The organism is Streptomyces sp. NPDC059668 (assembly GCF_042734135.1).
GTDB lineage: Bacteria > Actinomycetota > Actinomycetes > Streptomycetales > Streptomycetaceae > Streptomyces.
Window position 1 is genome coordinate 159084 of record NZ_JBHWEL010000001.1, and the last position, 51571, is coordinate 210654.

Here is a 51571-nt window from a genome sequence, read left to right on the forward strand (position 1 = left end):
GTGTTCTTCGTGGTGGTGCTGCTCGTGTGTTCTTTCTCCGGCGTCTTGGCGGTGTTGGTGGGGGGGGGCGCGCGCCCCCCCCCCCCCCCGCGGGGGTGGCCTCGTCCGTGGTGCGAGGGCCCGGGAAGACGCTCGGCCTCAGCAGTATCCGGTGCGGAGGAAGCCCCGCCCGGACGGGCGGCCCAGGTCCAGCGGGATGTCGGTACGACTGGGAAGACGCTCGAACGACATGTTCGGGACGATGAACTCGCGCCCCGTGTATCCCTCCCGTACGGACTGGGCGGCGGCGGGCTTGCACACGAAGGGGTTGGCGTAGGTGTTGTAGCCGAGCCCGACGCCGGTGTTGAGGAATCCCGCGTCCTGGCACTGGTACAGCACGCCGCGCAGGGCTCCGGCGGTCCTGGGCCCCTGGTACCGGGAGGCGAACGCGCGGAAGCAGGACTTCGAATCGCCGCCGTCGTAGGGGGAGGGGCCGACGGCGGCGAGAGCGCCGAGGAAGTCGCGGTTGCAGCCGATGGCGGCCGACGGGGCCTCCCCCCTTGAGCAGAGCTGTCCTGCTGCAACCGGTCACCTTCTGGAAGGCGCTGACGGCGTCCTCGCGCGGGCCGAGCCGGGAGTAGGCGTGGACGAGTGCGGTCTGGGCCGCGAGCGGGTACGCCCCGGTGTCGCCGAACTTCTCGTCGAGCAGCCGGAACCATGTCTCGAACGCCGGCACGTTGGCCCGGACGCCGGCCGGCAGGGTGAAGACCTCCAGATCGGTCGGGGTGTCCCAGGTGTCCAGGCCCGGGTAGCCGACGTAGGACAGGACGCCGATGCCGACCTTCGCGGGGCGGTTGCCGTACCGGTGACGCAGTTCCAGGTAGCGCTCCAGGTTGGTGCTGGAGGCGGTCCACGCGTACCAGAAGCCCGGGGGGTACAGCGAGGTGCCGCCGCGCGCGTGCGTGGTGCCGAACAGGGACGGTGAGACGCAGCGGACCTGCCGGGCGTTCCACGCGGCTCTGTACTGCCCGGGTGTGGAGAGGCATTTTGCCTGTGCGCGCGGCGCCGCGCGCCCCGGTTCGGACGACGCGCTCTGTCCGCTTCCCAGGACGAGAGCGCAGACGGCGAGGGTGACGAGCAGCGGCCTGCCGAGGCCGGCTCGCGGACGTGCGAGACGCATGGGCGCTCCCTGGAGCTCGATGGGTCGGTTCGTGCGGGCCGGCCGGGCACGGGCCGGCCAGGCACGTGATCAGTCTGTCCAGGCCCGTGGTGCCGGGCGATCCCATTGCTCCGCATGGCGGGCGGGACGGGCCGCGGGTCCGTGCGGTGCCGGCGGGGTGCACGGGCGGCGGCGGCCCGGGGCCGGCCGGTGCCGGTGCCGGAGACCGTGACGCGGCGTCCGGCAGGACTCGTGCGCCCCGGTCCGCGGGGCTCGCCCCAACTTCCGCGCAGCTCACAGGACTTCCGCGCCAACGTTGTCAGATCCGACTGGTCTACACCCTTGACTGGTACAGACCAAAGCGGTTGAGTGTGGCCCCACACCCCCCACCGTGGCCGCCCCGGATGCCGTGACCGACCCCCTCGGCGCGTGCGCGCAAGGCTTGGACCCTGCCTCCGGTGCGGCCTGGCACCGCAAAGGAACTGATCCTGTGTCGAAGCGCCGCCTCTCCGCCCTCCTGGCCGCGATCGTGGTCGGAACCGCCGCACCGGTACTGCTGCCGGCAGCCGGTGCTTCCGCCGCGTCCTGTTCCAGCTATCCGAACTGGGTGGCCGGCAGGTCGTACGCCGCCGGCAACATCGTCCGCTACACCGACGGCAAGGCCTACATCGCCGAGCACGACAACCCGGGCTACGACCCGGTCATCAGCACCTGGTACTGGGAGCCCTACGCCTGTGACGGTGGCTCCACGAACCCCTCCGGGTTCGTCGTGAGCGAGGCGCAGTTCAACCAGATGTTCCCGAACCGGAACTCCTTCTACAGCTACAACGGCCTCAAGGCCGCGCTGAGTTCCTACCCGGGCTTCGCCAACTCCGGCAGCGACACCGTCAAGAAGCAGGAAGCCGCGGCCTTCCTCGCCAACGTCAACCACGAGACCGGCGGACTCGTCTACGTGGTGGAGCAGAACACCGCCAACTACCCGCACTACTGCGACTGGAGCCAGCCCTACGGCTGCCCGGCCGGACAGTCCGCCTACTACGGCCGGGGACCGATCCAGCTCAGCTGGAACTTCAACTACAAGGCCGCCGGCGACGCGTTGGGCATCGACCTGCTCAACAACCCGAACCTCGTCCAGACCGACTCCTCCGTCGCCTGGAAGACGGGGCTCTGGTACTGGAACACGCAGTCGGGACCCGGCACGATGACGCCGCACAACGCGATGGTCAACAGTGCCGGATTCGGCCAGACCATCCGCAGCATCAACGGCTCCCTGGAGTGCGACGGCAGGAACCCCGCGCAGGTGCAGAGCCGCGTGGACGCCTACCAGCGTTTCGTACAGATCCTGGGCACCTCGGCGGGCGCCAACCTCTACTGCTGACCGACACCCCCCGGGTCCGGCCGGCCGCCCTCGTTGACCGCGTCGTCGCGGGCGCGGCCGGCCCACGGCGTTCCGCGGTGACACCGCAGGTCGGCGACGGGGGCCACCACCGGCGCGGCGCCGCCCGCGCGGTGCCGCGGTCCGTCTCGCCCCCGCGCGGCCGTGGCACCTCCTCACTCGCGGTGCTCCGGACGGCCGGCGCCGCGAACTGCCGGCCCTCGCCGGAGAGAATGACGCGTTATCTCCGGCGAGGGCCGGGCCCCTTCGTCCCGGGGCAACCATGCGCATGCGGTATTCGTCCCCTCTTGTGGCTGTGGTACGTCCGACGGCCGAACCCCCCACAGGCATGGCGAGCGAAAGAGACCGCATGCTCCGTATCCACTTCACGTCGTACGACCTCCAGAACATCCGAGTGGCCCGTCAACCCGATCCTCTGTGGGAACTGATGTGCAGTGTGTGCCGGCTGGAGACCGGCCAGGGATCACTCGAATTCGGGCACTGGCGCCGCTCCGTCTCCCAGCGGTTCGCGGGTGACTCGACCCTCGGCCGAGCGCTGCGCCCCTTACGGGCCCTGATCCCCTCGACCGGCTACATTCCGGACTTCCTCACCCCTCCGGTCACCGGCGGCGGACTGTCGGCCGGCCTCGACCAGCTGCTGCAAACCCCGCGCACGCAACTGGTCCGTGAGATGTCCCGGCTGGCCGAGTCCCGTCCCGTCCCGACCTGGGCCACCTCCCTGGGCCGCCCGGGCGGCGACGCGCTCAAGTCCCTGGCGAACGCCCTGGGCATCTACTTCCGCGGCCTGCTGGAACCCCACTGGCCGCACATCCGCTCGGCGGTGGGCAACGATGTCGGGGTCCGCTCCCGCGCCCTGCTCGACGGCGGCACCCAGGCGCTGCTGGAGAGCCTGCGCCCGATGGCGCGCTGGTACGCGCCGGTGCTCGAAGTGAACTATCCCGTCGAGCGGGATCTCCATCTGGAGGGCCGGGGGCTGCTCCTCGTGCCCTCCTACTTCTGCTGGCGCAGGCCCACCGCGCTGGCGGACCCCGGGCTCGACCCCGTACTCGTCTACCCGGTGGCGAAGACACCCCTGGCCCTCGCGGACGGCACGGACGACGGGGTCGAACGCCTACTGGGCCGCACCCGCGCCGCGGTGCTGACCGAGGTCGCCGGACAGAGCGCCCGCACCACCTCCGAGGTGGCCGCGGCGGTGGGGATCGCGCTGCCCAGCGCCAGCTACCAGATCGGCGTACTGCGCGACGGGGGCCTGGTGGCCAGCCACCGCGACGGCAAGTACGTCCTGCACACGGCCACCCTGCTGGGCCTGCGGCTGCTCGGCACCAGCCCGCGGATCCGGGCGAGGGAGCCGCGCCCCGTGCGGTGAGCGGTCGCCGGGGCGTGGCATGATCGGGGCCATGCTTGAACGTGTGGTGGCCGCCTGTGACGGGGCTTCGAAGGGGAACCCGGGACCGGCCGGATGGGCGTGGGTCGTCGCCGACGGCGACGAGACACCGACCCGCTGGGAGGCCGGCCCGCTGGGCAGGGCGACCAACAACGTCGCCGAACTCACCGCACTGGAGCGCCTGTTGACGGCGATGGCGCCGGAGGTCCCGCTCGAGATCCGGATGGACTCGCAGTACGCGATGAAGGCCGTCACGACATGGCTGCCCGGTTGGAAGCGCAAGGGATGGAAGACGGCCGCCGGCAAGCCGGTCGCCAACCAGGAGCTCGTCGCGCGCATCGACGAGCTCCTCGACGGCCGCACCGTGGAGTTCCGCTACGTCCCCGCCCACCAGGTCGACGGCGACCGGCTCAACGACTTCGCCGACCGCGCCGCGAGCCAGGCCGCCGTCGTCCAGCAGCCCGCGGGAAGCGACCTCGGCTCCCCGGAGCCCCCGGCGTCCCCCGACACCCCCACTACCTCGGGCGCCGTGCGTCGGGGTGCGGCGGCCAAGCCGCCCCGCCAGGGGACGGCGACCGCGCGACAGGGCGCGTCGGCCCGCACGATCAAGGCCAAGTTCCCCGGCCGCTGCGTCTGCGGACGCTCCTACGCGGCGGGTGAGTCCATCGCCAAGAACGGCCAGGGCTGGGGGCATCCCGAGTGCCGCACGTCCGAGACGAGCGACGTCTAGTACCTCTGTAGCCCTTCGGGGCGCGCGGGACCGGTCATCCGTGGGGCGGCCGGTGCGGTGGCCCCGTCGTGAGCGAGGCCACCGCACGGTGCCCGGCGTCGGCAGGGGAGTGCCTCGGCCGGGCGGTCCCTCGGTTCAGGCGACGTCGAACGTGTAGAACGCGGTGTGGTCCAGCAGGTCCGAGGGGCGTACGTCGTTCCACGGCTTCATCGTCTCGCCGAGGTCGACGACGTCGGGCGTACCGGAGAGCGGCAGGTAGCCGGAGCCGGGGTGACGGCGCTGCCACTCGGCCCAGAGCTTGTCTATGTAGGCGTGGTGGAGCCAGAACACCGGGTCGTTGGGGGAGACACCGGTGGCCATCTGGCCACCGACCCAGACGTGCACCCGGTTGTGGAGGTTGACGCCGCGCCAGCCTTCGAGGTGATTGCGGAAGCCGTCCGAGGCGCTGTTCCACGGCGCCGTGTCGTACGTGGCCATCCCGAGCACGGACTCCACCTCCGCGCGGGTCGGCAGCTCCCGGACGCCGGTGCCGAGCGAACGCCTCAGGTACGTACGGCTGTCGACGCGCACGTTGACCGTCCAGTTGCCGGCGGAGGCCGCGAAGGGACCGTCCGTCACCCGGCCGTCCAGGCTGCGGCCGGTGCCGCCGAGGAAGTCCGGTGCCCACAGGGAGGAGCGGGTCGAACGGTCGGTGCTCCAGTCCCAGTACGGCAGGGCGACCGAGGCGTCCACGGACTGCAGGGCCCGTTCGAACTCCAGCAGGAATCTGCGGTGCCAGGGCAGGAACGAAGGCGAACGATGGCCCGTCCGCTCGCCGTTGTCGGTGTCGCCCATGATGAAGGCGTTGTGCGTGGTGACGAAGGCGTCGTACCGGCCACTGCGCTTGAGCTGGAGGAGCGCGTCGACGAGGCGCCGCTTCTCGTCGGCGGAGAGGTTCGCCTGGTTCTTGCGTACGGTCATGTGCGGGACTCCACGGTCTGCTGTGTGGTGCTGAGGTGCGGTTGGCGTCGCTGCGTGCGGACGCGGTCAGGCGAGGGGGACGAGAGGCGCGCCCTGCAACTCCACGACCGCGGCGCGGGCGGCGGCGCGCGGGGTGGCCACCGGGTCGTAGTGGCTGACGACGCTGATCCAGCTGCCGTCCGCGTTCTGCATCACGTGCAGTTCCGCCCCGTCGATGAACACGCCGTAGCCGGCGCCGTGATGGTGACCGCCGCCTCCGGCGCGGCCCTCGATCCGGCGGCCCCGGTAGACCTCGTCGAAGGGCGCGGGCCCGTCGTGGTGTCCGGCGGCCGGTGTCGCGGCCGAGGCCGAGGCCGAGGTGGCGGTGAGGGCCTGGCCGCCGGCCACGGCGGCGAGGGCGGCCGCGGCCCCGAGCGCACGGCGACGAGTGAGTTCCGGCATGCGGATTCCTCCTGGGATCAGCTCCGTTGATGACCTGACATGCCTATCGGTTCGTAGGAGAAAGGGAGAAATCGCTGAATGTCGGTTGGCTGTGATCCGGACAATTGGCGAGATGTCGTCCAAGGTTGAACGAAGATGATCTTGCTGTCGGGGCCGCCCGTGACCGCCCGGAAACCGGAATTCCTCCGGTCGGTCCGCGCGTCGTCGGCGATCTTGCGGAGTCGGCGCCCGCCGAGTGGCGCGGCTCACGCCGTCAGGCTGGCGCGAACCGTGAGACCCGGCGACCTCCGTCGCCCCTGCTACCCTTCGTGTCCAATCGACAGCTCTGTGTGACACTTGGGAGTGCGCGTGAAGATCGCGTGCGTCGGCGGCGGACCGGCCGGCCTCTACTTCTCGATCCTGATGAAGCGCCAGGACCCGTCCCACGACATCACCGTCCACGAACGCAACCCGGCCGGATCGACCTACGGCTGGGGGGTGACGTACTGGGCGGCCCTGCTCGACAAGCTCCACGAGGGCGACCCCGAGTCCGCGCGCGCCGTCCGGGCGAACTCGGTCCGCTGGAGCGACGGGGTCGCCCACATCGGCGGCGAGAGGACGGTGCACCACGGTGACGAGGGGTTCGGCATCGGCCGCCGGCTCCTGCTCGACCTGCTCGCGGAGCGCGCGCGATCGCTGGGGGTGCGCATCGAGTACGAGCACGAGGTCACCCCCGACCGGATGCCCGAGGCCGATCTCGTCGTCGCCTGCGACGGGGTCCACAGCGCGCTGCGCGAGGCCCACGCCGACCACTTCGGCAGCGACGTCACCCTCGGCCGCAACGTCTACATCTGGCTCGGCACCACCAAGGTCTTCGACTCCTTCACCTTCGCCTTCGTGGAGACGGAGCACGGCTGGATCTGGTGCTACGCCTACCGGTTCGGCGAGGACCACAGCACCTGCGTCGTCGAGTGCTCACCGGAGACCTGGACCGGCCTCGGGCTCGACCGGGCCGGCGAGGCCGACGGTCTCGCCCTGCTGGAGAAGATCTTCGCCGACGTCCTCGACGGGCACGGCCTGATCGGGCGGGAGCACGCCGACGGCAGTGCCCGGTGGCTGCACTTCCGCACCCTGACCAACCGCACCTGGCACCGCGGCAACCTGGTCCTGCTCGGCGACGCCGCCCACACCACGCACTACTCGATCGGCGCCGGCACCACGCTCGCACTGGAGGACGCCATCGCCCTGGCCGGAGCCCTGGGCGAGCCGGGCGATCCGTCCACCGCGCTGGCCCGTTACGAACAGGAGCGCAGGACCGCGCTCCTGTCGGTCCAGAGCGCCGCCCGGCACAGCGCCCAGTGGTACGAGAACCTGCCGCGGTACGTCCGCCTTCCGGCGGCGCAGATGTTCGCCCTGCTCGGCCAACGGCACTCTCCGCTGCTCCCGTACGTACCGCCGCAGCTGTACTACCGGATCGACCGCGCCGCCGGGCGACTGGAGGCGCTGCGCCGTTTCAAACGCTGGCTGGGACCGCGCGTGGCGCGCACGGTGCAGGCCCGCTCGCGCCGGTAGCCATCCGCCGGGGCACGGGCGCGCGTTGAGTGAATAGTGATTCACCCATTATGGTGAATTCCTATTCACCTACTTATTCGCGCGTCTACTCCTGGAGTGTTCATGGCGGCACTGCGTGACCGACTGACCGTGCCGGTCCTCGCACTCGGCGGGAGCCTCATGGCCGTCATGCAGGTCGTGGTGGTGCCGCTGCTCCCCGACCTGCCGCGGCTCACGGGAGCGTCGGCGGGCGCGGTGTCCTGGATGGTGACGGCGACGCTGCTGACCGGCGCCGTCCTGAACCCCGTACTGGGGCGCGCCGGCGACATGTACGGCAAGAAACGCGTCCTGCTGCTCGCCCTCGGGATGATGACGGTCGGGTCGCTGATGTGCGCACTCACGTCCGACATCCGGGTGCTCATCGTGGCGCGCGCCCTCCAGGGCGCGGCGGCCGCCGTCGTGCCGTTGTCGATCAGCCTGCTGAGGGACGAACTGCCGCCCGAGCGCACCGGTTCCGCGGTGGCGCTGATGAGTTCCACCGTGGGGATCGGCGCCGCCCTCGGGCTGCCGCTCGCCGCGATGGTGGTCCAGTACGCCAACTGGCACGTCATGTTCTGGGGGACGACCGTGATCGGCGCCCTCGGGACCGTCCTGGCCTGGTGGGCGGTGCGCGAGTCGCCCGTCCGTGAGCCGGGCCGCTTCGACAGTCTCGGCGCGCTGGGCCTGGCCGTCGGGCTCACCTGCCTGCTGATGGGCGTGTCGCAGGGCGGCCAGTGGGGCTGGACCAGCCCCACGATCCTGGGCCTGTTCGCCGGCAGCGTCGCCGTTCTCGGTCTGTGGTGGACACAGCAGCTGCGCGCCGAACGACCGCTGGTCGACCTGAAGCTGGCCACCAGCCCCAAGGTCGCCCTTCCGCACATCGCCGCGCTGCTCACCGGATTCGCCTTCTACGCCAACTCGCTGGTGACCGCCCAGCTGGTGCAGGCGCCGAAGGCGACCGGTTACGGACTCGGCCTGTCCATCGTCGCGACGGGCGTGTGCCTGCTGCCGGGCGGCGTGACCATGCTGCTGCTCTCCCCGGTGTCGGCGCGCGTCTCGGCGGCCCGCGGCGCCCGGGTGACGCTGGCGATAGGGACCGTGATCATCGCCTTCGGCTACGGCATCCGCATCCTCGACAGCCGAGACCTGTGGGTGGTCGTCCTGGGCTCCGCGGTCTGCGCGACGGGCACCACCTTCGCCTACTCCGCGCTGCCCACCCTGATCCTGCGGGCCGTCCCCGCGGGGCAGACGGCGTCCGCCAACGGCGTCAACGTGCTCATGCGCACCATCGGACAGGCCGTGAGCAGCGCCGCGGTGGCCGCGATCCTCGTCCACCACACGAGCCTGATCGGGGGCGCGCCGATCCCGACCCTGCACGGCTATCTGCTGGCCTTCGCCATGGCCGGTACGGTCGCCCTGGTGGCCTGCGCCGCCTCCCTCGCCATTCCCGCGGACCCCCCGTCCCGCGGCGTCCGGCGGGCCTCGGGCACCACGGAGGCGCCCCGGGACGGAGCACTGGAAGGAGCGTGAGTGCCGTGTCCGTCCCATCCCCCGGACCGGCGGCGGCCCCGGGTGCCGTCCAGCGCCGTGACGCCGAGGCCACGAAGGCGGCGATCCTGCGCGCGGCCCGTCACCTCATGGCACGTCACGCGCACACGGACATCACCCTCAGGACGGTCGCCGACCGGGCCGGTGTGAGCGCGCCGCTGATCCTCAAGTACTTCGGGAACAAGGACGCGCTGTTCGCACGGGTGATGTCCTTCGAGACGGACGCCGCCGCCCTGCTGGACGCGCCGCTGGAGGACCTCGGCCCGCACATGGTCCGCCATCTGCTGGTCGGCCAGACCGAGCGTGGCGCCGACCCCGTCCTGCGGATCGTCTTCGCCCCGCTCCAGGGGGAGCAGGGCGACATACTGCGCGCCAACTTCCGTACGCAGGTCAGTGATCAGCTGGCCGCGCGCCTCGACGGTCCCGACGCCGGCCTGCGCGCCGAACTCGCCGTCGGCACCCTGTTGGGACTCGGCGTGATGTACGGCATCGCGCGCGGCTCCCGGCTGCGGGCGACCCCGATCGAGGACATCGTCGAGCGGTACGGCCCTACGGTGCAGGCGCTGCTGACGCCGTAGGACGGCTGCCGGTGTTCCCTGCGCGGGACACCACGGGTTCCGCGGGAGCGGGGGCCGCCGCGTGGTCTCAGTTCACCCCGTGCGGGCGGAACTGGACGCTGATCCGCGGTCCGGCCGCACGTGCCGTCTTGGGCACGGCGTGCTCCCAGGTGCGCTGACAGGAGCCGCCCATCACGATGAGGTCGCCGTGGCCGAGGGGCCGGCGCACGGTGGCTCCGCCCTGGCGCGGGCGCAGCAGGAGGTCACGCGGGGCGCCCACGGAGAGGATCGCGACCATCGTGTCCTCCCGTGCGCCCCGGCCGATGCGGTCCCCGTGCCAGGCCACACTGTCCCGGCCGTCCCGGTAGTAGCACAGGCCCGCGGTGGTGAACGGCTCGCCGAGCTCCTCGGCGTAGTGAGCGGACAGGGCGGCCCGTGCTTCGTCGAGGATCGGGTGGGGCAGCGCGTCGCCCGACCCGTAGTACGAGAGCAGCCGCGGTACGTCCACCACGTGCTCGTACATCTGCCTCCGCTCCGCCCGCCACGGCACCTCGGCGACGAGCCGTTCGAAGAGCGCGCCGGCCCCGCCGAGCCACCCGGGCAGCAGGTCGATCCAGGCCCCGGCGCCCAGCACGGTCCGGCGCGTCGCGGTCAGCGGAGCGAGGTGCAGCTCGTCGGTCTGGTCGAAGAGCGAGCCCTGGAGATGCGTGGACATGGGTCCAGCGTACTCCGTATTCGAATGTACGTTCCATTGCGAGGTTTCCTCGTGACGGTGCCGTCCGCCGCCGACCGGAGATGCTGCGACATCGGTCACATGTGCCGGTCGGGGCCATTCGTGGGGCAACCCTTCTCGTCGCTCAGTCATCTGTTCGGGAGACGTACAGCCGGTCACGCCTCGGTCACCGAGAAGTGAACTTTTGTAAAGAGATCACCTCGAAGCCCGTAAAAGGGATCTTCTTCCTTTACATGGACATGGCAAATCGGTGAGGGTTTCACCTCGGGGCCCGACAGCCCCCACGGCGTTCAACGGCGCCGTGTGCCACAGCGGTTGGCGTCGCCTGCCGCCCCTGTCCGAAGGAACTCAGTGCGTAGACCCCACATACGCCGCACGGCGATCGCCGTCGTGGTGACGACGGCCGTCACGCTCCCGGTGGCCCCCGCTTTCGCCGCGGCCCCCGACTCGCCCGCCCGCCCCGCGACTTCGGCCTCGTCGCCGGTCGACGCGGCCCGGGCCGCGGCCTTCGCCCACGCGTCGGCCACCGGGGTCGGTCCCGGCGACACCCTGCGGGCCACGGACGTCATGACGGACCCGGACGGCAAGCAGCACGTCCGTTTCGTCCGCAGCCACCAGGGGCTCTTGGTGCTCGGCGGCGACCTCGTGATCCATCTCGGCGGGCAGTCGGCCTATCTCGGGGTGACCCGCGCCGCCGACCACCGCGTCGAGCCGTCCACCACCGAGGCGAAGCTCACCGCCGGGCAGGCCGAGCGGAAGGCCGCCGCGGCCGCCGAGGGCGAGGCGGGAGCCGCTCAACTGGTCGTGGACGCCCGGGACGGCGCGGCCGTCCTCGCCTACCGGGTGCGGGTCTCGGACAGCGACAGCACGTCGGCCGGCGGTTCCCGCACGGTCGTCGTGGACGCGCGGACCGGCCGGATCCGCAGCAACAACCCCGACAGCGACGAGTTCATATCGCCGTCGCTGCGGGAGAAGCTGCGTGAGCGGGGCGAGACGGCGGACCCCGCGACGGACACCGCCGCGCGGCCCACCAGTCTCTTCGCGGCGACGGCGGCAGCGGCGGTTCATTACCCGGTCACCGCCACCGGCAGCGGAGCGTCCCTCTTCGTCGGGAAGGTGACGCTGACCACCACCCGTACCGCGCGCACCAGTTACCTCCTCAAGGACCCGACCCGGTGGAACACCGAGACCCGGGACGCGGGCGGCCAGGAGCTGGAATCCTTCGCGCGGGGCAAGAAGTTCACCAGCACCACCGACAAGTGGGGCACCGGCACCACGGCCAACCGGGCCACCGTCGCGGTCGATGCGCAGTACGGCGTGACCAAGACGCTGGACTTCTACAAGAAGACCTTCGGCCGCAAGGGCATCAAGAACAACGGCACCGGCGCCCGCGCGATGGTCCACTTCGGCAGGAAGGTCGGCAACGCCTTCTGGGATTCGGCGTGCGGCTGCATGCTGTACGGCGACGGTGACGGCGCCATGTTCAAGAAGCCGCTGGTCGTCCTGGACGTCACCGGACACGAACTGACCCACGGCGTCGTCGACGCCACCGCCGCCCTCGAACCCACCCGGGTGGACCGGTACGGCAACCAGTACGGCGAACCGGGGGCCCTGAACGAGTCGCTCGCCGACATCTTCGGCTCGAACGTCGAGTTCACCGCGAACAACCCGAAGAACCCGCCGAACTACCTCATGGGCGAGAAGCTGGGCCTCGCCCAGAAGTTCCTGCGCCGTCTCGACCACCCCTCCCTCGACAGGCTGGAGGGCACGATCGACTACTGGTCGCCCGCGGCCCGCGACACCGAGGTCCACGCGGGCTCGGGCGTCTCCTCGCACGCCTACTACCTGCTCGCCGAGGGCAGTGGCCGCAAGACGATCGGGGCGGTGAAGTACGAGTCGCCGACGTTCGACGGTTCGTCCGTGACCGGCATCGGCCGGGCCAAGGCCACCGCGATCTTCTATCGCGCGCTGACCCGCTACATGGTCTCCACGACCGACTTCCACGACGCGCGCACCGCCACGCTCAAGGCCGCCGCGGACCTGTACGGCGCGACCGGTGCCGAGCACCGGGCCGTGGACAGGGCGTGGGCCGCCGTCAACGTGACGGCCGCCAACACCCCCGCCGCCGGTCACTGACACGGCACACGGCGGTGACGCGGCACGCGAAGGGGCCCCGCCGCTCGGCGGGGCCCCTTCGGCGTCCTGTCTCAGTGCTGCTGCGCCTTCTGCGGTGTCACCTCGCTGGGGCGCACGACGACCACGCCCTCGCCCTCCAGCTTCAGCTGCACGGCCTCGCCGGAACCCCCGCGGATCATCGACCCGATGGACTGGGAGCGGTGCAGCGAGGTGTGCAGATGGGCGGTCCAGCCCACGACCGCGTCCGTGTCGACGAACACCGGCTGCTCCGGGGACACCGGGATGACCAGCGGGTTCCCGTCGCAGATCAGGCCCAGTCGGCCGTGCCCGGTGAACACGCTGTTGAACAGGCCGCCGCCGGTGATGCCCGCGCCCTTCACGGTCTTTATCTCGTACGACAGCGTGGAGTCGAAGCACAGGACGTTGCGGCCGTTGACGGTGAAGACGTCACCCGGCTCGATGTCGACGATGAAACAGTTCTGCGCCTCGTGCGCGAACCAGGCCTCGCCCTGCCCGCGCACGGTCATCAGCGGAAGTCCCTCGCCGGTGACCGCCCGCTTGAGCATGCCGCCCACGCCCTGGCCCTTGCGCTCGAACTGCAGGTTGCCCCGGTAGGCGATCATCGCCCCCTGGCGCGCGAGCATGTCGCCGTTGACGGCGTACTTGATCGACTTGGCGTTCTGGACGGTCATGCCCGGCGTGACGGCGGGCTGCACCATGTGGTCACTGGAGAAAAGATCACCCTTCATGCGGGCATCTTGGCCCGGAGGGTGCCGTTCCGCCAAGATCGTGCACAGGACGGCCCGCCGGGGACGCGCGAAGGGCCGGCCCGGCACCGCCGGACCGGCCTCCTGGACGTCTCGTCAGGCGGCGTCGGCCGTGCCGACCGCGGCGGTGACGTGGGTGATGACCTCGGCGAGCTGGCCGGCGACCTCGGCGTCGTCGACCGGGTGGGTCTCGGCGAAGCGGATCACGGAGCCGGGAACGGAGAGCTTGACGTCCTCGAGGACGCTGGCGCCGGCGATGCCCAGGGCCTTGCGGGCCTCGTCCTGCGCCCACACGCCGCCGAACTGGCCGTAGGCGGTGCCGACCACGGCGACCGGCTTGCCGGTGAAGGCGCTGGCGCCGTAGGGGCGGGACAGCCAGTCGATGGCGTTCTTCAGCACGGCCGTGATGGTGCCGTTGTACTCCGGCGAGAAGAGCAGGAAGGCGTCGGCGCGGCCCGCGGCCTCGCGCAGCGCCACGGCGGCCGCCGGGACACCGCCTTCGACGTCGAGGTCCTCGTTGTAGAAGGGAACCTCGGCGAGGCCCTCGAACAGCTCGATCTCCGTGCCCTCGGGGGCGAGCTTGACGGCCGCCTCCGCGAGCTGGCGGTTGTGGGAGCCGGCGCGCAGGCTGCCGACGAGCGCGAGGATACGTACGGACATGGGGAACTCCCGGGGGACGAAATAGTGCCGTAATAAACCGGACCGAGGTCCGTTTGTTGGTCTGTTCAAGGTTGTATCACCCAAGCGGACCGGGGTCCAGTTGTCCCCGGTTGCCGTTACGCTGTGTTCATGTCCACCCCGCTGCCGCCCTTCCCGAAGGGACCGGAACCCGCCACCCAGCCCGTGCTGCTGGAGCTGGCGTCCGGGCCCGAGGGCCCGCAGCTGCGCGCGGACGCGGCGCGCAACCGCGCCCGGCTGCTGGAGGCGGCGACCCGCCTGGTGGAGGAGCGCGGCGTCGCCAACGTGACGATGGAGGCCGTCGCCGCCGCCGCGTCCGTGGGCAAGGGGACCGTCTTCCGGCGCTTCGGCGACCGCACCGGGCTTCTGATGGCCCTGCTCGACCACACGGAGCGGCAGTTCCAGGCCGCCTTCTTCCGGGGCCCCCCGCCGCTGGGCCCGGGAGCCGCACCGGCGGACCGGCTGCACGCCTTCGGCTGCGGGGTGCTGCGCCAGACCTGCGACCGGCTGGATCTGTACATCGCCGCCGAACCGGACGCCTCCCGCCGTTTCAACTCCGCCCCGTACCGCGTCCGCTTCACCCACGTCGCCATGCTGGTGCGCGAGGCCGTCCCGGCCGCGGACGGCGAACTGCTCGCGCAGACGCTGATGGGCTATCTCGAACCCGCGCTGATCCTCCATCTGACCCGGCAGCGCGGGATGACGGTGGAGCGGCTGGAGTCGGGCTGGCACGACCTGGTGGAGCGGACCACCTGCCCGATGCCGGTTCCGGCCGAGTCCACCGCTTCGCGTCCGCCGGAGGTGAGGGGGCGGGCATGACCTGGCCCCACCCGCCGTCCGGGCGGAGAATACGGGCATGGGACATCACCTTGACGAGGTGAGCGAACCCGCGAGGGTGGCCGGCCCCGGCGAGGACTTCGGCGTGCAGGAGGTGGCCCTCGCCGCCCGGAACCACGGGCTGCCCCTGGAGGCACTGCGCTACGACGTCACCCCGCCCGGGCTCCACTACGTACTGACGCACTACGACATCCCGTACGCCGAGGGCGCCCCCTGGCGGCTCTCGATCGGCGGGCGGGTGCGGCGGCCGCGGGTGCTCGGGACGGCCGAACTGACCTCGTATCCCGCCGTCACCCGACGGGTGACCATGGAGTGCGCCGGCAACGGGCGGGCGCTGCTGACGCCCCGGCCGGTGAGTCAGCCATGGCTGGTCGAGGGCGTGGGCACGGCCGAGTGGACGGGCGTGCCGCTGCGGTTGCTGCTGGCCGAGGCCGGGGTCGGGGATGACGCCGTGGACGTGGTGTTCACCGGAGCCGACCACGGGGTCGAGCGCGGGGTGGAGCAGGACTACCAGCGGGCGCTGCCCGTGGCCACGGCCCTGGGGGACGACCCCGAGGTGCTGGTGGCGTACGGCATGAACGGCGGCCCGCTGCCGCCGCAGCACGGGTTCCCGCTGCGGCTGGTCGTCCCCGGCTGGTACGGGATGGCGCAGGTGAAGTGGCTGCGCGGGATCACCGTGATCGACATACCGTTCGAGGGTTTCCAGCAGGTGGCGGCCTATCGGCTGCGCCAGGACGCGGGGGAGGCGGGGGAGCCGGTCACCCGGATCGCCCCGCGGGCCCTGCTGATTCCGCCCGGCTTTCCCGACTTCATGTCCCGGGCCCGGGTGGTCAGGGAGGGAGTGGTGACGCTGGAGGGGCGAGCCTGGTCGGGGTGGGCGCCGGTGACCGGTGTGGAGGTGAGCACGGACGGGGGCCGGGAGTGGCGGGAGGCGGAGCTGGAACCGGCCGGCGGCCACCGCTGGGCCTGGCGGCGCTGGCGGTTCGCCTGGAGTGCCGCGCCGGGACGGCACACGTTGAACGCGCGGGCCACCGACGCCGAGGGCAACACCCAGCCCCTGAAGCAGCCCTGGAACCGCGGAGGATTCGCCAACAACCTCGTCCAGGACGTTCCCGTCCTGTGCGTGGAGCAGGACTGAACTCCCGGGCGGCCGGGGCTCGTACGCCACCGCCCGCCCGGAGCACGGTCAGTTGAACGGGTCCAGCGTGAGGTAACCCTGTTGGGGGTTGCCGTCGTGGACGAGCGACTCGTAGTTGCCGACGTCGTCGAAGGCGAACGCGTAGGCCTTGCCGTCGGCCATCTGCGCGTGGATCGTGCGGGCGTACTGGTTGGTCACCGTGTCCTGGTAGAAGCCGGCCGGTCCGGTGTCCGGCTGGTTGGGATTGGTCAGCAGCGTCGAGCGGTTGAAGCCCGCGCACAGGGTGCGTGAGATCGGCCCGCGCACCAGGTCGTTGGGGGCGTCGAGCCGCTTGTAGCAGCCGAAGATGCTGTCGGAGTCGGGCTTCTGGAAGCTGGTGACGACCGCTCCGGCACTGTTGGTGAAGTTCATGACACCGCCCGAGACGCGCCCGAAGTACTTCGTGTTCGGCTGGTCGCCGAACGGAGTCACCGTCAGTGTCGACGAACTGTACTTCTGCCACACGCGGTTGACGTAGTCGTCCATGACGGTCGCGGGGAGCGCGCCCGACTCGATGCCGTGACCCGGCGCGAGAGCCCGCAGGACGGTACCGTCCGACCGGGTCTGGATCAGGTTCGCCCAGCCGCCCGGCTGCCCCCGGAGGGCGTTGAAGAACCCGTTGTAGCCGCCGGACTTGAGGTGACCGGTGGTCTTCGTGCTCCCGTCGGCGAGCTGGACCCCCACGGCGTAGGGGGACGAGAACATGTCGACCTGGGTGCTGTTGATCCACAGCCCCGAGTCGTTCAGCGTGTACTCGGACCAGTTGAAGAGGATGTTGCGGTTGGGGTCGCTCGGGTTCTGCACGGCCGGCTGCACCAGGCCGCCGGTGGTCAGCCGGAAGTCGAGCTTCTGGCCGTAGGAGAAGTAGATCCGGCCGGAGAACTTGGGGATGCGGATCGTCTTCGACTGGCCGTTCGCCGGTCCGGGGATCGACGCGTCCGGAGCGGGCGTCGGCGGGTTGCCCCCGGCGGGCCAGGCGTGGAAGGCGCCGTTTCCGTCGGCCCAGCCCTGCTGTCCCGTCGACAGCAGGGTGCCGAGGTCGTAGAGGTAGACGGGGTCGCCGCGGCCGGAGTTGTTGGTGACCTTCAGCGGGATCGTCTCGGGGACCGCGGCTTCGGCCCCGGACGGCGCTCCGAAGGTCAGCAGCGCCGCGGTGAGGGTGGCCGCGGCCACCGCCAAGGCCCGCCATGTGCGCTTTCTGGGCACTCTCTTCCTCCTTGACGTGGGGGTTCCAAGAGGTGGATCACTGCGGACGGAGTTCGTCCGGTTTCTTTGAGAGCGCTCTCAGAATTGCGTCGGGTGGAGTACATGTCAACGATTCACACAGAACTGGTCTGGTCCAAGTGCGGGCGGCCGGGAACCGGACCTCCGCTGGGCCGAGCACTCCAACGGGTCAGCACCGATCGCGGACGCGGAGGCGGGCGCGGAGCATGGAACAGGCCCGTGGACCGGGTTTTGGACCGGCAGGAAGAGGACGAGCTTCATGAGCACACGCACCCACGGTGACCCCCGACGGACCGGCCGCAGCCGTCGGGCCGCGGCCCTCCTGGCCACTTTGACCTGCGGCGCCGCGCTCGTCTCGTGCGGCTCGGACAACGGGAACGACAGCGGCGCCGCTTCGGCGAGCGCCCGTCCCTCGGCGCCGGTCACGGGGTCGTTCTCCGGCAGCGCGCCGTCCGCCATGGCGTCGGCCGCCTCGTCGGCCGTGGCCTCCGCCCAGTCCTCGGCGTCGGCGGCGGCCTCGTCCCTGTCCGCCGCGGCGTCGGAGTTCGCGGCGTCCGTCTCGGCCGACACCGCCCGGGCGAGCGCTGCGGCGGAGGCCGAGCTGAAGAAGGTGCAGGGCGGCGGGAACGCGAGGTCCGAGGTCGCGATGACGGGCCTGCCCAGGGGACAGACCGGCGGGCTGCTCGCGGTGCTCGTGAGCATCACCAACAAGACGGACAAGAAGGCCTCGTACGCCGTGCAGGTCGACTTCGAGGACGCGAAGGGCAAGGTCGTCGAGACCCGGTTCGTCGGTGCGGAGAACCTCCGACCGGGCAAGCGTGCCCAGCCCGTCGCCATCAGCAGACAGCCCACCACACCCCAGCTGACCCCGCGTCTGAAGAAGGCCCAGCGCTACTGACCGGGCATGCCCCGCCCGCCGCCGGCTCCCCCTCCCGGGTGATGACGGCGGCGCCGTCGCCCGGGACGCGCGCCGTTCCGGCCGGCCCCGCCCGGGAGTGGTCGCGCACCGACCACGACCATCCGCCCCGCGGACGGGTTCGCCGGCCGGGTCGCAGCCGCCGCGGCTGACACGCCGCCGGGAGGGTGCCGCGCCCGCCGGGCCGCTGCGCCGACGCTCCACCGCGCCCACGTCATGGCGCCGGTGTCTCCGGCTTCGCGGGCGGCGCGCGGCGGCTCGCCTTTCCCGTCCGGTCGGTGTCGGGTCTCCCGGGCCCGCCGGTGATCCCGTCCAGGTGGGATCCGATCCGGACGCGATCGGCTCAGCGCTGCCCGCCCCGGCTCAGGCCTCCCGGATCAGGTGCAGCATCGTGCTCGACCAGTCGCCCGGCGGCAGGTCGACGACGAGTCCGTACTCCCCGAGCACGGCCGAGTCGTGCACGGCGCCGGTGCGCGCGTCGCGGTAACGGGCCGCAGGGGTCAGGCCGCGCAGCCGGACCGGCGGACGCGGGCTGCCGTGCCGGGCCACCCGCCGGTACGCCAGCAGCAGCGTCTCCGAGGCGTCCGCGGCGGTGTACTGCACCACGGCGACGGAGTCCTCCGCGGGCGGCGCGAGCCGATCCAGCCGGCCGTGCTGCACCAGGTGGCGCACCGTCTTGTACTCGGCCACCAGGGCGGCACCGTCCCGCAGCTCCTCCTCGGACCAGCGGGTGAGGTCACCGCCGACGCCCAGCGCCCCGGCCATCGCGACATGGAAGCGGAAACGCAGCGGGACCGTACGGCCGGTGAGCTGGTTGGGTACGTCCGTCACCCAGGCGCCCATGGTGCGCGCGGGGTAGATCTGGCCGTAGCCGTGCTGGATCCACATCCGGTCGGCCGCGTCGGTGTTGTCCGAGGCCCACGCCTGGTCCGTACGGGCGAGGATGCCGAGGTCGACCCGCCCGCCCCCGCCGCTGCACGACTCGATCCGCAGCGCCGGATGATCCGCGCGCAGGCGGTCGAGGACACCGTAGAGATTGCGCACGTACTGCGGTCCGAGGCGGTCCGTGCCGTCCTGCCGCCCGGGCCAGCCCGCCTCGCTGAACGCGCGGTTCATGTCCCACTTGAGGAAGTCGATGCCGTGGTCGCCGACCAGCCGGGTCAGCCACGCGTAGGCCCAGTCGGCGACCTCGCGACGGGCGAAGTTGAGGACCAGCTGGTTGCGCAGCTCCGAGCGGGGCCGGCCGGGGAAGTGCAGGACCCAGTCGGGGTGCCGGCGGTACAGGTCGCTGTCCGGGTTCACCATCTCGGGCTCCACCCAGAGGCCGAAGCGCATCCCGAGACCGTGCACCGCGCGGACCAGGGGCCCGAGCCCGTCCGGGAACCGGTCGGTCGCCGGCGTCCAGTCGCCCAGCCCCGCGTGGTCGCTGCGGCGCGCCCCGAACCACCCGTCGTCGACGACGTACAGCTCCACCCCGAGCGCGGCGGCCCGTTCGGCCAGTGCCTTCTGCCCGACCTCGTCGACGTCGAAGCCGGTCGCCTCCCAGGAGTTGTAGAGCACGGGCGCGTCCTCGTCCGCGTGCGGCAGCACATGCGCCAGGACGTACGCGTGCCAGGCGCGGCTGGCCGCGCCGAAGCCGCCGTCGGTGCACAGGCCCGCGAACGGGGGAGCGGTGAACTCCTCACCCGGCGCGAGCGGCACGGTCGTACCGTCCTGGCCGAGACCGCCGGTGAACCCGGCCCGTCCGTCGGGGGTGCGCTGCACGGTGACGCGCCAACTCCCGCTCCACGCGAGGGCGGCGCTCCACACCCGTCCGTGGTCCTCCGTCGCCTCGCCCGAGTCGAGCATCACCCAGGGGTTCGCGTGATGGCTGGTGATCCCGCGGCGGCTGGTCAACACCGTCTCGCCGTAAGCCAGTCGGTCCCGGTGGAGGCGGCTCTCGGCGGACCACTGGCCCGTGACGTGACCGAGCCGGTAGTCCGGCAGCACCGGCAGGGACCACGCGGCCGAGTCGGCGCGCAGCAGGGTGAGGGGCTGGTCGCCCAGGTTGCGCAGGACCGTCCAGCGCTCGATGACGTCCGTGTCGTCGCGCACGCGGTAGTGGAGCTCCACCCGCAGGGGGTAACGGCGGTCACGGAACGCCAGGGTCAGCTCGCCCTCGCGGACGTCGTGCCCGGCCGGCTCCCACTCGAAGGCACGGGACCCGTCCTCGAACCGCACTTGCAGGGAGGGGGGTCCGTAGCGCGTCCCGCCGTCGACGGGAAGCTCCTCGCCGACCCCGGGCCGGCCCTCGAAGCTGCTGGCCGCCACGGCCGGGGGCACCGCGGCGAGCCGCCCGGCCTCCTCGAGGGTCAGCCGCGGGCCCCACGCGACGTGGCACGGCGCTCCGGTCTCGTCGACCCGCAGCGCGTACGAGGTGCGCGGGGTGGACAGCAGCCAGACCCCGGTGTCCGGGGCGAAGGAGATCGGCGACATGGGTCCTCACGTTCAGATGGTGCCACGTACGAGACGAGCCAAAGCCAACCCCGACCATGGATCACGTGTCAATGCCCCATCCAGGTTTTGGATTCGCAGGTCACAGGCGCCTCAATGAGGGTCCTCAGACGAATCCTGTTTCTTTCATTGACAGCAGAAAATAATGACCCTAGGTTCCGGCCATGCGCTCGACCTCTCCCCCCGAGGCGTTCCCGGCCCATACGCCGGCCGCCTCCCAGATCTTCACCACCGTGCTGTCCCACGGTCCGCTCACGCGGTCGGAGATAGCGGGGCGGACCCGGCTGTCGGCCGCGGCGGTCACCAAGGCGGTCCGCCCCCTCATCGAGGCGGGCTACCTCGTGGAGGACGTCACCGAGGACGGGCGGCAGCCCGCCCTCGGGCGGCCCGCCAACCCGGTGCGGGTCGACGGAGGCAGGGCCCTGTTCATCGGGATCAAGGTGACGGGCGACGAGCTCATCGCCGTGCTCACGGACCTGTGCTGCCGCATCCGCGTCGCCCGGCACGTGCCGCTCACCTCCCGGGCGCCCAGGTCGGTGCTGGCCTCGACCGCGGGGCTCGTCCAGGAGCTGCTGACGGAGGCGGACGGCTACGGGGTGCGGGTCCAGGGCATCGGCATCGCGGTCTCCGGCGACGTGGACCGCTCGGCCGGAGTGGTGCGCTACTCGCCGTTCCTGGAATGGCGCGACGTGCCGCTCGCCGAACTGGCCGGGATGACCACCGGACTTCCGGTCACCGTGGACAACGACGTACGGGCCCTGACCGTGGCCGAGCAGTGGTTCGGCGCCGGAGTGGGGCTGTCCGACTTCGCCCTGGTGACGGTCGGCGCGGGCATCGGCTGCGGTCTGGTCGTGCACGGCCAGGTGGTCGCGGGAGCCCACGGCGTGGCCGGCGAGATCGGGCATGTCGCCATCGACCCGGCCGGCCCGCTCTGCCACTGCGGCAACCGCGGCTGCGTCGAGGCGATCGCCTCGGACTTGGCGATCGTCGCCCAGGTCCGTGAGGTGACGGGGGTGTGGGTGGCCGACGCGGCCGCGGCACTGGACCTGGCCCATGACGGTGACCCCGGAGCGCGCGAGGTGTACGCCCGCGCGGGCGAGGCGATCGGCCGGGGCATCGCGACCGTCGCCAACCTCCTCGGCCCCGAGCGGGTGATCATCTCCGGCGAAGGGCTCGCCGCCTACGACCTGTTCGCCGAACAGATCCGCGACGCCTTCGGATCGGCCGCCTTCGGGTCGGCCGCGATGTGCGACGTACAGACCCGCCCGCTGCCCTTCGAGGAGTGGGCGCGCGGGGCCGCCGCCACCGCCATCCAGTCCTTCATCACCTCGGAAGCGCACTGAGGACGGAGCGAGCCCCGAGGACCACCCGCGAACGCGCCGTCACCCCCCGAATCAGCCACGCACCCGCATCGACCACGCACCCGCACCGACCCGAATTCCCCCTCGGGCCCCGTCCGTTCGACAGCGGACACGCACCGAAGATCGACCACGCACCGAAGAACCATCACGCACCGAAGATCGACCACGTACTGACACGCATGAGGAGCGACGATGACGCAGCAGAGCCGCAATCCCCTGGCTGCGCGTGACCCCGGCCGGCGCAGAGTCGTCGGCGGGCTGTTCGGACTCGGCGCCGCCGCACTGGCCGCGCCCGTACTGACCGCCTGCGGCGGGGGAGCGGGGGCCGACCCGAAGACGGTCACCTTCGGCTCCAACGGCGCCGACGCCACCCCCAAGTCCGCCTACGCCGCCGTGACCAAGGCGTTCGGCAAGGACAGCGGACTGACGGTGAAGACGAACACCGTCGACCACGACACCTTCCAGAAGAGCATCTCCACCTATCTGCAGGGCACCCCGGACGACGTCTTCACCTGGTTCGCGGGTTACCGCATGCAGTACTTCGCCAAGAAGAAGCTCTGCACGCCGCTCGACGACGTGTGGGACAAGATAGGCGCCGGCTTCAGCGACGCCACCAAGCAGCTCTCCCGCGGCGAGGACGGAAAGTACTACTTCGTTCCGCTGTACAACTACCCGTGGGCCGTCTTCTACCGCAAGAGTGTGTTCAAGGAACGCGGTTACCAAGTCCCCCAGAAGTGGGCGGAGTTCGTCGCGCTCGCCAAGCGCATGAAGCGGGACGGACTGTCCCCGATCGCCTCCGGCTACGGCGGCGGCGACAGCTGGAGCATCCTCGGCGCCTTCGACTACCTCAACCTGCGCACCAACGGCTACGACTTCCACATGTCGCTGATGCGCGGCAAGGTGTCCTGGACCGACCCGCGCACCGTCGCCACCCTGGACCACTGGCGCGAACTCACGCCCTACTACCAGCAGGGCGCGGGCGGCCGCTCCTGGCAGGACGCCGCACAGTCGCTGATCGACAAGAAGTCGGGCATGGCCGTCATCGGCCTCTTCCTCGGCCAGCAGATCACCGACGAGGCGGTCCGCTCCGACATCGACTTCTTCCCCTTCCCCGAGATCGACTCCGCCCATGGCCAGGACGCCGTCGAGGCGCCCACCGACGGCTTCATGCTCAGCCGCAGGCCCAAGAACGCGGACGGCGCCAAGAAGCTCCTGGAGTTCCTCGGAGGTGCCCACGCCGAGGAGCTGTACATGGGTGTCGACCCGAGCAACCTCGCCGTCAACGAGCAGGCGGACACCGGCTCGTACAACGCGCTCCAGAAGAAGTCCGCGGAACTCATCGCCTCCGCCAAGCACATCAGCCAGTTCGCGGACCGCGACAGCGACCCCGGTTTCATCTCCACCGTCGTGCTCCCGGGCCTCACCCAGTGGCTCGGCCACCCCGACGACGGCTCGGGAACGCTGAAGAGGATCGAATCCCAGCGCTCGCGCTTCTTCACGGCCTGACCAGGACCGGAAAGGTCTCCCGCACCGTGTCCTCCACCCCTGTCACACCCGCCGCACCCGGCACGCCCGACGTGCCGCACCGTCCCCGCACGCGTCCCCGCCGTCTCGGCCCCGGCGACCGGATCTTCCTGACCGTCGCCATCGGCATCCCGCTCGCCGCCCTGCTCTTCTTCGTCTGGCTGCCCGCGCTGGCCTCCCTGGGTCTGTCCTTCACCACCTGGGACGGCATCGACCTGGCCGACATCCACTGGATCGGCCTGGACAACTACCAGCAGATCTTCACCAACTACCCGCCGTTCTGGCCCGCGGTGCGGCACAACGTGATCTGGCTGCTGTTCACGGCCCTGCTGCCGACACCGTTCGGCATCTTCCTCGCCTACCAGCTCGACCGGAAGATCCGTTTCACCAGGATCTACCAGACCGCGATCTTCCTGCCGATGGTCCTCTCCCTGGCCGTCGTCGGCTTCATCTGGGAGATCATCTACAACCCCGACACCGGACTCCTCAACGGCCTGCTGAGCGCGGCCGGTTCGAGTCACCACATCGACTGGCTCGGCAACTCCGACCTCAACCTGTGGGCCGTCCTCGTCGCCTCGGGCTGGCGGCACACCGGCTACATCATGATCCTCTACCTGGCCGGCCTGAAGGGTTTCGACCCGGCGCTCAAGGAGGCCGCCGCACTCGACGGCGCCAACGGCCGCCAGACCTTCCTGCGGGTGGTGTTCCCCGCCATGAAACCGGTCAACATCATCATCCTGGTCGTCACGGTCATGGAGTCCCTGCGGGCCTTCGACATCGTCTACGTCCTCGGCGGCGGCGTCGGCAGCAAACCCGGCATGGAACTGCTCTCCCTGCTCATCACCGACAACATCATCGGCGAGTCCAGCCACATCGGTTACGGCTCCGCCCTCGCGGTCGTCCTGCTCCTGGTCTCCCTCGCCGCCATCGGGACCTTCCTCGTCCAGACCTTCCGCAAGGAGGACCGGTGACCACGACCATGACCCGACCGGGCGCGGGGACCACCGCCCGGCACGAGCCGCCGGGGACCGGCAAGGGGCCACGCCGTCAGACCGGCCGCCATGTGATGCTCGCCGGTATCGCCCTGCTCTGGCTCGTCCCGCTGCTGTGGGCCATGTACACCTCGCTGCGGCCGTACTCGGACACCGCGAAGCACGGCTACCTGTCCTGGCCGCGCAGCCTGAGCCTCGGCAACTTCACGGACGCCTGGCAGCAGTCCGGGATGCCGCACTTCTTCTGGAACTCCGTCCTCATCACCGTCCCCGCGGTCCTGGGCACGCTGCTGTTCTCGGCGGCGGTCGCCTTCTTCGTCTCCCGGTTCGACTTCCGCTGGAACATCGTCCTGCTGATGCTGTTCACCGCGGGCAACCTGCTCCCGGCGCAGGTCCTCATCACCCCCCTGTACCGCCTCTACCTCCTCGTCCCGCTGCCGGCGTGGATGAGTGACTCGCTGCTGCTCTACAACTCGGTGTGGGGCATCATCGCCATCCACATCGCCTACCAGTCGGGCTTCTGCACCTTCGTCCTCAGCAACTACATGAAGACGATTCCCAAGGAGATCTCCGAGGCGGCGCTCGTGGACGGCGCCCCGGTCTGGCGGCAGTTCTTCCAGATCGTCCTGCCGCTCTGCCGCCCCGCCTTCGCGGCCCTGGCGACCCTCGAATCGATCTGGATCTACAACGACTTCTTCTGGCCGCTCGCGCTGATCGAGACCGGCGACAAGCGACCCATCACCTCCGCCCTGGCCAACCTCCAGGGCCAGTACTTCACCAATCCCAACCTCATCGCGGCCGGCGCCCTGATGACCGCGATCCCCACGCTGCTCGTGTACTTCGCGCTCCAGCGCCAGTTCATCAGCGGACTCACCATCGGCTCGGGCAAGGGCTGAGCCGCCCCACCCTTGAACCCACTTCCCAGGAGGCACGACCCATGCGGTCATCCTCGTACCCCGTCCTGCCCACCCGCGCCCTCAGAGCCATGGTCGTCCTCGCCCTCACCGCGGGCATCGCGACCACCGTCCCGGCCGCGCACGCCGGCCAGGCAACCGCCGGTCCCGCCCCGGCGAAGGCCGCGCCCACCGTGGCCGCCAAGCCGTACATGGGCTGGTCGAGCTGGAGCATGCAGTCGTCGAAGTACCCGGGCCTCAACCCGGACGGCGACTACAGCTACCTCACCGAGGCGAACGTCCTGAAGCAGACGGACGCCCTCGCCGCCAAGCTCAAGAAGTACGGCTACGACCACGTCAACATCGACGCCGGCTGGTGGATGGACAAGAGCTGGAAGACCGGCTTCGACCAGTACGGCCGGCAGACCCCCGACCCGGTCCGCTTCCCGCACGGCATGAAGTCGGTCGCTGACCACATCCACTCCAAGGGACTCAAGGCCGGCATCTACCTGCCCGTCGGCCTGGAGAAGGGGGCCTACGGCGACGGCAAGGTCCCCGTCTGGAACGCCCCGGGCTGCACGACCGCCGACGTCGTCTACTCGGACCTGCGCACCACCAACGGCTGGGACAACGCCTACAAGCTGAACTTCGACAACCCCTGCGCGCAGAAGTACATCGACTCGCAGGCCCAGCAGTTCGCCGACTGGGGCTACGACTTCCTCAAGCTGGACGGCGTGGGCCCGGGCTCGTTCAAGTCCGGTGACAACTACAACAACGTGGCCGACGTCGCCGCCTGGCAGAAGGCCATCGCCACCGCCGGGCGCCCGATCCACCTCGAACTCTCCTGGTCGCTCGACATCGGCCACGCCGCCGACTGGAAGCAGTACTCCAACGGCTGGCGCATCGACACCGACGTCGAGTGCTACTGCAACACCCTGGTCACCTGGGAGAACTCGGTCAACGACCGGTGGGACGACGCACCGGCGTGGAGCCGCAAGGCGGGCCCGGGCGGCTGGAACGACCTGGACGCCATCGACGTCGGCAACGGCGAGATGGACGGCCTCACCAAGGCCGAACGGCAGAGCTACATGACGCTGTGGGCCATCAACAAGTCGCCGCTGTTCACCGGTGACGACATCACCAAGCTGGACAGCTACGGCGTCTCCCTGCTGACCAACAAGGAGGTCATCGCCGTCGACCAGAACGACTCGCCCGTCGCGCGTCCGGTCACCCCGGTCGGCGACCAGCAGGTCTGGGGCACGAAGAACCCCGACGGCAGTTACACCGTCGCCCTCTTCAACCTCGGCGACGCGCCGGCCTCCGTCACCGCGGACTGGGCGTCCTTCGGGTTCACCGGCAACGCCACCGTGCGCGACCTGTGGAACAAGACGGACCTCGGGGCCCACAAGAACAGGATCACCGAGGCGCTCCCGGCCCACGGCTCACGGCTGTTCACCGTCAAGCCCGGCGGCAGCGCGCTCACGACCACGAGCTACGAGGCCGAGGCGACCGCCAACACCCTGTCGGGCAACGCCTCCGTCGCCGGCTGCGACGCCTGCTCCGGCGGCAAGAAGGTCGGCAACCTGTACACCGGCGGCAAGCTGCGGATCAACGACGTCACGGTGAAGAAGGACGGGATCTACACCGTCAAGGTGGCCTACGTCAGCGGCGACCCCCGCTCGGTGACCGTCCTCTCCAACAACGGCAACGGCACCAGCCTGAAGTTCCCGTCCACGGGTGACTGGGGCACGGCCGAGACCGTCAGCGTGCGGCTGGCACTGAAGGCGGGCTCCAACACCGTCACCTTCGACAGCGGCAGCGGATACGCCCCCGACATCGACAGGATCGTCGTTCCGCAGTCCGTCTGACCCGCTTCCCGCGGGGCCCGGTGACACGCCCCGGGCCCCGCGGGGACCAGCCGGGCACCGGCGTCCGCGGCCGTCCCGCATGCGCCGTTCCCCCACGAGCTCTTCCCGCACGAGCCGTTCCCGCACGAGCCGTTCTCGGATTTGGAGTGCACCACCGTGGACATCCAGCACACCGAAGCACGCGACAACACGCCCAGTCGCAGGGGCTTCCTCGCCCTCGCCGCCGCCGTCGGCACGGTCACCGCCCTCGGCGCCCTGCCCGCCTTCACCGCCTCGGCGGCGCCCCGTCGCCCCACCGAGTCACCTCTGCTGTCCCCGGCCGACGCCGCGCGGAACCAGCTGTGGTGGCAGGCTCCCGGCTCCGCCCACTCGATGATCGAGCAGGGACTCCCGGTGGGGAACGGACGCCTGGGGGCGCTCGTGAGCAACGACCCCGCCGACGAACTCCTGATGATCACCGACGCCACCCTGTGGACCGGTCATCTCAACGACGAGCTGCAGAGCGACGGCCAGTTCCCCTACGGGCGCGACGACTTCGGTTCCCTCACCCTGCTGGCCAGGCTCGACGTGACCATCCCGGACCACGACCTGGGTGGCGTCGACAACTACCGCCGCACCCTCGACCTGGCCCAGGGCCTGGTCACCACCTCGTACGACGTCGCGGGCGTGACCTACCGGCGGGAGATCTTCGCCAGCCGACCCGACGACGCCGTCGTCCTGTACTTTTCGCAGCGGGGCGGCGGCTCCTACACCGGCACCGTCTCCCTCGCCGGCACCCATGGCGAGTCCACCACCGCCAACAGCGCCGGACGCTACGCGTCGTTCGGCGCCTCCCTGGCCAACGGCCTCAAGTACGGCGCCGCCGTCACCGCGTACAGCAGCACGGGCAGGCTCCGTGTCGACGGCACGTCGATCACCTTCACCGGCTGCAAGGACCTCACGGTCGTCGTCAGCGGCGGCACCGACTACGCGCCCGACGCGGCGAAGAAGTTCCGCGACCCGTCCCTTGCCCCGGAGCGTCTCGCCAGGACCAAGGTCCTGAACGCGGCGGCCCACTCGGCGAGCACCCTGCTGCACACCCATGTCGCCGACTTCCGGGGCGTGTTCGGACAGCTGGACATCAACCTGGGCACGTCGTCCGCCGCGCAGCGCGAACTGGACACCTGGGAGCGGATACAGGCACGCCACCGGGACGACGTCCCGGACCCCGAACTGGAGGCCGCCTACCTGCAGTTCGGCCGCTATCTGATGATCTCCGGATCGCGCGGCGGTCTGCCGATGGGCCTTCAGGGTCCCTGGCTGGACGGCAACGACCCGGACTGGATGGCGGATTACCACACCGACATCAACATCCAGATGAACTACTGGATGGCCGACCGGGCGGGCCTGTCCGACTGCTTCGACGCCCTCACGGACTACTGCCTCGCGCAGCTGTCCTCGTGGACCGACGTCACCCAGCGGCTGTTCAACGACCCGTCCAACCGCTACCGGAACTCCAGCGGGAAGATCGCCGGCTGGACCGTGGCGATCTCCACCAACCCGTACGGCGGGGGCGGCTGGTGGTGGCACCCGGCGGGCAACGCCTGGCTCTGCCAGAGCCTGTTCGAGCACTACGAGTATACTCAGGACCGTACCTACCTGAAGAAGATCTACCCGCTCCTCAAGGGCGCCGTGGAGTTCTGGGAGGCCCGCCTCGTCACCACGACCGTCACGGACGCGTCCGGCGCCTCGCGCGAGGTCCTGGTCGCCGACAGCGACTGGTCGCCCGAACAGGGTCCGCTGGACGCCAAGGGCATCACGTACGCCCAGGAACTCGTGTGGAACCTCTTCGGCAACTTCCGCACCGCGACCGAGGTACTCGCCAGGGACACCGCCTACAGCAGGACCGTCGACGGTCTCCGTAAGCGCCTGTACCTGCCCGTGGTCAGTCCCAAGACCGGCTGGCTGGAGGAGTGGATGTCGCCCGACAACCTCGGCGAGACCACGCACCGGCACCTTTCCCCGCTCATCGGGCTCTTCCCCGGCGACCGGATCCGTCCGGACGACTCCACGCCGAAGGAGATCGTCGACGGCGCGACCGCCCTCCTCACCGCGCGCGGCATGAACAGCTTCGGCTGGGCCAACGCCTGGCGCAGCCTGTGCTGGGCGCGGCTCAAGGACGCGGAGAAGGCGTACCGGCTCGTCGTCAACAACCTCAAGCCGTCGTCGGACGGCAGCAACGGCAGCGCGATGAATCTCTTCGACATCTACGAGGTCGAGCAGGGCCGCGGCATCTTCCAGATCGACGCGAACTTCGGCACCCCGGCCGCGGTCGTGGAGATGCTGGTCTACTCGCGCCCCGGCCACGTCGAGCTGCTGCCCGCGCTGCCCGCCGCCTGGGCGGCATCCGGTTCGGTGACCGGTGTGGGCGTCCGCGGAGGCTTCGTCGCCGACCTCAGCTGGAAGAACGGCAAGGTCACCCGGGCGACGCTGAAGAGCGTCGGCGGCCGTGCCACCACGGTCGTCGCGGGCGGTGCCGCCCGGAAGATCACTCTCGCGCCCGGTGAGTCCGTCACGCTGCGGAACCTCGGATGAGCGCGGCCTCGTACCGCCGCCGCGCGCTGGGTGTGTTCTCGGCCCTGGTGCTGGCCCTGTGCGGCCCCCTGACCGCCTCGTCGACGGCGCAGGCGGAGCAGGTGACCCCTTCGCACGTGCCGGCGCGGGTGCCGACGACGGTGGCGCACCCGGCCGCGGCCGAGGGCAGACACTCCGTCGTCACCTGGGGTGCCAGTGCCGACCGGCAGGGCGCCGGTCCCGCCGACCGCAGCTACCGCCTGATCGTGCGCACCAGCGTCGGCGGCACCCACCTGCGGATCCGGCTGTCCAACGCCTTCGGTGAGCACCCGGTGACCTTCGCCAGCGCGTACGCGGGCCTGCGCAAGCAGGGTGCGGAACTCGTCCACGGCTCCAACCGGCGGCTCTCCTTCGACGGCGGAGCCCCGTCCGTGACCGTCCCGGCCGGACAGGTGGTGCTGAGTGATCCGCTGCCGGGGAAGCTGGCCGCCCGGAGCGATCTGGTGATCAGCCTCTACGTGACGGGCGCCCAGGGACCGACGACCGGTCACGGCATGGCCATGCAGACCAACTACGCGACCGCGGGCGACCACGCGGCCGAGGAGGGCGCGGCCAACTGGACCGATCCGATGGGGTCCTGGTACTGGCTGGACGCCGTCGACGTGGAGACGCCCACCGCGGTCGGCTCGGTGGTGACCCTCGGTGACTCCATCACCGACGGATGGGCCTCGACCACGGACGGCAACCGCCGCTGGCCCGACTACCTGTCCCAGCGTCTGCAGGCGGCGTCCGGCGTCCCCGTGAAGGGGGTCGCGAACGAGGGGATCTCGGGCAACAAGGTGCTCGCGGACGGTGCCGGACAGGCCGCGCTGAACCGGCTGGACCGTGATGTGCTCTCCCAGCCCGGCGTGCGGACGGTGTTCCTGTTCGAAGGGATCAACGACATCAAGGCCCACACCGGCGTCACGGTGGACGACATGATCGCCGGCTACCGGCAGATCATCGACCGGGCGCACGCGGCGGGCAAATGTGTCGTCGGCGCGACCGTCATGCCGTTCAAGGACTGGTCCGAGTACGACGCCGCGTCCGAGGCGGTGCGGCAGGGCGTCAACGAGTGGATCAGGACCAGCGGCGCGCTCGACGGCGTGACGGACTTCGACAGGATCACCCGCAGCCCCTACGACCCGCAGCGCATCCTGCCCTTCTTCGACGGCGGCGATCACCTGCACCCCAACGACAAGGGGATGCAGGCGATGGCCGATGCGGTCGACCTCGGGAGCCTGACCTCCTGCTGAGAGCGGGCCCCGGAGGCGCGGTCAGGGGTAGGAGACCACCGTGGACGGCACGGTGGAGGTCCCCGAGGTGGGCGACCCGGTGTCGTTGACGACCCGCTCGTACTGCCCGTTGCCGCCCAGTGAGACGACCAGCAGGTTGTGGAACTTCACCCCCGGCTTGTTCGGTGCCGCGAAGCCGTGGTGCTGGACGATCGTCGGATCGACGTTGTAGTAGCAGTAGCTGCCCAGGCCCCATCCTTCGTGGGTGGTCACGGAGTCGGCGACCTTGTAGGCCGCGTACCCCTTGATCCCGCCGTTCTGGATGGCGGCCTGGTTCGGCGCGTCGTAGGCCTTCTCGTTCTGGAAGAAGATGGTGCGTCCGCGCTCGCCGTACCACTGGACGTCGTACTTGTTGAAGTGCTCGACGAACAGGCCGGTGGCCAGGACGTCGGCGCCGTTGACGCGGATGCCGTAGTCGGCCCGGTTGGTCTCCCAGCCGACGCCGGTGCCGTGGTCGGCGCGCCAGACCCAGGTGTGGTCGATGATCGTGTGACGGCTGTTGACGACCATGCTGGTGGTGGCCTTGCCGGCGCCCGCGCCGCCGATGCGGACGAAGACGTCCTGCACGGTGGTCGGGTTCGCGGAGTGGTCCGCCGCGGCTCCGGTCGGCCCGACCTCCAGCAGCGTGGACGAGTTGACGGGCCCGGCGTCGATCAGGAAGCCGGCCAGTCGCACTCCGTCGACGTCCGCCGTCCGGAGCGCGGTGACGCCGTTGTCCGGGATCAGGGTGGCGTAACCGAGGCCCAGGACCACGGTGCCCGCCCGGTTGACCTGGATCGGCTGGTCGAGGTGGTAGATCCCGGGCGTCAGCAGCAGATGGAGGCCCTGGGTGAGCGCGGCGTTCAGGGTGGCGGCGGAGACGCCCGGCTTGGCCACGTAGAACTGGGTGAGCGGCAGTGAGGTGCCGCGCGGGGTTCCGTTGCCCCAGGTGGTGCCGCGCGCGTTGGTGCGCTTCTCCGGCAGGAAGACGCGGTACTCACTGCCGTTCAGATAGAGGAACGGCTTCTCCCGGGAGACCGGCGTGGTGTCGAGCGTGGTGTAGGGCGGGTTCGGGAAGGACTGCGCCGGCGCGCCCTGGACGCCGGAGAACACCATGTTCCAGACGGCGTTGGCCCAGCCGCCCACCGAACTGTCGCGGGTGTACCACTGCTGCTGCGAGTACGGTCCGACCGAGCCGTCGACGCGGCTGTCGGCGATGTAACCGCCGCTGGCCCAGCCGTAGCCGCTGGGTGCCAGATTGAGGCCGCCCTTGACGTGCATCCGACGGAAGGGGGCGGCCTGCGCGACCGCCCACCGGTTGGTGCCGTTGACCGGGCTCAGCGCGAGGTTCTCGGCCGAACGCCAGAAGTTCTGGGTCGCGTTGCCGTTGAACCATCCCGCGTCGACGGTCACGTCGCCGTTGATGGTGGTGTCGTCCGGGGACAGCCCGAGGCCCGCGATCGAGGTGTAGAAACCGAGCTGGGCGTTGAGCCCGTTGTAGGTGCCCGGCTTGAACAGCAGCGCGAAGCGTCCCGTGCCGAACTGGGCCGACTCCTGTTGCCGGAAGACCTGGTCCAGCCTGGACTGGATACCGGCGGTGGAAGGGTCGAAGACGATCACGTTGGGGCCGAGGTCGCCGCCGCCCGGCAGGGCCTGCGGCTGTTTCACGGGTGAGGCGGGAGCGGCGGATGCCGGAGAGGACAGTCCGAGCAGCCCGGGAGCGGCGGCAGCGGCGGCCATCGCGCCGAGCACCGAACGCCGTGCCACCGGCGACCGGCCCGCGTCCTGGGCCTCTGTGGGGGTTGAAGGCATGGGGGCGACTCTCCTGGTTCAGGAAGTGAACGGTGGGAGGTATGGGGAGCGCTCTCTTGCCGATGCATGCTTCATCCAGGTGAACGACGCGTCAAGAGTTGTGACCGCAGTCCCGGATGTTGTTGCGAAGTGAACGGTCAACTCGGCCTGATTATGCGGTAGTTAAAGGCTCTATGAACCCCCTCCGGTGCGAGTTCCGAGTCGCGCTTGCGTTCAAGAGGTGCGCGGACGGAGGGAGTGATCCTCCGTCCCTTTCCCTTGACACTCCTGTGCCACCGCCACAACACTCCTGGCTGGGAGAGCGCTCTCCCATGCATCCCGGCACATGTGATGGTCCGTCACGCGGGCGACCGCGGCAGCACCGTGCACCCCACGCCGCTCACGGCCGCCCGACCCCCACCGCCCCCACCGACGTGGCAGGAGGGTCTCCATGGCACGGAGATCGAAGATCGTCTCAGGAATCCTGATGTCCAGTGCGCTGCTGGTGACGTCACTCGGCCTGGCCGGAGTGGCCATGAGCGCCGACCCGGTCGCCGGCACGCGGGTGTCCACCGTCGGAGCGGCGTCCGTCCACACGGGCCATGCGATGCCCGCGTCGACGCTCTCCTCACCGGAGGATCCGGACGGTGACGGGTACATCCCCGCCAATCCGCCCGTGACCGGCGTCGTCCCGTCCAAGGCGGAGCCGGCGCACCGCTACTTCCACGAGTTCCAGGCGAACTGTTCGGTGTCCCACACCCGGCCCGACGACCCGATCGTCTACCCGGGCCAGCCCGGCAAGTCGCACGACCACACCTTCATGGGCAACACCACGACGAACGCGGCCAGCACCACCGCCTCGCTCGACGCCGGTGGCACCACCTGCAAGGCCCCCGGTGACAGGTCGGCCTACTGGATGCCGACCCTGCTCAAGGGCAGCACGCCCGTGCTGCCGGTGGGTCCCCAGGTCATCTACTACAAGGCGGGGGTCACCGACTACACCAGCGTGCGCCCCTTCCCTAAGGGGCTGCGCTACGTCGTCGGCAACCCCATGCAGTCGGCGACCGACTTCCGCAACCACCACGGCTTCGTGGAGGGATGGGAGTGCGGCGACAGCTTCTTCAACGTCGACTTCCCGCAGCAGTGCCCGAACAGGGCCGACGTCCAGCTCAACATCCGCTTCCAGGCCCCCAGCTGCTGGGACGGCAAGTACCTGGACACCCCCAACCACCAGAGCCACATGGCCTATCCGGTGGTGAACCCCGGCACGAACAACAACATCTGCCCGGACGACCACCCCGTCGCCCTGCCGATGATCGAGTTCAAGATGGCCTTCCCGGTGAACGGTGACATGTCGCAGGTGAGGCTCGCGAGCGGCGCGGGCTACTCCTTCCACTACGACTTCTTCAACGCGTGGGACGCGCCGACGCAGAAGGCGCTCGTCGACCACTGCGTCGTCGGCGGACTCCAGTGCGACGCCCGCGGCTACGACCAGACCCACCCCGAGGCCGGCGCGGCACTCGACGAGAACTACCGGCTCCCCTGAACGGAACGCGCTCCGCCGGTCCGGGCCCCACCCCGGGCCGGCGGGATCATCCCCCTCACCCGCACACCGGACGGACACTCATGACCGGATCCCGAACCACCCGGCGCCGTATCGCGGCGCCCGTCACCGCGGGCCTGCTCGCCGCGGGCGCCCTCGCCCTGCCGTCCCACCCCGCGCAGGCGGCCGGCAGCGTCGTCAAGGTCACCGGCTCGCAGGGCAACTGGCAGCTCACCGTCGACGGAAGCCCGTACCAGATCAAGGGCCTCACCTGGGGGCCGTCGGTCGCCGACGCCGGGCGCTACCTGCCCGACCTGAGGTCCATGGGCGTCAACACCGTCCGCACCTGGGGCACCGACGCATCCAGCAAGCCGCTCTTCGACGCGGCGGCCGCCCAGGGCATCAAGGTGATCGCCGGATTCTGGCTGCAACCCGGCGGCGGCCCCGGCAGCGGTGGCTGCGTGAACTACCTGACGGACACCGCCTACAAGAACCAGGTGCTCAACGAGTTCCCCCAGTGGGCCGCCACCTACAAGGACAACCCCGGTGTCCTGATGTGGAACGTCGGCAACGAGTCCGTGCTCGGGCTGCAGAACTGCTACAGCGGCGACGAGCTGGAGCGCCAGCGCGACGCCTACACCACGCTCGTCAACGACATCACCAAGAAGATCCACGCCGTCGACCCCAACCACCCGGTCACCTCCACCGACGCGTGGACCGGCGCCTGGCCCTACTACAAGAAGAACGCGCCCGACCTGGACCTGTACGCCGTCAACGCCTACAACGCCGTCTGTGACGTGAAGTCGGCCTGGCAGCAGGGCGGTTACACCAAGCCGTACATCATCACCGAGACCGGCCCGGCGGGCGAATGGGAGGTCCCCGACGACGCCAACGGCGTCCCCGCCGAACCCACCGACCTCGCCAAGGCCGACGGATACACCCGGGCGTGGAACTGCGTCACCGGACACAGGGGAGTCGCGCTCGGCGCCACGATGTTCCACTACGGCACCGAGTACGACTTCGGCGGCATCTGGTTCAACCTGTTGCCGGCGGGCGAGAAGAGGCTTTCGTACTACGCCGTGAAGAGGGCGTACGGCGCGGACACCTCCCACGACAACACCCCGCCCGTCATCTCCGACCTGACCGTCGAGGGCGACCCGGCCAGGGTGCCCGCCGGGGGTGACCTCACCCTCTCGGTGAAGGCCACGGACCCCAACGGCGATCCGATCACGTACGAGGTCCTGGACAACAGCAACTACATCGACCAGAGCAAGCAGTTGATCTCGCTGCCCTCCACCGACCTCGGCGGTGGCCGGCTCAGGGTGACCGCGCCGGACCGGCCCGGCGTCTGGAAGATCTACGTCAAGGCCAAGGACGGCAGGGGCAACGTGGGTGTGGAGACCCGCTCCGTGCGGGTGGTGCCGCCCGTCCCGAGCGGTACGAACGTCGCCGTCGGCAAGCCGGCCACCGCGTCCTCGTCCCAGGCGGGCGGCGGTGACTGCCCCTGCACCGCCGCGGGAGCCGTCGACGGCAACCTCACCACCCGCTGGGCCAGCGACTGGAGCGACCCCCAGTGGCTCCGCGTCGACCTCGGCACCCGCACCTCGTTCCGGCACGTACAACTGGTGTGGGAGACCTCGTACGCCAAGGCCTACACCGTCCAGACGTCGGACGACGGACAGAACTGGACGACCGTCCGCTCGGTCACCGACGGCAACGGCGGCGTCGACGACCTCGACGTCGCGGGCACCGGCCGCTACGTGCGCGTCAACGGCACCGCCCGCGGTACCGGATGGGGCTACTCCCTCTACGAGTTCGGTGTCTACCGCTGATTCGGACCTCGATGGGAGAGCGCTCTATCCCGGCGCAGTACGCGGCGGTTAAGGTGCGGGGCATGAGCAGACAGGCCCCCACGCTGGAGGATGTCGCGCGGGAGGCCGGAGTCTCCCGCGCGACGGTGTCCCGGGTCATCAACGGCGTCCGCAACGTCGATCCCGGTATTCAGGAAGTGGTGCGCCAGGCGGTCGAGCGGACCGGATACGCCCCCAACCGCGCCGCCAGATCACTGGTGACCCGGCGGACCCAGACGGTCGCGCTGATCGTCTCCGGCGCGGGCGACACCTCGGACGGTGAGCAGAGCGCCTTCACGGCACGGGTGTTCGCCGACCCGTTCTTCGGACGGGTCGTCGCCGGCGTGGTGGGCTATCTGCGCCCCCGCTCGATGCATCCGCTGCTGATGTTCGCCGAATCGCCCGAAGCCAGACAGCAGGTGCTGTCGGACCTGCGGCAGGGCAGCGCGGACGGCGCCCTCGTCGTCTCCACCCACGCCGACGACCCGATGCCCGCGCTGCTCGCCGACGCCGGTGTGCCCGCCGTCCTCTTCGCCCGGCCGTCGCGGCCCGTCCCGCTCAGCTACGTCGACCTCGCCCACCGGGACGGCGCGCGGCAGGCCGCCGAGCATCTGCTGAAGCGGGGCTGCCGACGGATCGTCACCGTCACGGGACCGCTGCGGGTGGGCGCGAGCCAGGACCGGCTCGCCGGGTTCCGCGACACGATGGCACGCAGCGGTCATCCGTACGTGCCGGTCGCCGAGGGCGGGTTCACCCTGGACAGCGGAATGGCCGCCATGTCCGGACTGCTGGCCGAACACCCGGACCTGGACGGGGTGTTCGCCGCCAACGACCTGATGGCCCAGGGCGCCTGCCAGGTGCTGCGGGAGCAGGGCAGACGGGTGCCGGACGACGTCGCGGTCGTCGGCTTCGACGACTCCAGTGTGGCGGCGACGTGCAGGCCCGCGCTGACCACCGTGCGCCAGCCGGTCGAGGAGATGGCCTCGACGATGGCCGGTCTCCTCGACGAGCACATCCAGGGCCTGCGCACCGACCCCACCTCGGTGATCTTCGATCCGGAACTCGTGGTGAGGGAGTCCGCGTAGGGCACCGTCCGCCCGTCCACACGCGACGCACGCCGCACGACGACGCCCGACGCCGTGTGCCGGCGCCGCCGTCGTGCCGACCCCGACCGCGGCGTTCGGCGCCGACGATGACGGACACTGGAGCGTCAGGATGCGGAGCGAGCCGGCCGGGCGACCGGCCGGCGACGGGAAGGCAGGCGAATGACCCACCCGATCACCGTGGGCGTGGACGGATCACCCGAGAGCAGGGCCGCGGCGGCGTGGGCGGGCAGGGAAGCCGTCCGCCGCGGCGTGCCCCTGCGCGTCGTCCACGCGTGGCACTGGCCGCCCCATGGCCTGCTGGACGGCGACGACCGGGACGACCAGGCCCGCCGGGCCCGGGAGATGGTCCGCGACGTCGCCCGCGAGGTCACCGGCACGCACCCGGACCTGACGGTGTCGGACGAGGTCGTCGACGGCCCGGCCGTGGACACCCTGCTCGCCGAGGGGGCCGGTGCCCGCGCGCTGGTGCTCGGTTCGCGCGGTCACGGCGCCGTCGTGGGGTTCCTGCTCGGCTCGGTCGGGCAGCAGGTGATCGCCGAGGCCGGCTGCCCCGTCGTACTGGTGCGCGCCGACGACCGGGCGGCGCCCGAGGCTGCGGGCCGGGAGATCGTCGTGGGTCAGCAGGGCGAGCCCGACGACAGCGCGGCGGCCCTGGAGTTCGCGTTCGAGACGGCGGCGGCCCGCGGCGCCGGAGTGCGCGCGGTACGTGCCTGGAGTCTGCCGCCGGTGTTCGCCTACAGCCCGGGTTCGCTGAAACTGCTGGACGAGGCCGGCGGTCTGGAGCCGTACGAGACGAAGGCGCTCGCCGAGGCGTTGGGGCCGTGGCGCGAGCGGTTCCCCGGCGTACCCGTCACCCCGCACGTCGAGATGGGGAGCGCCGGCCAGGTCCTCCTCGCGCAGACCGCCCGCGCCCAGCTGATCGTGGTCGGACGCCGGGCACAACGCTCCGCGCTGGGCTCACGGATCGGTTCGGTGGCGCACGCGGTGATCCACCACGCTCCGTGTCCGGTGGCGGTGGTCCCGCACTCCTGAGTCCCCGGGGCGCGAGGCTCCGCGGCCGCCGCCTCGCCGTGCCGACGGCCGGTGCCCCGGCGAGGCGGCCCGCGGCTACTCGTTGTCGGCCCTGGACATCCGCAGGGCCAGGTCCTGGAGCAGGTCGGCCGTCTTGATGTCGGTCTGTCCGGAGTCGTGGATGTCGGCGAGTTCCGAGAAGAGGAAGGCGAAGGCGCCCACGAGGGAGATCGTGGCGGGCAGATAGGCGTCCGCGACGGCCTGTCCGGCCTCCGCGGGTCCGGCGTCCGCGGGCACCTCGACACGGGGGAAGACCTCGGTGACGAGCGCGCCGAGTTGTGTCTCGGTCGATTCGGCCTCGGCGTCCTCGTCCTGGGCGATCCTGCGCACCATCGCGTTGGTCTCGGTGAGCACGCCGATGGCGCGCAGGATGATCTCCGTCTGTTCCATGCCGTGAGCCTAGACGGGCGAGGCCCCGCCGTGGCCTCGATGGTCCTGCCGCGATGATAGACAGTGGCCATGAACGACCTCTCCCGCGCGGACCGCGCACGATGACCGCCGGTATCGACACCCCGGACCGCCGGGGCCGTACCGGGCTCGACCGGGTGGGCCTGGGCCTGACCGGCAACCCCCGGGTGAAGGTCCGGGACGTGAAACTCCTGTCCAGCCACTGGTACGTGGAGCGCACCACCACCTTCGACTTCCGGCACGCCGACGGCACCTGGAGCACCCAGGAGCGCGAGACGCACGACCGAGGCAACGGAGCCACCCTGCTCCTGTACGACACCGAGCGCCGGACGGTCCTGCTGACCAGACAGTTCCGCTATCCCGTGTACACCAACGGGCACCCGGACGGAATGCTCGTCGAGACACCGGGCGGACTGCTCGACGAGGCGGACGAGCACCCCGAGGTCGCCGTGCGCCGCGAGGTCGTCGAGGAGACGGGGCACACCGTCGGCGAGGTCCAGCACGTGTTCGACGTCTACATGAGCCCGGGCTCGGTCACCGAGCGGGTCAGTTTCTACGCCGCGCCCTACGGGCCGTCCACCCGCACCCACGAGGGAGGCGGGCTGGAGGAGGAGGGTGAGGACATCGAGATCGTCGAACTGCCCTTCCGCGAGGCCCTGGCCATGATCCGCCGCGGGGAGATCGCCGACGCCAAGACGATCATGCTGTTGCAGTGGGCCGCTCTGGAGGGACCGTTCGCGGGCCCTTGACCTGAAGTGCTCTTCAAGTCCCAGACTCGCCCGCGGGCCCGCGGATGCCGGGCCCGAACGGGAGGGACCAGCATGAAGTACCGTTCCATCGGCGCCGATCCGGACCACCGCCGAGAGGTGAGTGTGCTCGCGCTCGGGGCGATGCTGTTCGGCTCGCTGACGGACGAGAAGACCTCCTTCGCCGTACTCGACCGTTATGTCGAGGCCGGCGGGAACTTCATCGACACGTCCGACAACTACGCCTTCTGGGTCGACGGCGGCCAGGGCGGCCAGAGCGAGGAACTGCTCGGACGCTGGCGCCGCAGCCGAGGCGTCGGCGACGAACTCGTCTTCGCGACCAAGCTCGGTGCCCGGCCGCTGGCCCCCGGCACCGGGTACACCGACAATCCGGAGGGGCTGTCGGCCAAGGCGATCCGCGAGGCCTGCGAGCGCAGCCGGGAACGGCTCGGCCTGGACCGGATCGATCTGCTGTACGCGCACATCGAGGACCGGACCGTCGACATACGGGAGACGGTCGAGGGGTTCGGTGAACTCGTGGCGGAGGGGGCCGTGGGCCTGCTCGGCGCGAGCAACCACGCCGTCTGGCGGGTCGAGCGGGCCCGCGCCGTCGCCGCGGCCGCGGGGCTGCGCGGCTACGAGGTGCTGCAGTACCAGCACAGCCTGCTGAGGCCCCGTACCGACATACCCGACGAGCTCTTCCGGGACGGCAGCCTCGGTGGTGCGACCGGTGAACTCCTCAGCTATCTGCGTGCCGAGCCGGCGCTGACCCTGGTCGCCTACTCGCCGCTGCTGCGCGGCGCCTACGGACGCGCGGACAGGCCGCTGCCCGCGGACTACGACCACCCGGGAACACCGGCCCGGCTCACCGCGCTGCGAGCGGTCGCCCGGAAGACCGGAGCGAGCCCCAACCAGGTGGTGCTCGCCTGGCAGTTGGGCGCCGACGTCCCGGTGGTGCCGTTGGTCGGGATGTCGTCGGTGGCCCAACTGGAGGAGAATCTCGCGGCCGTGGACCTGGAGCTGACGCCCGAACAGCGCGAACGCCTCGACACGGCGCACTGAGGTGGTCAGCCGCCCCTGACGCGTGGCGGGCGACGGAGCGGCCGGCGCCCCCCGACCGGAGACGGGGCGGTCACCGACCCGGTGGAGTCAGGGGCGGTGGTCGCTCCGGGACCGGCGGGTGGTGAGCAGCAGCGCGATGTCGTCGGGGCGTTCGGCGGCCTGCCGGGCCTCCTCGGTCAGCAGGTCGGCTGCGCGGGACAGCGAGGAGGCGCCGGGGCGGGCATGCGGGGTGCCCGCCCCGGACAGCTTCGCGCGCACCCTCTCTATGCCGTCGTCGATGTCGGTGCCGGGCTTCTCGACCAGGCCGTCCGTGTAGAGGGCCAGGACGGCGCCGGGCTCCAGGCGCAGGTCCGTCACCGGGTAGCGGGCGTGCGGGTCCACGCCGAGCACCACACCGCCGGGCAGGTCCAGGACCTCGGCGCGGCCGTCGGGGTGGCGCAACAGCGGCTGCGGGTGTCCGGCGCGCGCGGCACGGGCGATGCCGGTCACCGGGTCGAGCCGGATGTAGCAGCAACTGGCGAACTGGCCGGGATCGAGGTCGATGAGGAGCCGGTTGGTGCCGCTCATCACCTCGTCCGGCGCGTGGTCGCCGAGTGCGAACGCCCGCACGGCGCTGCGCAGTTGGCCCATGGTGGCGGCGGCCTGGACGCCGTGTCCCTGGACGTCGCCGATGACCAGGGCCAGTCCGTCGCCGGCCTCCACCACGTCGTACCAGTCGCCGCCCACGTCCATGCCCTCGGTGCCGGGCAGATAGCGCCCCGCCGTCTCGACCTGGGGGTGTGCCGACAGCCGGTGGGGGAGCAGTGCCTCCTGCAGTCCGCGGGCGAGGGCGGCCTCGGAGTCGTAGCGCCGCGCTCGCTCCAGGGCCTGTGCGATGAGTCCGGCGAGCGCCGTCAGCACCGCGCGCTCCTCGGTGCTGAAGTCGCGCGGACCGTCGAAGCCCAGGATGCAGGAGCCGACCGGCCGGCCCGAGGCGATCAGCGGCAGGAAGACCCGCGCACCCACCTTGGCGTCCAGGGCGATACCGGGATAGGCGGACTCCAGCCGGGGCATCGACTCGAAGAACAGGGCCCGTCCGGAGGTCAGCGTCTCCACTCCGGGCAGCTTGGCGTCCAGCCCCACCCCGTCGAAGGGGGCGAGGAAACCCTGGGGGAATCCGGTCTCCCACGCGAGGTACAGCCGCCGATCCTGCAACAGGTAGAGGGCGAGCCGCCGTCCGCCGAACGCGGGCAGCAGCTCCCGCATCACCACCTCGGACACCTGACGGGCGGTCACCGCCTCGGACAGCGCGATGGCGAGGACGATGGGGTGGTACAGCCCCGCCGTGGTGACGCTCGACACGGACGTTCCGAGGGCGGGTGCCGCGTCGGCCCGCGAGCCCACGACGAGTGGCGCGGCCTCCGCGGCCCGGGTGGTGTCGGCGAGCCGCCCCATCGGGATCAGCTTGCACGTCAGGCCCCGGGGGCCGGGGTACACCGACAGGGTCAGCCAGGTGTCCCCCCGACCCGCCAGGGCGGTCCGGCGTCCCTCGCGCGGGCGGGCGACCTGGAAGTGCACCGGCTCCGGAGACAGCAGCGCGCCGCGCAGATGATCCTCGTAGGACGGCTGGTCCAGCCAGGGCACGGCCTGCCACAGGGGTCGCCCCAGCAGTTCACCGTGCGGCCGGCCGAGGAGCTCGGCGGCGCGCGGATTGACGTAGGTGATCGACCCGAGCCGGTCCAGCGCGAACACGCCCTCCGGGAGGAGGTCGGCCGCACCGGCCGCGGCCGGACCGGGGCCCGGGTCGACGACCGTCCCGTGGACCCGGGACGGCGGGCCGAGCGCGTCGTGCGCGGGCGACAGCTGCAGCAGGAACAGGCCGCCGCTCAAGGTGTGCAGCGGCAGCGGATGGGCGGGCGGACGTCCGGCGGCCGTCTCGTGCAGCGCGGCGAGCAGGGCGTGCGGATGGCCGGGGCCCAACCCCCGGGCGAGCGCTTCCGGTGTCCCGGGGAAGCCCCTGGCACCGGTACCGAGCAGGGACCGCAGCGCGTCGTCCGCGGTGACCGTGCCGCCGGCCGGGTCCCAGGCGAACCGTCCGGCGCACCGCGGGGCAGGGCCGTCGGCCGGCGGGCGCACGCACAACGGCTCGCTGTCCCAGGTGACTTCCGATCCGTCCTTCTCCCAGGCCGACAGCACGGTGCCCAGACTCTCGGCCACCGCCGTCATCCGGTCGCGGTCCGGCAGTACGTCGGTGGCGTCCGAGGCAGCGGGGCGCAGCACCGTCAGGACGCCGAAGGAGGTCGAGGAGCCCGTCACGGGTACGTACAGCGAGCCGAACTGGAACGGCAGACCGGCCGCGAGCTGCGGATAACGGCGCATCGTCTCCGTCGCGTCGGCGAGCAGCACCTCCGTGCCCTGCCGGTAGCAGTCCGCGGCGGGGAAGGGCCGGTCCAGGGGCAGCCGCCACCAGGAACGGAACAACTGGTGCGGCAGGCCCGCGAGTACGGCCAGTCTCAGCAGGCCGGGGGTGCGCGTGCGCAGGTACACGCCCCCCGCGAAGCCGCGGGCCGCGCGGATCGCGTCCGCCACGGACCCGCTGAGCAGGACGGCCAGGCCATCCAGCGCCTGGTCGGCTGGCTCGGCGCTCCCAGTCATCGGTCTGTCCTCGTCCGCCTGCCGTCAGGTGACCACAGCAAGAATGCGCCTCGGCGGGACCCGCCCGCACGTCGACGCCTCCCGCGCCGGTCGCTTTTCATTGGCCTCGGTTTCACTCAGCCGTACTCGGCTCGGCCCAGCGGGAAAGATACCCTGCCCGCGCCCCGGCGAGGAGTCCCTGGACGATGTCTCCCGCCCGCTTCCGACCGATGTGCCCCGCTGTCCTCGCTCCGGCGGCGTGTTCCCGGTCCCGGGTCGCGGGGCGGCCGGCGCGGAGACGGCCGCGCTGCCGGACCGCCGGCGCGGTGGGTCAGGAGGGCGACGCGGGCCTCAGCGCCTCCGCGGCGGCGGACTCCACGGCCTCGGCGACCACGGCGAGCGCGGGGAAGTCGAGTTTCCACTGCTGCCAGTACAGCGGGACGTCGACGGCCCGGTCCGGGGCGAGCCCGACCAGCCGTCCGGCGCGCAGCAGCGGCCCGGCCTGCGCCTCGGGCACCATCCCCCAGCCGAGCCCGGCGGCGACGGCGTCGACGAACCCCTCCGACGTGGGCACGGAGTGCCGCATGGGGCTCGCTCCGCGGCCACCGAGCAGACCCGCGGCGAAGTCGTCCTGGAAGTCGTCGTTCCGGTCGAAGACCACCACCGGGGCGTCCGCGAGCAGGTCGTGCAGGGGCGTGTCAGCCCCGGCGTCGAGCCACCGCCCGGCGAAGCCCGGACTCGCCGCCGCCAGGTACCGCATCCGGCCCAGGGACCGGACGGAGCAGCCCGCCACCGGGTCGGGCGACGAGGTCACCGCCGCCATCACCGCCCCCTCGCGCAGCAGGGCGGCCGTGTGGTCCTCGTCCTCGCGGCGCAGTTCGAAGCAGAGCCGCAGCTCGCGCGGGACGCGGGTGAGCGCGGGCAGGAACCAGGTGGCGAGCGAGTCGGCGTTCACCGCGATCGACAGCCGCGTCGGCTCCCCGGACTCGCTCATGCCGAGCTCGGCCCGGGTGTCGCGCTCCAGCCGGGCCAGCCGGCGCGCGAACCGCACGACGATCTCGCCCGACTCGGTCGGGCGCACCGGTTTCGTCCGCATCAGAAGAACCCGTCCGGTGCGCTGTTCGAGCGCCTTGACGCGTTGGCTGACGGCCGAGGGCGTCACGTGCAGGGCGACGGCCGCCGCGTCGAAGGTGCCCTCGTCGACCACCGCGAGCAGGGTGCGCACCTGGTCGAGAGGGAGTTCCGTCATCACGAGCGCTAATGATACGTAAGAATCTTTAGCTGTACTCTTGACAGCAGCTTTCCTAACGTCGTGGCCATGACCAACGTCCTCACCGCCGCGGCCGCCGGGTTCGGTACCGGCCTCTCGCTCATCGTCGCCATCGGCGCCCAGAACGCCTTCGTGCTGCGCCAGGGCATCCGCCGCGACGCGGTGTTCGCGGTGGTGGGCATCTGCGCGGTGTCCGACGCGGCGCTCATCGCGCTGGGAGTGGGCGGTGTCGGCGCGCTGGTGGTGGCCCGGCCCGAGGCGCTCACGGTCGTCGGCCTGGTCGGCGGCGGATTTCTCCTGGTGTACGGAGCCCTCGCCGCCCGGCGCGTGCTCCGTCCCACGGCGCTGGAGGCGGCGGGCGGTTCCGCGGGCTCGCGGCGGCGGACCGTGCTCACCTGTCTGGCGCTGACCTGGCTCAACCCGCACGTCTATCTCGACACCGTCTTCCTGCTCGGCACCCTCGCGGCCGACCGCGGCCCGCTCCGCTGGACCTTCGGACTCGGGGCGGCGCTGGCCAGCCTGTGCTGGTTCGCCGCGCTGGGCTTCGGCGCCAGGCTGCTCGGGCGCTTCCTGTCCCGGCCCTCGTCGTGGCGGGTGCTGGACGCCCTGGTCGCCGCGACGATGATCGGCATGGGGACCCTGCTGATCGCCGGCGCCTGAGCGACGTACGCCACGCGCCCGGGACGGACCCCGGGCGACGGGCGTGACGGGCGGCACGGGACCCATGGGGACTCCGAACGCTCCCGTTCCGCGATAGTGAACCCTGACACCGAAAGATGTATCGAGCAGCCAGGACGGTCGTGGACACGAGCAGGAGCAGTACGGACGGCACGGACGACGCACCGGAACCGGGGGACGGGCCGGCCGGCGCGGCGGACCCCGGGCAGCCGGACCGGAGCGGCTGGCGTCGCTGGACGATGGACACCCGCCCGTTGCGGCGCCCGGCGTACCGGAGGCTCTGGTCCTCCACCATCGTCACGTCGGTGGGCAGCCAGCTCACCGCCGTCGCCGTCCCCAAGCAGATCTACGACATCACCGGGTCCTCGGCCTGGGTCGGTTACGCGAGCCTCGCCGGTCTGCTGCCGCTCGTGGTCTTCGCTCTGTGGGGCGGCGCGGTCGCCGACAGCATGGACCGGCGCAAGCTGCTGCTCGTCACCAACACCGGGATAGCCGTCACCTCGCTGCTCTTCTGGATACAGGCCGTCACCGGACTCGGCTCCGTCCTGGTCCTGATGGTCCTGCTCGCCCTCCAGCAGGCCTTCTTCGGCCTGAACGCGCCGGCCCGCAACGCGTCGATCGCCCGGCTGGTCCCCGAGGACGAGCTCCCCGCGGCGAACGCGCTCGGCTCGACCGTCATGCAGACGGGCCTGGTGGCCGGACCCCTGCTCGCCGGCGCGCTGATCCCGGTGATCGGCCTGAGCGAGCTGTATCTGATCGACGCGCTGGCGCTGTGCGTCACCGTGTGGGCGGTCGTACGGCTGCCCTCGCTGCCGCCTCTGACCGGAGTGCTGGGCCGGCGCGCGGGCTGGCGCGAGGTCGTCGCCGGGTTCCGCTACATCGCCCTGCACAAGGTGCTGCTGCTGTCCTTCCTCGCCGACATCATCGCGATGGTCCTCGGTATGCCCAGGGCGCTGTTCCCGCAGCTCGCCGCCGAGACGTACGCGCCCTACGGCGAGGGCCTCGCGCTCGGACTGCTGTTCGCCGCGATCCCCATCGGCGCGGTGGTCGGCGGACTGATGTCGGGCACGTTCTCCCGTGCGCGCCGGCACGGGCTGATGGTGATCGTCGCCGTGCTGGCCTGGGGCGCCGCCATCACCGGGTTCGGTCTCAGCGGCAGTCTGTGGGTGGCCGTGGCGTTCCTCGCGGCCGCCGGCGTCGCCGACATGGTCTCCATGGTCTTCCGCGGGGCGATCCTGCTGTCGGCCGCCACCGACGAGATGCGCGGCCGGATGCAGGGAGTCTTCACCGTGGTGGTCGCGGGCGGCCCGCGCCTCGCCGACGTCCTGCACGGAACGGCCGGTTCGCTCCTGGGGGCCCGCACGGCCGTCGCGGGCGGCGGTCTGCTGGTGATCGTCGCCACGCTGGGTCTGGCCGCCGCGACACCGGCGCTGCGGCGCTACACGGCCTGACCGGCCGGGTGCCCGGGCCGGCCGGGGACCCGGCCGGCCCGCGCCCCGCGGCCGGCCCGCCGAGCGAGGTCAGCCCCGCGTCGCCTGGTCCATCAGTGTCTGCAGGTGCAGCCCCCGGCGGGCGTCCAGTGGTCCGGACACCCCGGTGCGCACGGCTGTCGCGAACTCCCGGCGCAGTACCGGCCAGAGTTCCTCGTCGTCGCGCCCGGCGGTGTCGAACACCAGGGGCGGCTGCGGCCCGAAGAGCTCGATCCGGGTGCTGCCGCCCTCGATGTCGACCGACCCCGACAACGAGGCCTGGCTGACGGCCCCGTCGGCGTGCTCACAGGTCAGCTCGATCCAGCGGCGGGGGTCGCCCGTCCCGCGGACCCGGACGATCGTCCCGACGGCCGCGTCCAGGAGATCCAGCAGGTGGGGACCCAGGTCGAGCAGGGCGCCGTGCTCCAGCCGCCAGGACGTGGCGAACTCGCCGCCCAGGAACGCTCCGTGCAGGAGACACGAGCGCGCCCCGGTGATCTCGACGTCCTGCGCCGCGCTCAGGAACTCCCGGGTCGCCGGGTGGTAGCGGTTGCTCAGGACGAGCTGGGAGACGACGCCCGCCTCGGCGACGGCGTCGGCGACCCGCCGCGCCGATGCCAGGTCGGCCCCGAGCGGTTTCTCCAGCAGCAGAGCCTTGCCCGCCTTCGCGGCGAGGGGCGCGAGTTCCGCCTGCACCGCGGGCGGCACGGCGAACGCGACCGCCTCGCAGCCGTCGAGCAGTTCCTCGAAACGGGCTGCCGTACCGGCCCCGTAGGGCGACGCCGTCTCGCGGGCGGCCTCGGCGCGTCGCGCCCACACCGCCGTCAGCCGCGTCTCGGGCCCGGCGGCGAGGACGCGGGCGTGCACCGCCCGGGCCCAGGGCCCGGCGCCGACCAGACCGACCCTGACGGGTTCATGGGGCCACGGAAGCGAGGTGCCGGTTGCTGTCGCGGTCACTGGGGTTCTCCTTCGGCTGGTGCCCGGCGTCGGGTGGGGAAACTCCATCACGAGGTGGTCGTTCCGACCAGGGGGAGTGGTCACCGAGTCGGCCGGGAGGCGGCCGCGCGCGCAACCGAGGACGTGGCTAGAGCCCGCAAGCCCCCTTCTTGACCCTCCCTTTTGCGAATTACCTCTGACACAGAGCTATTCTCGTCGTGTGGAACCGGAGAGCTTTCCCGAGGCACTCGCCGACGCCCTGGCCGGGGTGCAGCGGCTGATCCGTCGACGGCTGCGCGGCGGCCTGACCGCCCCGCGGCTGCGCGGCGCCGAGGTCGACCTGCTGCGCCTGGTCGTGGCACGTCCGGGCATCGGTGTGTCCGAGGCCGCCAAGGAGCTGTACCTGGCGGGCAATTCGGTCTCGACGCTGGTCAACCATCTGGCGCGGGACGGCTATCTGATCCGGGAGACGGACCCGGCCGACCGGCGGGCCGCCCGGCTCATGCCCACACCGGCGGCGGACGCACGGCTGCGCGACTGGCGACAGCGGCGCACGGCCCTCGTACGGAACCAGGTCGCCCGTCTCGACGAAGCCGACCGCGCGGCCCTGGAGGCCGCTCTTCCGGCCCTGCGCAAGCTGGCGGCGAACCTGCACGAGGAGGCCGAGGAGAAATGACGCGCTACAGGACCGGTGACAAGGACCCCGGACGCGGCGGGGAAGCGACCGCCGCGGGACCGGACGCCGGGCCCGCCCCGGCCGTGCCCGGTGGCCCCGGGACGCGGGCCGCCGTGACGGACACCGACACCGCGGCGGCCTCCCGGACGGACGCCGTGACCTGTACGGGGCTCGTCCACGCCTTCGGTGACACGACCGCGGTCGACGGACTCGAACTCTCCGTCCGCGACGGCGAGGTGTTCGGACTGCTCGGGCCCAACGGCGCCGGCAAGACCACGGCGATCCGCTGCATCACCACACTGCTGCCGGTCCAGGCCGGCACGGTCCGCGTCTTCGGGCACGACGCCGCCCGCGAACGCATGGCGGTACGCCGCCTGTTGGGCTACGTACCGCAGCAGCTCTCCGCCGACTCCGGGCTCACCGGCCGGGAGAACGTGGAGCTGTTCGCCCGCGTCTTCGACGTCTCCCGTCGGGAGCGCGCGGCTCGCGTCGGCCAGGCACTCGCGGCGGTCGACCTCGTCGACGCCGCCGACCGGCTGGCCAAGACCTACTCGGGAGGCATGGTCCGCCGCCTCGAACTCGCCCAGGCACTGGTCAGCGCGCCCCGGCTGCTGATCCTCGACGAGCCGACCATCGGTCTCGACCCGATCGCGCGGACGAGCGTGTGGGAGCACATCAACGCCGTACGCGCCGCCACCGGGATGACCGTCCTCGTGACGACCCACTACATGGACGAGGCCGACCAGTACTGCGACCGGGTCGCGCTGATGCACCGCGGCCGCGTCCGCGCCCTCGGCACCCCCGACGAGCTGAGGACGGGCCTCGCCGAACGGCGCGGTGCCGAAAGCGGCGCACAGCCCACGCTGGAGGACGTCTTCCGTGACATCGCCGGCAGCGGCCTCGACGACCAGTCAGGAGACTTCAGCGATGTCCGAAGCACCCGCCGTACCGCGTCCCGCGTCGGCTGAACCCGTCCACCCGAGCGGCCTCGACCTGCTCGTGGTCCCGCCCCGCGCCCGTACCGGCTGGCGGGTGCTGCCCGCCCGGGTCGGCGCGATGTGCGCCGTCGAGCTGCAGAAACTCCGCCACGACCGGACCGAGTTGTACACCAGGGCGGTGCAACCCGCGCTGTGGCTGCTGATCTTCGGTGAGACCTTCACCCGGATCAAGGCGATACCCACCGGCGGCATCCCCTACCTCGACTATCTGGCGCCCGGCATCATCGCCCAGTCCGCGATGTTCATCGCCATCTTCTACGGCATCATGATCATCTGGGAACGGGACGCCGGAATCCTCACCAAGCTCCTCGTCACACCGACGCCGCGTTCGGCGCTCATCACGGGCAAGGCCTTCGCGGCCGGGGTGAAGGCGCTGATCCAGGCGGTCGTGGTCGTCGTCATCGCCGCGCTGCTCGGGGTCGGGATGACCTGGAACCCGCTGCGGCTGCTCGGCGTCGCGGTCGCCGTCGTCCTCGGCTCCGCCTTCTTCTCCTGCCTCTCGATGACCATCGCGGGCATCGTGCTCACCCGGGACCGGCTGATGGGGATCGGCCAGGCGATCACGATGCCGCTGTTCTTCGGCTCCAACGCCCTCTACCCGGTGGCCGTCATGCCCGGCTGGCTGCAGGCCGTCAGCAAGATCAATCCCCTGAGCTACCAAGTGGACGCGCTGCGCGGCCTGTTGCTCGGCACCCACGCGCACCTGGCCCTGGACTACGGCGTCCTCGTCGTGGCCGCGGCCCTCGGCATCCTGTCCGCCTCGTCGTTGCTGGGCCGCCTGGCCCGCTGACCCGGAGGAGCGGGACCTCCTGAGGCCGGCCACGCCGGGTAACTTGACCGGATGGAGAGGGATTCCGGCCGGGCGGGCTCTTAGGCTGTGCGTCAGTGATCACTGTCGCACAGGAGGAGTCAACGTGACGTCACGCCCGCAGCAGGTCACCAGACGCAGTGGCGTCCTTCGCCGGGAGGCCGTCGTCGCCGTGATCCCGGCCGCCGTCGCCGCACTGCTCGTCGCGGCCGGTCCGGCGGCGGCCGGTCCCGTGGGGACCTCCGGCGCCGGGGACCCGTACTTCCCGCTCGCGGGCAACGGCGGTTACGACGTCGGGCACTACGGCCTGACCCTCGGCTACGACCCCGGCAGCCGCCACCTCGACGGCACGGCGGTCCTCACCGCCCGGGCCACCGAGCGGCTGACCCGCTTCGACCTCGACCTCTCTGGGCTGAAGGTCACCGGCGTCACCGTCGACCACGCCAAGGCGTCCTACCGCCGCGCCGGACAGGAACTGGTGATCACCCCGCGCCACTCCCTGCGCAGGAACCAGGAGTTCAAGGTCACCGTCACCTACTCGGGCACGCCCAAGCCGGTCACCGACCCGGACGGCTCCCCGGACGGCTGGATCCCCACCGACGACGGCGCGTTCGTGGCCGGTGAGCCGCAGGGCGCCATGACCTGGTTCCCCGCCGACAACCACCCCAAGGACAAGGCCTCGTACGACTTCACGATCACCGTTCCCGACGGAACGACCGCCGTGGCCAACGGCGTTCCGCGCGGGCGGACGACCAGCCACGGCCGCACCACCTTCCGCTGGCGGCAGTCCGAGCCGATGGCTTCCTACCTCGCGACCGCGACGGTAGGCAAGTTCAAGGTCGAGCAGTACACCACGCCCGACGGTCTCGAGGTGTACAACGCCGTCGACCCCCGGGAGGCCAGTGCCGCGGCGCCCGTGCTGAAGAAGCTGCCCTCCGTGCTCGCCTGGGAGAGCGGTGTCTTCGGCCCCTACCCCTTCCGCGCCGCCGGGGCCGTCGTCGACCGGGCTCCGCAGGTCGGGTACGCGCTGGAGACCCAGACGCGGCCGCTGTACGACTCGGCGCCGGACCTGAGCACCCTCGTCCACGAGAGCGCGCACCAGTGGTTCGGGGACTCGGTCGCCCTCACCACCTGGAAGGACATCTGGCTCAACGAGGGCTTCGCGACGTACGCCGAGTGGCTGTACACCGAGCAGCACGGCGGCAGGAGTGCGCAGCGGGCCTTCGACGCCCTGTACGCCAAGCCGGCCGGCGACGACCTGTGGGCGTGGGGGGGGGGCCCCCCCCCCCCCCCCGCGCCCCCCCAACCGCACCCCCCCTAGAGCACGCGGGCCCGCGCGCACGAGACACACGCGCACG

At 71.3% G+C, this 51571-nt stretch carries 42 protein-coding genes; 29 read left to right on the top strand and 13 right to left on the bottom strand.

Features of this window, described 5'->3' with window-relative positions; genetic code table 11:
* Positions 1 to 138 precede the first annotated feature (138 nt).
* Complete coding sequence (locus ACFV2J_RS00725; RefSeq protein ID WP_385090968.1) at positions 139 to 378, bottom strand: hypothetical protein; 240 nt, start codon at positions 376 to 378, stop codon at positions 139 to 141.
* Positions 379 to 1628: 1250 nt separating this feature from the next.
* Here ACFV2J_RS00725 and ACFV2J_RS00730 point away from each other — a divergent pair.
* From ACFV2J_RS00730 to ACFV2J_RS00740, 3 genes are all read left to right on the top strand, one after another.
* Positions 1629 to 2516, top strand: a complete 888-nt coding sequence (locus ACFV2J_RS00730) for a glycoside hydrolase family 19 protein (protein WP_385090965.1) — start codon at positions 1629 to 1631, stop codon at positions 2514 to 2516.
* Positions 2517 to 2883: 367 nt separating this feature from the next.
* The gene (locus ACFV2J_RS00735; protein WP_385098013.1) at positions 2884 to 3900 is read left to right on the top strand and encodes a helix-turn-helix domain-containing protein; all 1017 of its coding nucleotides are present in this window, start codon (positions 2884 to 2886) and stop codon (positions 3898 to 3900) included.
* A gap of 19 nt (positions 3901 to 3919) precedes the next feature.
* The gene (locus ACFV2J_RS00740; protein WP_385436797.1) at positions 3920 to 4648 is read left to right on the top strand and encodes a ribonuclease H; all 729 of its coding nucleotides are present in this window, start codon (positions 3920 to 3922) and stop codon (positions 4646 to 4648) included.
* Between the two features lie 135 nt (positions 4649 to 4783).
* Here the strand turns inward: ACFV2J_RS00740 and ACFV2J_RS00745 are convergent, their stop codons facing one another.
* Both ACFV2J_RS00745 and ACFV2J_RS00750 read right to left on the bottom strand, forming a co-directional pair.
* Positions 4784 to 5608, bottom strand: a complete 825-nt coding sequence (locus ACFV2J_RS00745) for a tyrosinase family protein (RefSeq protein ID WP_385089330.1) — start codon at positions 5606 to 5608, stop codon at positions 4784 to 4786.
* Positions 5609 to 5674: 66 nt separating this feature from the next.
* Positions 5675 to 6049 (bottom strand): tyrosinase family oxidase copper chaperone, encoded by a 375-nt coding sequence (locus ACFV2J_RS00750; protein ID WP_385089333.1) that lies wholly within the window; start codon positions 6047 to 6049, stop codon positions 5675 to 5677.
* A 348-nt stretch (positions 6050 to 6397) separates the two neighbouring features.
* Between ACFV2J_RS00750 and ACFV2J_RS00755 the strand changes: the two genes are divergently transcribed.
* The 3 genes from ACFV2J_RS00755 to ACFV2J_RS00765 all read left to right on the top strand — a co-directional run bounded on the left by ACFV2J_RS00755 (position 6398) and on the right by ACFV2J_RS00765 (position 9744).
* On the top strand, positions 6398 to 7600 hold the full coding sequence (locus ACFV2J_RS00755; protein WP_385089336.1) for an FAD-dependent monooxygenase: 1203 nt from the start codon (positions 6398 to 6400) through the stop codon (positions 7598 to 7600).
* A gap of 102 nt (positions 7601 to 7702) precedes the next feature.
* Positions 7703 to 9148 (top strand): MFS transporter, encoded by a 1446-nt coding sequence (locus tag ACFV2J_RS00760; RefSeq protein ID WP_385436800.1) that lies wholly within the window; start codon positions 7703 to 7705, stop codon positions 9146 to 9148.
* Positions 9145 to 9744, top strand: coding sequence for a TetR family transcriptional regulator (locus ACFV2J_RS00765; protein WP_385089345.1), 600 nt, complete (start codon positions 9145 to 9147; stop codon positions 9742 to 9744). The genes ACFV2J_RS00760 and ACFV2J_RS00765 overlap by 4 nt, the downstream gene beginning before the upstream one ends.
* A 67-nt stretch (positions 9745 to 9811) precedes the next feature.
* Here ACFV2J_RS00765 and ACFV2J_RS00770 read toward each other — a convergent pair whose 3' ends face one another.
* Positions 9812 to 10438 (bottom strand): alpha-ketoglutarate-dependent dioxygenase AlkB, encoded by a 627-nt coding sequence (locus ACFV2J_RS00770; protein ID WP_385089348.1) that lies wholly within the window; start codon positions 10436 to 10438, stop codon positions 9812 to 9814.
* Between the two features lie 369 nt (positions 10439 to 10807).
* Here ACFV2J_RS00770 and ACFV2J_RS00775 point away from each other — a divergent pair, with 369 nt between their 5' ends.
* Positions 10808 to 12592 (top strand): M4 family metallopeptidase, encoded by a 1785-nt coding sequence (locus tag ACFV2J_RS00775; RefSeq protein WP_385089351.1) that lies wholly within the window; start codon positions 10808 to 10810, stop codon positions 12590 to 12592.
* A 71-nt stretch (positions 12593 to 12663) separates the two neighbouring features.
* Here ACFV2J_RS00775 and ACFV2J_RS00780 read toward each other — a convergent pair whose 3' ends face one another.
* A complete protein-coding gene (locus ACFV2J_RS00780) occupies positions 12664 to 13341 on the bottom strand; it encodes an AIM24 family protein (RefSeq protein ID WP_385089353.1) in 678 nt (225 codons plus the stop codon).
* A 114-nt stretch (positions 13342 to 13455) separates the two neighbouring features.
* Positions 13456 to 14019: an NAD(P)H-dependent oxidoreductase gene (locus ACFV2J_RS00785; RefSeq protein ID WP_385089356.1), complete on the bottom strand. Its 564-nt coding sequence runs from the start codon at positions 14017 to 14019 to the stop codon at positions 13456 to 13458.
* A 129-nt stretch (positions 14020 to 14148) separates the two neighbouring features.
* Here ACFV2J_RS00785 and ACFV2J_RS00790 point away from each other — a divergent pair, with 129 nt between their 5' ends.
* Positions 14149 to 14856 (top strand): TetR/AcrR family transcriptional regulator, encoded by a 708-nt coding sequence (locus ACFV2J_RS00790; RefSeq protein ID WP_385089359.1) that lies wholly within the window; start codon positions 14149 to 14151, stop codon positions 14854 to 14856.
* A gap of 37 nt (positions 14857 to 14893) precedes the next feature.
* Entirely contained in the window at positions 14894 to 16012 is a 1119-nt protein-coding gene (locus ACFV2J_RS00795) for a sulfite oxidase (protein WP_385089362.1), read from the top strand.
* Between the two features lie 48 nt (positions 16013 to 16060).
* Here the strand turns inward: ACFV2J_RS00795 and ACFV2J_RS00800 are convergent, their stop codons facing one another.
* Positions 16061 to 17257 (bottom strand): glycoside hydrolase family 64 protein, encoded by a 1197-nt coding sequence (locus ACFV2J_RS00800; protein WP_385089365.1) that lies wholly within the window; start codon positions 17255 to 17257, stop codon positions 16061 to 16063.
* 277 nt (positions 17258 to 17534) lie between these two features.
* On the opposite strand from ACFV2J_RS00800, the gene ACFV2J_RS00805 reads away from it, so the two are divergent.
* Positions 17535 to 18173 (top strand): hypothetical protein, encoded by a 639-nt coding sequence (locus ACFV2J_RS00805; RefSeq protein ID WP_385436805.1) that lies wholly within the window; start codon positions 17535 to 17537, stop codon positions 18171 to 18173.
* 381 nt (positions 18174 to 18554) lie between these two features.
* On the opposite strand, the gene ACFV2J_RS00810 is transcribed toward ACFV2J_RS00805, so the two are convergent.
* Positions 18555 to 20666, bottom strand: coding sequence for an alpha-galactosidase (locus ACFV2J_RS00810; protein ID WP_385436807.1), 2112 nt, complete (start codon positions 20664 to 20666; stop codon positions 18555 to 18557).
* A gap of 182 nt (positions 20667 to 20848) precedes the next feature.
* On the opposite strand from ACFV2J_RS00810, the gene ACFV2J_RS00815 reads away from it, so the two are divergent.
* The 7 genes from ACFV2J_RS00815 (at position 20849) to ACFV2J_RS00845 (ending at position 31170) form a co-directional block, all read left to right on the top strand.
* Positions 20849 to 22027, top strand: a complete 1179-nt coding sequence (locus ACFV2J_RS00815) for an ROK family protein (protein ID WP_385436809.1) — start codon at positions 20849 to 20851, stop codon at positions 22025 to 22027.
* Positions 22028 to 22237: 210 nt separating this feature from the next.
* The gene (locus ACFV2J_RS00820; RefSeq protein WP_385094801.1) at positions 22238 to 23551 is read left to right on the top strand and encodes an ABC transporter substrate-binding protein; all 1314 of its coding nucleotides are present in this window, start codon (positions 22238 to 22240) and stop codon (positions 23549 to 23551) included.
* Positions 23552 to 23577: 26 nt separating this feature from the next.
* Positions 23578 to 24540 carry a carbohydrate ABC transporter permease gene (locus ACFV2J_RS00825; RefSeq protein WP_385094798.1) on the top strand — a complete coding sequence of 321 codons (963 nt, stop codon included), beginning with the start codon at positions 23578 to 23580 and terminating at the stop codon, positions 24538 to 24540.
* Entirely contained in the window at positions 24537 to 25457 is a 921-nt protein-coding gene (locus ACFV2J_RS00830) for a carbohydrate ABC transporter permease (protein WP_385094795.1), read from the top strand. The genes ACFV2J_RS00825 and ACFV2J_RS00830 overlap by 4 nt, the downstream gene beginning before the upstream one ends.
* Positions 25458 to 25498: 41 nt before the next feature.
* On the top strand, positions 25499 to 27322 hold the full coding sequence (locus tag ACFV2J_RS00835; protein WP_385436812.1) for an alpha-galactosidase D: 1824 nt from the start codon (positions 25499 to 25501) through the stop codon (positions 27320 to 27322).
* A gap of 156 nt (positions 27323 to 27478) precedes the next feature.
* A complete protein-coding gene (locus ACFV2J_RS00840) occupies positions 27479 to 29896 on the top strand; it encodes a glycoside hydrolase N-terminal domain-containing protein (protein ID WP_385436814.1) in 2418 nt (805 codons plus the stop codon).
* Positions 29893 to 31170: an SGNH/GDSL hydrolase family protein gene (locus ACFV2J_RS00845; protein ID WP_385094344.1), complete on the top strand. Its 1278-nt coding sequence runs from the start codon at positions 29893 to 29895 to the stop codon at positions 31168 to 31170. Before ACFV2J_RS00840 ends, ACFV2J_RS00845 begins: the two co-directional genes overlap by 4 nt.
* Before the next feature lie 21 nt (positions 31171 to 31191).
* On the opposite strand, the gene ACFV2J_RS00850 is transcribed toward ACFV2J_RS00845, so the two are convergent.
* Positions 31192 to 33000, bottom strand: coding sequence for a coagulation factor 5/8 type domain-containing protein (locus tag ACFV2J_RS00850; RefSeq protein WP_385094348.1), 1809 nt, complete (start codon positions 32998 to 33000; stop codon positions 31192 to 31194).
* Between the two features lie 430 nt (positions 33001 to 33430).
* On the opposite strand from ACFV2J_RS00850, the gene ACFV2J_RS00855 reads away from it, so the two are divergent.
* The 4 genes from ACFV2J_RS00855 (at position 33431) to ACFV2J_RS00870 (ending at position 38510) form a co-directional block, all read left to right on the top strand.
* Positions 33431 to 34525: a DUF1996 domain-containing protein gene (locus tag ACFV2J_RS00855; RefSeq protein ID WP_385094351.1), complete on the top strand. Its 1095-nt coding sequence runs from the start codon at positions 33431 to 33433 to the stop codon at positions 34523 to 34525.
* Between the two features lie 80 nt (positions 34526 to 34605).
* Positions 34606 to 36354 (top strand): discoidin domain-containing protein, encoded by a 1749-nt coding sequence (locus ACFV2J_RS00860; protein WP_385094354.1) that lies wholly within the window; start codon positions 34606 to 34608, stop codon positions 36352 to 36354.
* A 62-nt stretch (positions 36355 to 36416) separates the two neighbouring features.
* The gene (locus tag ACFV2J_RS00865; RefSeq protein WP_385436818.1) at positions 36417 to 37457 is read left to right on the top strand and encodes a LacI family DNA-binding transcriptional regulator; all 1041 of its coding nucleotides are present in this window, start codon (positions 36417 to 36419) and stop codon (positions 37455 to 37457) included.
* A 180-nt stretch (positions 37458 to 37637) separates the two neighbouring features.
* The gene (locus ACFV2J_RS00870; RefSeq protein WP_385095003.1) at positions 37638 to 38510 is read left to right on the top strand and encodes a universal stress protein; all 873 of its coding nucleotides are present in this window, start codon (positions 37638 to 37640) and stop codon (positions 38508 to 38510) included.
* 75 nt (positions 38511 to 38585) lie between these two features.
* On the opposite strand, the gene ACFV2J_RS00875 is transcribed toward ACFV2J_RS00870, so the two are convergent.
* The gene (locus ACFV2J_RS00875; protein ID WP_385095006.1) at positions 38586 to 38939 is read right to left on the bottom strand and encodes a hypothetical protein; all 354 of its coding nucleotides are present in this window, start codon (positions 38937 to 38939) and stop codon (positions 38586 to 38588) included.
* 101 nt (positions 38940 to 39040) lie between these two features.
* Here ACFV2J_RS00875 and ACFV2J_RS00880 point away from each other — a divergent pair, with 101 nt between their 5' ends.
* On the top strand, positions 39041 to 39706 hold the full coding sequence (locus ACFV2J_RS00880; protein WP_385095009.1) for an NUDIX domain-containing protein: 666 nt from the start codon (positions 39041 to 39043) through the stop codon (positions 39704 to 39706).
* Between the two features lie 72 nt (positions 39707 to 39778).
* Positions 39779 to 40765: an aldo/keto reductase gene (locus ACFV2J_RS00885; RefSeq protein WP_385095012.1), complete on the top strand. Its 987-nt coding sequence runs from the start codon at positions 39779 to 39781 to the stop codon at positions 40763 to 40765.
* A gap of 87 nt (positions 40766 to 40852) precedes the next feature.
* Here ACFV2J_RS00885 and ACFV2J_RS00890 read toward each other — a convergent pair whose 3' ends face one another.
* The gene (locus ACFV2J_RS00890) at positions 40853 to 43399 is read right to left on the bottom strand and encodes a SpoIIE family protein phosphatase (RefSeq protein ID WP_385436822.1); all 2547 of its coding nucleotides are present in this window, start codon (positions 43397 to 43399) and stop codon (positions 40853 to 40855) included.
* Between the two features lie 310 nt (positions 43400 to 43709).
* A complete protein-coding gene (locus ACFV2J_RS00895) occupies positions 43710 to 44627 on the bottom strand; it encodes a LysR family transcriptional regulator ArgP (RefSeq protein WP_385437017.1) in 918 nt (305 codons plus the stop codon).
* 69 nt (positions 44628 to 44696) lie between these two features.
* Here ACFV2J_RS00895 and ACFV2J_RS00900 point away from each other — a divergent pair, with 69 nt between their 5' ends.
* Together ACFV2J_RS00900 and ACFV2J_RS00905 are read left to right on the top strand one after the other, a co-directional pair.
* On the top strand, positions 44697 to 45308 hold the full coding sequence (locus ACFV2J_RS00900; protein WP_385096926.1) for a LysE/ArgO family amino acid transporter: 612 nt from the start codon (positions 44697 to 44699) through the stop codon (positions 45306 to 45308).
* A 116-nt stretch (positions 45309 to 45424) separates the two neighbouring features.
* Positions 45425 to 46777: an MFS transporter gene (locus tag ACFV2J_RS00905; protein ID WP_385436825.1), complete on the top strand. Its 1353-nt coding sequence runs from the start codon at positions 45425 to 45427 to the stop codon at positions 46775 to 46777.
* Between the two features lie 69 nt (positions 46778 to 46846).
* On the opposite strand, the gene ACFV2J_RS00910 is transcribed toward ACFV2J_RS00905, so the two are convergent.
* Complete coding sequence (locus ACFV2J_RS00910) at positions 46847 to 47752, bottom strand: Gfo/Idh/MocA family protein (RefSeq protein WP_385436826.1); 906 nt, start codon at positions 47750 to 47752, stop codon at positions 46847 to 46849.
* A gap of 199 nt (positions 47753 to 47951) precedes the next feature.
* Between ACFV2J_RS00910 and ACFV2J_RS00915 the strand changes: the two genes are divergently transcribed.
* From ACFV2J_RS00915 to ACFV2J_RS00930, 4 genes are all read left to right on the top strand, one after another.
* Positions 47952 to 48407: a MarR family winged helix-turn-helix transcriptional regulator gene (locus tag ACFV2J_RS00915; protein WP_385096240.1), complete on the top strand. Its 456-nt coding sequence runs from the start codon at positions 47952 to 47954 to the stop codon at positions 48405 to 48407.
* Entirely contained in the window at positions 48404 to 49375 is a 972-nt protein-coding gene (locus ACFV2J_RS00920; protein WP_385436828.1) for an ABC transporter ATP-binding protein, read from the top strand. Before ACFV2J_RS00915 ends, ACFV2J_RS00920 begins: the two co-directional genes overlap by 4 nt.
* The gene (locus ACFV2J_RS00925) at positions 49335 to 50195 is read left to right on the top strand and encodes an ABC transporter permease (RefSeq protein WP_385096246.1); all 861 of its coding nucleotides are present in this window, start codon (positions 49335 to 49337) and stop codon (positions 50193 to 50195) included. The genes ACFV2J_RS00920 and ACFV2J_RS00925 overlap by 41 nt, the downstream gene beginning before the upstream one ends.
* 190 nt (positions 50196 to 50385) lie before the next feature.
* Positions 50386 to 51534, top strand: a complete 1149-nt coding sequence (locus ACFV2J_RS00930) for a M1 family metallopeptidase (protein ID WP_385437019.1) — start codon at positions 50386 to 50388, stop codon at positions 51532 to 51534.
* Positions 51535 to 51571 lie beyond the last annotated feature (37 nt).

Bases quoted from the DNA above. Each gene is read 5' to 3' on its own strand.
- ACFV2J_RS00925 (WP_385096246.1), top strand. From the start codon at position 49,335: ATGTCCGAAGCACCCGCCGTACCGCGTCCCGCGTCGGCTGAACCCGTC.
- ACFV2J_RS00920 (WP_385436828.1), top strand. From the start codon at position 48,404: ATGACGCGCTACAGGACCGGTGACAAGGACCCCGGACGCGGCGGGGAA.
- ACFV2J_RS00835 (WP_385436812.1), top strand. From the start codon at position 25,499: ATGCGGTCATCCTCGTACCCCGTCCTGCCCACCCGCGCCCTCAGAGCC.
- ACFV2J_RS00905 (WP_385436825.1), top strand. From the start codon at position 45,425: ATGTATCGAGCAGCCAGGACGGTCGTGGACACGAGCAGGAGCAGTACG.
- ACFV2J_RS00785 (WP_385089356.1), bottom strand. From the start codon at position 14,019: ATGTCCGTACGTATCCTCGCGCTCGTCGGCAGCCTGCGCGCCGGCTCC.
- ACFV2J_RS00895 (WP_385437017.1), bottom strand. From the start codon at position 44,627: ATGACGGAACTCCCTCTCGACCAGGTGCGCACCCTGCTCGCGGTGGTC.
- ACFV2J_RS00805 (WP_385436805.1), top strand. From the start codon at position 17,535: ATGAGCACACGCACCCACGGTGACCCCCGACGGACCGGCCGCAGCCGT.
- ACFV2J_RS00900 (WP_385096926.1), top strand. From the start codon at position 44,697: ATGACCAACGTCCTCACCGCCGCGGCCGCCGGGTTCGGTACCGGCCTC.
- ACFV2J_RS00885 (WP_385095012.1), top strand. From the start codon at position 39,779: ATGAAGTACCGTTCCATCGGCGCCGATCCGGACCACCGCCGAGAGGTG.
- ACFV2J_RS00780 (WP_385089353.1), bottom strand. From the start codon at position 13,341: ATGAAGGGTGATCTTTTCTCCAGTGACCACATGGTGCAGCCCGCCGTC.
- ACFV2J_RS00735 (WP_385098013.1), top strand. From the start codon at position 2,884: ATGCTCCGTATCCACTTCACGTCGTACGACCTCCAGAACATCCGAGTG.
- ACFV2J_RS00770 (WP_385089348.1), bottom strand. From the start codon at position 10,438: ATGTCCACGCATCTCCAGGGCTCGCTCTTCGACCAGACCGACGAGCTG.
- ACFV2J_RS00865 (WP_385436818.1), top strand. From the start codon at position 36,417: ATGAGCAGACAGGCCCCCACGCTGGAGGATGTCGCGCGGGAGGCCGGA.
- ACFV2J_RS00820 (WP_385094801.1), top strand. From the start codon at position 22,238: ATGACGCAGCAGAGCCGCAATCCCCTGGCTGCGCGTGACCCCGGCCGG.
- ACFV2J_RS00795 (WP_385089362.1), top strand. From the start codon at position 14,894: ATGGGACATCACCTTGACGAGGTGAGCGAACCCGCGAGGGTGGCCGGC.
- ACFV2J_RS00880 (WP_385095009.1), top strand. From the start codon at position 39,041: ATGACCGCCGGTATCGACACCCCGGACCGCCGGGGCCGTACCGGGCTC.
- ACFV2J_RS00815 (WP_385436809.1), top strand. From the start codon at position 20,849: ATGCGCTCGACCTCTCCCCCCGAGGCGTTCCCGGCCCATACGCCGGCC.
- ACFV2J_RS00855 (WP_385094351.1), top strand. From the start codon at position 33,431: ATGGCACGGAGATCGAAGATCGTCTCAGGAATCCTGATGTCCAGTGCG.
- ACFV2J_RS00870 (WP_385095003.1), top strand. From the start codon at position 37,638: ATGACCCACCCGATCACCGTGGGCGTGGACGGATCACCCGAGAGCAGG.
- ACFV2J_RS00890 (WP_385436822.1), bottom strand. From the start codon at position 43,399: ATGACTGGGAGCGCCGAGCCAGCCGACCAGGCGCTGGATGGCCTGGCC.
- ACFV2J_RS00760 (WP_385436800.1), top strand. From the start codon at position 7,703: ATGGCGGCACTGCGTGACCGACTGACCGTGCCGGTCCTCGCACTCGGC.
- ACFV2J_RS00850 (WP_385094348.1), bottom strand. From the start codon at position 33,000: ATGCCTTCAACCCCCACAGAGGCCCAGGACGCGGGCCGGTCGCCGGTG.
- ACFV2J_RS00860 (WP_385094354.1), top strand. From the start codon at position 34,606: ATGACCGGATCCCGAACCACCCGGCGCCGTATCGCGGCGCCCGTCACC.
- ACFV2J_RS00745 (WP_385089330.1), bottom strand. From the start codon at position 5,608: ATGACCGTACGCAAGAACCAGGCGAACCTCTCCGCCGACGAGAAGCGG.
- ACFV2J_RS00740 (WP_385436797.1), top strand. From the start codon at position 3,920: ATGATCGGGGCCATGCTTGAACGTGTGGTGGCCGCCTGTGACGGGGCT.
- ACFV2J_RS00750 (WP_385089333.1), bottom strand. From the start codon at position 6,049: ATGCCGGAACTCACTCGTCGCCGTGCGCTCGGGGCCGCGGCCGCCCTC.
- ACFV2J_RS00845 (WP_385094344.1), top strand. From the start codon at position 29,893: ATGAGCGCGGCCTCGTACCGCCGCCGCGCGCTGGGTGTGTTCTCGGCC.
- ACFV2J_RS00875 (WP_385095006.1), bottom strand. From the start codon at position 38,939: ATGGAACAGACGGAGATCATCCTGCGCGCCATCGGCGTGCTCACCGAG.
- ACFV2J_RS00810 (WP_385436807.1), bottom strand. From the start codon at position 20,666: ATGTCGCCGATCTCCTTCGCCCCGGACACCGGGGTCTGGCTGCTGTCC.
- ACFV2J_RS00790 (WP_385089359.1), top strand. From the start codon at position 14,149: ATGTCCACCCCGCTGCCGCCCTTCCCGAAGGGACCGGAACCCGCCACC.